The sequence below is a fragment of the Paenibacillus sp. S150 genome, from assembly GCF_019352175.1.
Classification (GTDB): domain Bacteria; phylum Bacillota; class Bacilli; order Paenibacillales; family Paenibacillaceae; genus Paenibacillus_AQ.
Genome location: NZ_JACBYI010000046.1, coordinates 1 through 57,671, shown reverse-complemented (window position 1 = coordinate 57,671; position 57,671 = coordinate 1). Strand labels below are relative to the sequence as shown.

Annotated in this window: 53 protein-coding genes, 1 tRNA gene and 1 pseudogene (1 of these 55 running past the window's edge); 21 read left to right on the top strand and 34 right to left on the bottom strand. The window is 53.2% G+C overall.

What is annotated here, in order from left to right:
- The 6 genes from HYD27_RS27300 to HYD27_RS27275 all read right to left on the bottom strand — a co-directional run.
- Positions 1 to 438, bottom strand: partial view of a hypothetical protein gene (locus HYD27_RS27300; protein WP_219220546.1) — the 5' portion only. Its footprint begins 138 nt before the window's first position; the window shows 438 of its 576 coding nt (coding positions 1–438); the start codon lies at positions 436 to 438; the stop codon falls past the left edge of the window.
- Positions 439 to 893: 455 nt separating this feature from the next.
- Entirely contained in the window at positions 894 to 1,700 is an 807-nt protein-coding gene (racE, locus tag HYD27_RS27295; RefSeq protein WP_309242133.1) for a glutamate racemase, read from the bottom strand.
- Positions 1,701 to 1,907: 207 nt separating this feature from the next.
- Positions 1,908 to 2,363 carry a YtxH domain-containing protein gene (locus HYD27_RS27290; RefSeq protein WP_219220542.1) on the bottom strand — a complete coding sequence of 152 codons (456 nt, stop codon included), beginning with the start codon at positions 2,361 to 2,363 and terminating at the stop codon, positions 1,908 to 1,910.
- Positions 2,364 to 2,465: 102 nt separating this feature from the next.
- A complete protein-coding gene (locus HYD27_RS27285) occupies positions 2,466 to 3,131 on the bottom strand; it encodes a helix-turn-helix transcriptional regulator (RefSeq protein ID WP_219220540.1) in 666 nt (221 codons plus the stop codon).
- Positions 3,132 to 3,218: 87 nt separating this feature from the next.
- Positions 3,219 to 3,659, bottom strand: a complete 441-nt coding sequence (locus HYD27_RS27280) for a DUF86 domain-containing protein (RefSeq protein WP_219220538.1) — start codon at positions 3,657 to 3,659, stop codon at positions 3,219 to 3,221.
- 218 nt (positions 3,660 to 3,877) lie between these two features.
- On the bottom strand, positions 3,878 to 4,165 hold the full coding sequence (locus HYD27_RS27275) for a Dabb family protein (protein WP_219220535.1): 288 nt from the start codon (positions 4,163 to 4,165) through the stop codon (positions 3,878 to 3,880).
- A gap of 199 nt (positions 4,166 to 4,364) precedes the next feature.
- Here HYD27_RS27275 and HYD27_RS27270 point away from each other — a divergent pair, with 199 nt between their 5' ends.
- Entirely contained in the window at positions 4,365 to 4,949 is a 585-nt protein-coding gene (locus tag HYD27_RS27270; protein WP_219220533.1) for a helix-turn-helix domain-containing protein, read from the top strand.
- A 206-nt stretch (positions 4,950 to 5,155) separates the two neighbouring features.
- Positions 5,156 to 5,356, top strand: coding sequence for a hypothetical protein (locus HYD27_RS27265; RefSeq protein ID WP_219220531.1), 201 nt, complete (start codon positions 5,156 to 5,158; stop codon positions 5,354 to 5,356).
- Between the two features lie 48 nt (positions 5,357 to 5,404).
- Here the strand turns inward: HYD27_RS27265 and HYD27_RS27260 are convergent, their stop codons facing one another.
- From HYD27_RS27260 to HYD27_RS27250, 4 genes are read right to left on the bottom strand one after another with little or no spacing between them, the layout of a single operon-like run.
- A complete protein-coding gene (locus tag HYD27_RS27260) occupies positions 5,405 to 6,031 on the bottom strand; it encodes a class I SAM-dependent methyltransferase (RefSeq protein WP_219220529.1) in 627 nt (208 codons plus the stop codon).
- A gap of 7 nt (positions 6,032 to 6,038) precedes the next feature.
- The gene (locus HYD27_RS27255) at positions 6,039 to 6,806 is read right to left on the bottom strand and encodes a GNAT family N-acetyltransferase (protein WP_219220527.1); all 768 of its coding nucleotides are present in this window, start codon (positions 6,804 to 6,806) and stop codon (positions 6,039 to 6,041) included.
- 16 nt (positions 6,807 to 6,822) lie between these two features.
- On the bottom strand, positions 6,823 to 6,975 hold the full coding sequence (locus HYD27_RS32515; RefSeq protein ID WP_255596522.1) for a DUF6157 family protein: 153 nt from the start codon (positions 6,973 to 6,975) through the stop codon (positions 6,823 to 6,825).
- The gene (locus tag HYD27_RS27250) at positions 6,921 to 7,244 is read right to left on the bottom strand and encodes a DUF6157 family protein (protein WP_255596521.1); all 324 of its coding nucleotides are present in this window, start codon (positions 7,242 to 7,244) and stop codon (positions 6,921 to 6,923) included. Before HYD27_RS27250 ends, HYD27_RS32515 begins: the two co-directional genes overlap by 55 nt.
- A 248-nt stretch (positions 7,245 to 7,492) precedes the next feature.
- On the opposite strand from HYD27_RS27250, the gene HYD27_RS27245 reads away from it, so the two are divergent.
- A complete protein-coding gene (locus HYD27_RS27245) occupies positions 7,493 to 8,530 on the top strand; it encodes a CobW family GTP-binding protein (protein ID WP_219220524.1) in 1,038 nt (345 codons plus the stop codon).
- A 23-nt stretch (positions 8,531 to 8,553) separates the two neighbouring features.
- Positions 8,554 to 8,892: a TIGR03943 family putative permease subunit gene (locus tag HYD27_RS27240; RefSeq protein ID WP_219220523.1), complete on the top strand. Its 339-nt coding sequence runs from the start codon at positions 8,554 to 8,556 to the stop codon at positions 8,890 to 8,892.
- Here HYD27_RS27240 and HYD27_RS27235 read toward each other — a convergent pair.
- The 9 genes from HYD27_RS27235 to HYD27_RS27195 form a co-directional block, all read right to left on the bottom strand.
- Positions 8,879 to 9,373, bottom strand: a complete 495-nt coding sequence (locus HYD27_RS27235) for a NusG domain II-containing protein (protein WP_309242132.1) — start codon at positions 9,371 to 9,373, stop codon at positions 8,879 to 8,881. The genes HYD27_RS27240 and HYD27_RS27235 overlap by 14 nt on opposite strands.
- Before the next feature lie 107 nt (positions 9,374 to 9,480).
- Complete coding sequence (locus tag HYD27_RS27230) at positions 9,481 to 12,954, bottom strand: PAS domain S-box protein (protein WP_228745374.1); 3,474 nt, start codon at positions 12,952 to 12,954, stop codon at positions 9,481 to 9,483.
- Between the two features lie 454 nt (positions 12,955 to 13,408).
- Complete coding sequence (locus tag HYD27_RS27225; protein ID WP_219220521.1) at positions 13,409 to 13,810, bottom strand: sugar-binding domain-containing protein; 402 nt, start codon at positions 13,808 to 13,810, stop codon at positions 13,409 to 13,411.
- Between the two features lie 31 nt (positions 13,811 to 13,841).
- The gene (locus HYD27_RS27220; RefSeq protein WP_219220519.1) at positions 13,842 to 15,860 is read right to left on the bottom strand and encodes an alpha-L-arabinofuranosidase C-terminal domain-containing protein; all 2,019 of its coding nucleotides are present in this window, start codon (positions 15,858 to 15,860) and stop codon (positions 13,842 to 13,844) included.
- Positions 15,861 to 15,879: 19 nt separating this feature from the next.
- A complete protein-coding gene (locus HYD27_RS27215; protein ID WP_309242131.1) occupies positions 15,880 to 16,785 on the bottom strand; it encodes a carbohydrate ABC transporter permease in 906 nt (301 codons plus the stop codon).
- 14 nt (positions 16,786 to 16,799) lie between these two features.
- A complete protein-coding gene (locus tag HYD27_RS27210) occupies positions 16,800 to 17,783 on the bottom strand; it encodes an ABC transporter permease (RefSeq protein WP_228745367.1) in 984 nt (327 codons plus the stop codon).
- Positions 17,784 to 17,815: 32 nt separating this feature from the next.
- Positions 17,816 to 19,405, bottom strand: coding sequence for an extracellular solute-binding protein (locus tag HYD27_RS27205; protein ID WP_219220514.1), 1,590 nt, complete (start codon positions 19,403 to 19,405; stop codon positions 17,816 to 17,818).
- Between the two features lie 108 nt (positions 19,406 to 19,513).
- A complete protein-coding gene (locus tag HYD27_RS27200) occupies positions 19,514 to 20,383 on the bottom strand; it encodes a helix-turn-helix domain-containing protein (RefSeq protein ID WP_219220512.1) in 870 nt (289 codons plus the stop codon).
- A gap of 253 nt (positions 20,384 to 20,636) precedes the next feature.
- Complete coding sequence (locus HYD27_RS27195; RefSeq protein WP_219220510.1) at positions 20,637 to 22,145, bottom strand: sulfatase family protein; 1,509 nt, start codon at positions 22,143 to 22,145, stop codon at positions 20,637 to 20,639.
- Between the two features lie 435 nt (positions 22,146 to 22,580).
- Here HYD27_RS27195 and HYD27_RS32240 point away from each other — a divergent pair.
- The 5 genes and pseudogenes from HYD27_RS32240 to HYD27_RS27170 form a co-directional block, all read left to right on the top strand.
- Positions 22,581 to 22,847: pseudogene (locus tag HYD27_RS32240) on the top strand (tyrosine-type recombinase/integrase); the annotation flags it as partial.
- A 962-nt stretch (positions 22,848 to 23,809) separates the two neighbouring features.
- The gene (locus tag HYD27_RS27185; RefSeq protein ID WP_255596523.1) at positions 23,810 to 24,502 is read left to right on the top strand and encodes a toprim domain-containing protein; all 693 of its coding nucleotides are present in this window, start codon (positions 23,810 to 23,812) and stop codon (positions 24,500 to 24,502) included.
- Between the two features lie 139 nt (positions 24,503 to 24,641).
- A complete protein-coding gene (locus HYD27_RS27180) occupies positions 24,642 to 24,950 on the top strand; it encodes a nucleotidyltransferase family protein (RefSeq protein WP_219220507.1) in 309 nt (102 codons plus the stop codon).
- Positions 24,940 to 25,329, top strand: coding sequence for a HepT-like ribonuclease domain-containing protein (locus tag HYD27_RS27175; RefSeq protein WP_219220505.1), 390 nt, complete (start codon positions 24,940 to 24,942; stop codon positions 25,327 to 25,329). Before HYD27_RS27180 ends, HYD27_RS27175 begins: the two co-directional genes overlap by 11 nt.
- Before the next feature lie 305 nt (positions 25,330 to 25,634).
- A complete protein-coding gene (locus HYD27_RS27170) occupies positions 25,635 to 26,261 on the top strand; it encodes a glycoside hydrolase domain-containing protein (RefSeq protein ID WP_219220503.1) in 627 nt (208 codons plus the stop codon).
- 60 nt (positions 26,262 to 26,321) lie between these two features.
- On the opposite strand, the gene HYD27_RS27165 is transcribed toward HYD27_RS27170, so the two are convergent.
- Complete coding sequence (locus HYD27_RS27165; RefSeq protein ID WP_219220501.1) at positions 26,322 to 28,160, bottom strand: M56 family metallopeptidase; 1,839 nt, start codon at positions 28,158 to 28,160, stop codon at positions 26,322 to 26,324.
- A complete protein-coding gene (locus tag HYD27_RS27160) occupies positions 28,160 to 28,546 on the bottom strand; it encodes a BlaI/MecI/CopY family transcriptional regulator (RefSeq protein WP_219220499.1) in 387 nt (128 codons plus the stop codon). Before HYD27_RS27160 ends, HYD27_RS27165 begins: the two co-directional genes overlap by 1 nt.
- 325 nt (positions 28,547 to 28,871) lie before the next feature.
- Between HYD27_RS27160 and HYD27_RS27155 the strand changes: the two genes are divergently transcribed.
- A complete protein-coding gene (locus tag HYD27_RS27155; protein WP_228745366.1) occupies positions 28,872 to 29,138 on the top strand; it encodes a helix-turn-helix domain-containing protein in 267 nt (88 codons plus the stop codon).
- Between the two features lie 78 nt (positions 29,139 to 29,216).
- Positions 29,217 to 30,431, top strand: a complete 1,215-nt coding sequence (locus tag HYD27_RS27150) for a tyrosine-type recombinase/integrase (RefSeq protein ID WP_309242130.1) — start codon at positions 29,217 to 29,219, stop codon at positions 30,429 to 30,431.
- A gap of 55 nt (positions 30,432 to 30,486) precedes the next feature.
- On the opposite strand, the gene HYD27_RS27145 is transcribed toward HYD27_RS27150, so the two are convergent.
- Positions 30,487 to 30,573 (bottom strand) — tRNA-Leu (locus HYD27_RS27145).
- A 227-nt stretch (positions 30,574 to 30,800) separates the two neighbouring features.
- On the opposite strand from HYD27_RS27145, the gene HYD27_RS27140 reads away from it, so the two are divergent.
- Positions 30,801 to 31,559, top strand: a complete 759-nt coding sequence (locus tag HYD27_RS27140; protein WP_219220497.1) for a class I SAM-dependent methyltransferase — start codon at positions 30,801 to 30,803, stop codon at positions 31,557 to 31,559.
- Between the two features lie 66 nt (positions 31,560 to 31,625).
- Here HYD27_RS27140 and HYD27_RS27135 read toward each other — a convergent pair whose 3' ends face one another.
- Both HYD27_RS27135 and HYD27_RS27130 read right to left on the bottom strand, forming a co-directional pair.
- A complete protein-coding gene (locus HYD27_RS27135; RefSeq protein ID WP_219220496.1) occupies positions 31,626 to 32,876 on the bottom strand; it encodes a CynX/NimT family MFS transporter in 1,251 nt (416 codons plus the stop codon).
- 202 nt (positions 32,877 to 33,078) lie between these two features.
- On the bottom strand, positions 33,079 to 33,180 hold the full coding sequence (locus HYD27_RS27130) for a YjcZ family sporulation protein (RefSeq protein ID WP_219220494.1): 102 nt from the start codon (positions 33,178 to 33,180) through the stop codon (positions 33,079 to 33,081).
- A 216-nt stretch (positions 33,181 to 33,396) separates the two neighbouring features.
- On the opposite strand from HYD27_RS27130, the gene HYD27_RS27125 reads away from it, so the two are divergent.
- Positions 33,397 to 35,112: an ABC transporter ATP-binding protein gene (locus HYD27_RS27125; protein WP_219220491.1), complete on the top strand. Its 1,716-nt coding sequence runs from the start codon at positions 33,397 to 33,399 to the stop codon at positions 35,110 to 35,112.
- 538 nt (positions 35,113 to 35,650) lie between these two features.
- On the opposite strand, the gene HYD27_RS27120 is transcribed toward HYD27_RS27125, so the two are convergent.
- The 4 genes from HYD27_RS27120 to HYD27_RS27105 form a co-directional block, all read right to left on the bottom strand.
- Positions 35,651 to 36,259, bottom strand: coding sequence for a hypothetical protein (locus tag HYD27_RS27120; protein WP_219220489.1), 609 nt, complete (start codon positions 36,257 to 36,259; stop codon positions 35,651 to 35,653).
- A 288-nt stretch (positions 36,260 to 36,547) separates the two neighbouring features.
- Positions 36,548 to 37,834: a M20 family metallopeptidase gene (locus tag HYD27_RS27115; protein ID WP_219220487.1), complete on the bottom strand. Its 1,287-nt coding sequence runs from the start codon at positions 37,832 to 37,834 to the stop codon at positions 36,548 to 36,550.
- A 123-nt stretch (positions 37,835 to 37,957) separates the two neighbouring features.
- Positions 37,958 to 38,743: a carbohydrate ABC transporter permease gene (locus HYD27_RS27110; RefSeq protein WP_375373949.1), complete on the bottom strand. Its 786-nt coding sequence runs from the start codon at positions 38,741 to 38,743 to the stop codon at positions 37,958 to 37,960.
- A 164-nt stretch (positions 38,744 to 38,907) separates the two neighbouring features.
- Positions 38,908 to 39,789, bottom strand: a complete 882-nt coding sequence (locus HYD27_RS27105; protein ID WP_219220483.1) for a carbohydrate ABC transporter permease — start codon at positions 39,787 to 39,789, stop codon at positions 38,908 to 38,910.
- 84 nt (positions 39,790 to 39,873) lie between these two features.
- Between HYD27_RS27105 and HYD27_RS32510 the strand changes: the two genes are divergently transcribed.
- Positions 39,874 to 40,008, top strand: a complete 135-nt coding sequence (locus HYD27_RS32510; RefSeq protein WP_255596520.1) for a hypothetical protein — start codon at positions 39,874 to 39,876, stop codon at positions 40,006 to 40,008.
- 1,299 nt (positions 40,009 to 41,307) lie between these two features.
- Here HYD27_RS32510 and HYD27_RS27100 read toward each other — a convergent pair.
- The 4 genes from HYD27_RS27100 to HYD27_RS27085 all read right to left on the bottom strand — a co-directional run bounded on the left by HYD27_RS27100 (position 41,308) and on the right by HYD27_RS27085 (position 47,043).
- Positions 41,308 to 42,627 (bottom strand): ABC transporter substrate-binding protein, encoded by a 1,320-nt coding sequence (locus tag HYD27_RS27100; RefSeq protein WP_220101783.1) that lies wholly within the window; start codon positions 42,625 to 42,627, stop codon positions 41,308 to 41,310.
- 655 nt (positions 42,628 to 43,282) lie between these two features.
- Complete coding sequence (locus HYD27_RS27095) at positions 43,283 to 44,155, bottom strand: response regulator transcription factor (protein WP_219220481.1); 873 nt, start codon at positions 44,153 to 44,155, stop codon at positions 43,283 to 43,285.
- Between the two features lie 150 nt (positions 44,156 to 44,305).
- Positions 44,306 to 46,147 carry a sensor histidine kinase gene (locus tag HYD27_RS27090; RefSeq protein ID WP_219220479.1) on the bottom strand — a complete coding sequence of 614 codons (1,842 nt, stop codon included), beginning with the start codon at positions 46,145 to 46,147 and terminating at the stop codon, positions 44,306 to 44,308.
- A 143-nt stretch (positions 46,148 to 46,290) separates the two neighbouring features.
- Positions 46,291 to 47,043 (bottom strand): AraC family transcriptional regulator, encoded by a 753-nt coding sequence (locus HYD27_RS27085; RefSeq protein ID WP_219220476.1) that lies wholly within the window; start codon positions 47,041 to 47,043, stop codon positions 46,291 to 46,293.
- Between the two features lie 129 nt (positions 47,044 to 47,172).
- On the opposite strand from HYD27_RS27085, the gene HYD27_RS27080 reads away from it, so the two are divergent.
- A complete protein-coding gene (locus HYD27_RS27080; protein ID WP_219220474.1) occupies positions 47,173 to 49,431 on the top strand; it encodes an FAD-dependent oxidoreductase in 2,259 nt (752 codons plus the stop codon).
- A 127-nt stretch (positions 49,432 to 49,558) separates the two neighbouring features.
- On the opposite strand, the gene HYD27_RS27075 is transcribed toward HYD27_RS27080, so the two are convergent.
- Positions 49,559 to 50,677, bottom strand: a complete 1,119-nt coding sequence (locus tag HYD27_RS27075) for a PucR family transcriptional regulator ligand-binding domain-containing protein (protein ID WP_219220473.1) — start codon at positions 50,675 to 50,677, stop codon at positions 49,559 to 49,561.
- Positions 50,678 to 50,847: 170 nt separating this feature from the next.
- Between HYD27_RS27075 and HYD27_RS27070 the strand changes: the two genes are divergently transcribed.
- The 6 genes from HYD27_RS27070 (at position 50,848) to HYD27_RS27045 (ending at position 56,682) form a co-directional block, all read left to right on the top strand.
- Complete coding sequence (locus tag HYD27_RS27070) at positions 50,848 to 52,221, top strand: aspartate aminotransferase family protein (RefSeq protein ID WP_219220470.1); 1,374 nt, start codon at positions 50,848 to 50,850, stop codon at positions 52,219 to 52,221.
- A gap of 145 nt (positions 52,222 to 52,366) precedes the next feature.
- Positions 52,367 to 52,969 (top strand): cytidylate kinase-like family protein, encoded by a 603-nt coding sequence (locus HYD27_RS27065; protein ID WP_219220468.1) that lies wholly within the window; start codon positions 52,367 to 52,369, stop codon positions 52,967 to 52,969.
- Between the two features lie 143 nt (positions 52,970 to 53,112).
- A complete protein-coding gene (locus tag HYD27_RS27060) occupies positions 53,113 to 53,835 on the top strand; it encodes an amino acid ABC transporter ATP-binding protein (protein WP_219220466.1) in 723 nt (240 codons plus the stop codon).
- 18 nt (positions 53,836 to 53,853) lie between these two features.
- Entirely contained in the window at positions 53,854 to 54,549 is a 696-nt protein-coding gene (locus HYD27_RS27055) for an amino acid ABC transporter permease (RefSeq protein WP_219220465.1), read from the top strand.
- Positions 54,550 to 54,615: 66 nt separating this feature from the next.
- Positions 54,616 to 55,527, top strand: coding sequence for a substrate-binding periplasmic protein (locus HYD27_RS27050; RefSeq protein WP_219220463.1), 912 nt, complete (start codon positions 54,616 to 54,618; stop codon positions 55,525 to 55,527).
- Between the two features lie 24 nt (positions 55,528 to 55,551).
- Positions 55,552 to 56,682, top strand: a complete 1,131-nt coding sequence (locus HYD27_RS27045; protein ID WP_219220460.1) for an iron-containing alcohol dehydrogenase — start codon at positions 55,552 to 55,554, stop codon at positions 56,680 to 56,682.
- 157 nt (positions 56,683 to 56,839) lie between these two features.
- On the opposite strand, the gene HYD27_RS27040 is transcribed toward HYD27_RS27045, so the two are convergent.
- Positions 56,840 to 57,403, bottom strand: coding sequence for a hypothetical protein (locus HYD27_RS27040; protein WP_219220458.1), 564 nt, complete (start codon positions 57,401 to 57,403; stop codon positions 56,840 to 56,842).
- Between the last annotated feature and the right edge of the window lie 268 nt (positions 57,404 to 57,671).

Below are 57,671 nucleotides of genomic sequence, written 5' to 3'. Positions count from 1 at the left end.
AACGGCATTTCTGCCGTTATTTCGGGGCATACGGGCCAGCCCCGCCTCAACAACGGCATTTCTGCCGTTATTTCGGGGCATACAGGCCAGCTTCGCCTCAACAACGGCATTTCTGCCGTTATTTCGGGGCATACAGGCCAGCTTCGCCTCAACAACGGCATTTCTGCCGTTATTTCGGGGCATACGGGCCAGCCCCGCTCCAACAACGGCATTTCTGCCGTTATTTCGGGGCATACAGGCCAGCCCCGCTCCAACAACAGCATTTCTGCCGTTATTTCGGGGCATACAGGCCAGCTTCGCCTCAACAACGGCATTTCTGCCGTTATTTCGGGGCATACGGGCCAGCCCCTCCTCAACAACGGCATTTCTGCCGTTATTTCGGGGCATACAGGCCAGCCCCGCCCCAACAACGGCATTTCTGCCGTTATTTCGGGGCATACAGGCCAGCCCCGCCCCAACAACGGCATTTCTGCCGTTATTTCGGGGGCGCGTTGCAGTAATCTTGCGAATAATCTCACACAACGAGAAAGAGTAAGCGAAGTGTGGAAGTAAGCGTTGGGAAGGGAGCTGCCGGACGCCAGCTTGCCCACTCCGCACCTACACAAGGGGATAAGCCCAAAAAGCCCACTACACGCGTACCTATGGACTGGACACTTAAGAAAATGGGATGCGGGCTGTTGTTCGCTTGAGGGAAGGCACGGAACTATGAAGCCTTGCTTCATTTCGCCTGCGCTCAGACCGTTTGGAGAAGCGTACGATCCGTTCATTCCCGGTAACTTATTTGGGGATAGGTTCTTAGTGTGTACAGCTTGAACCGGCATTCCTTTCGGATAACGGAGAATCCGACCCCGAATCAGGAGGGTTGTCCCTATTCAACCCGCTGCTGTCAAAGCTTATAACGAAGAGACCTGCCACACCACGGGTGTGCGCTTAATCTGCTCCCCCAGCCAGTCCCGGGCGATCCGCTGGAAAATCTCCGCATCACCGCTGCAGAAAAATTGGTGGATCGGGCTTTCGTCCCCGCTGGCCAGCTTGCCTTTGTCGTACAGGATCGTGCTGATTTCTCTTGCGGTCTCATCCGCCGAGCTGATGAGCTTCACTCCCGGTCCCATCACCCTGCCGATCGGCTCCACCAGAAACGGATAATGGGTGCAGCCAAGGATCAGCGTGTCAATCGGCTCGTATTTAATGCCGTTGAGCGAATCCGCTACAGCAATATGGCTTTCCTCAGAGCGGAACATTCCCTGCTCCACAAAGGGGACAAGCGCCGGGCAGGCCTGGCTGACGACCTGAACAAACGGTGAGAGCTGCTTCAGCGCAGCGGTGTAGGCACCGCTCTTGATCGTGCCGATGGTGCCGATGACGCCCACCTGGCCGGTTTTGCTTGCGCTGATGGCTGCACGCGCGCCGGGATGAATCACGCCGATAACGGGAATGGATACTTTGGCAGAGATATAGTCAAGTGCGGCTGCCGTTGCCGTATTGCAGGCGATAACGATCATTTTCGGATTAAATTGAATTAAATAGTCCACAATCTGTTCGGTGAACACTTTCACTTCTTCTGTCGAACGGGGTCCGTACGGGGCCCTTGCGGTGTCTCCGAAATAAATGATCTTCTCCCGCGGGAGCTGCCTCATCACTTCCCTGACAACCGTTAGTCCCCCCACACCTGAGTCTAATATTGCGATAGCTTGCTGCACGAACACACCGCTTCCTTTTACTTGTTTAGTGTAGCTTATGTAAGGCCAAAACAAAATGTACCGGGTTTCAGCCCCAATTGCAGATAATACTCCAAAACCCCGGACAGTTCAAGAGCCGCCTTCCGCCGGAATGCGAAAAGCGGCTCTTGGCCGGGAAGAACATGCCTTCATATCTCCGCTCTCAACAAAAAGTCATAGCCGCCCGGCCTAAGCGATGCCGCTGCCCTTTGTTCCGCTCTCTGTCCCCTCTTCCAAAACAGCTTCCGCACCGGATTCGGCATCCGTCTGAGCCACCGCTTCATCCGGCTCTTCAGCAGCTTCTTCAACAGCAGGTTCAGCTTCTTCAGCGATCTCGGCAGCAGCTGCAATTCCGCTCACCGCAGCCGTTTGCTCTTCATCGGCCACGATATACTGCCTGCTCCATTCCTTGACCTCGCTGACGACGGCCTCTACCGCATCTTTCGCTTTGCTGTACAGCTCCGTGCTCTTCTCGTTTGCCGCTCCGGCGATTTCCGTCACTTTATCAATGGCCTCTGTCGTTCCGTCCGCGATGTCCTTGCGCAGCTCTTTGCCGGGCTTGGGTGCAAACAGCAAAGCTGTTACCGAACCCACAACACTGCCAGCCAGAATACCCCACAGCAAGCTTTTGGTGTCTTTTTTCATGTCTCATCTCTCCCTTGATTCTAATTGAGCCTCTGCCCGGCCATCCGGGCCATCGCCTAGTTCTGCTATATCATAAGCAAAGAGAGTTTGTCCTGTGACTGATTATACGCTAAGTTCCGAAGTTTTGTCTTTCTTGCGGGGCGTGATGGCATACCGGCAGCTCTGTCCGCCCTCCGCCATGCATTCCGTGCGCGTAACCTTCGCGCCCAGCAGTTCCTCGAACAGCCCTTGTTCGCACTGGCAGGCCTTGCGGTACTGGGTCGCCACCTGGCGGATCGGACAGTTGTACTCCTGCATCACATAAGAGCCGTCCTCTTCCCGGTTCCACTCGGCCATATAGCCCCCGGCATTCTGGATGGCAGACAGCTCGGCTACCCGTTCTTCCAGGTTGCGGTTCTCCATCATAGGCGCATACTGGGCCTGCATACGCCTCCTGCGCCCTTCAAACAGCACATTGACCGCCTCCAGCCCGCTGCCGTGATCCAGCTCGCGCAGCAGCTCCAGCGCCAGATTGTGATAGCTTTTGGGAAAATGGTCCTCCGCCCGTTCCGTCAGCGAATACACGTGCAGCGGACGGCCCATGGCCTGGCGGACAACCTTGGTCTTGACCAGCGATTCCTGCTCCAGCTGAAGCACATGACGCCGGACGCCCATTTCAGTGATGCTAAGCTCCTCTGCGAGCGCGCCGATTGTCAGCGGCCCTTTCATCTTCAGGAGCGTCATAATCATGCGCCTTGTCGATCCGCTTTCCTGACCCTTCTTCATCATAAAGGACCTCCTTCCTTTCCCGGCTGTCGCCTATTGGTATTCACCTCTATATTCCTATATTCGTATATCCGGAATGCCATTGCAATGTTACACTGGAGCCTGTGCGCCTAATTCCTGATCCAGATAGCCGTGCACCGCAGCGCCGAATTGCTCCAGTGCTTCCGGGAGAGAAGCCGCAAGCGGGTGCAGCGCCGTCCGCTGCCACACATAATAGTCCTGCACCAGCGGCTTGCGCAAGGCCACAAGCCGGATCAGCAGATCATACAGGCCGCTGTCCGTGAAGACCTTTTCCTCGTGGATAATGGATATAATATCCTCATAGCTTCCGGCATCGCGCATAATGAACCCGTCAATCAGGGAGCTGCCCACATCAGTAACGACCTCGATCGCCAAATGCAGGCAGCGCTCCTGCACGAGACCCATGCACGTACCGCCGTCCCAGGAGGCTGCCGCTGCCCGGAGCCCGGTATTGATATCGGGAATCTGGCCCAGTATAATTTCGATCTGTTTCCGGTTGACATAATACACAGCAGACCCTCCAAGTCAGATGATTATTCAATGAGCAGCAGGCAGAAGCACAGCTATTTCCCCCGCTTGCCGCGGCGTTTCAGCCAGAACAGCATAATGACGCAAGCTGCCAGAAACACGACTAAATAGGTTAATGCTTCCATCGGATACTCAAGCTCTCTCACAGACGTCACACCCTCCGCTATTTGATGGCTGCTGCCAGCTTGCCCTTCTTATTCTCAGATTTCGTAATCCACGGCAAATGAAACCTCTTTGACCTCATTAATGTGGGCAATGACTTCCTTATGGGCCGGATGCACCTGGTAGGCCTGCAGATCATCGAGAGAAGCGACCACCGTCACCAGCGCAATATCAAAGGAACGCTCCGAGTGAATGATGTCGGCACCTACCTCTATGGAAAGCAACTGTGGAATTCTGCCTTCCATGTTCCGCAGCACCGCTACGGTCTCCTGTACTTTTTCCGGAGCACGGTCCTTTAATTTGAAGAATACAATGTGCTTGATCATCTATATCGCTCCCTGCAGCCTTAATATTGTAAATGGAATACTAAAAATATATCATACCGGCAACACTTCTGAAAGAAACTTAAACACAAGAGGGGCCCTCAAGCATTTCATCTGGACGAAAGCCCAACCGAAATGTTAAAGTCATATAAAGCCAAACCAGAAGATTAACACATTATTAAATCAGTATATCGGAGGAATTATGCCTAAGAATCAGCAAGAATTACACAAAATTCAGGCCTGGTCTCTGATCAACCGCAAATATCTTGGACAAGGCGTACGGGTCAAAAGATTCCGCCGGCCGAAGCGCAGCCAAATCCGCAACCGCGTGCTGCTTGCCATCCTGATGGCCAAAGACATAAAGCTGTCAGGGCTTGCCGAAGAGCTCTCCGTATCTTCACGCAGCGTTAGCGCCTGGGTGTATGAAGGACGAATTCCCTCCAGAACCAATCTGGATAAGGTCTGCCGTGTTCTAGGCTATCCGTCCCATATCTTGTTCAATGAGGCTCTCCTGCGGCAAAGTCCGATTGTGTGCCAGCCGACGCCCTCACGCTTCATGAAAAGAGCGAGTGCCCATTCCCCGCAGAGCAATGTGATCCTTACGGGACTGTGCATGGTTTACGATTTCTCCGTCACGGATGTCAGCATCTGGATCGGTGTCCATCCCGGCACCTTCCGCAAATGGCTTCATCAACGCCATCTGCCTTCGCCGGCGCTGCAGGAGAAAGCCGAGAATTTCTTCCGTATTCCTCGCCATATCCTGTTCGCCGATTGCGAGCTGCATTAGCCGGGGGAAACAGCCGAAAGCTGCATACAGCAACCGCCTATAGCTTCCAGTCATACAATCGCAAAGCCCTTCTTCCTGCTGGAGAGGGCCTTTTGGCGTTTTATCCGGCTTCCGTCTGCCCATAGCTTGGAGCTTATAAATTATATTTTTTAAAAAAGGCCCTACTACAAGTTGATTTCATACCGAGCTTAAAATCAGCAAAGGATGTGCACGGTCCTCCGGCCTATTTCACGACGGACTGGGTGGAGGCGGAGAAGTCCGTCCGCAAGCTCGCTCTTCTTGATCCCCGGCTTCTGCTGGCCGGACACGGCCTGCCCATGGCGGCTCCGGAGCTGTCCCGGCAATTCGCCCGTCTCTGCAAGACCTTCAAGGAGCTATCCGTCCCCTCTCAAGGGAAATTCGTATAAATCAGCACCGTGCGGCCGGGAAGAAAACATTGGGCCGCACGGTTTTGGTTACAGCGCCTTGCGCGCGAGAATATACCGCAATATGTAATTATGGCTGTCCCCCCGGGGACTGTGCAGCGACTCCGTAAACGTTCCGGTCTCCATAATCTCCGCCATGGCAAAATGCCCACGCAAATCTGCATCGCTGAAAAAGTGCGCATATTTCCCTGCCTTGTACTCAAATGTCCCCGGCTCCAGCAGGCTTCCCCGGCCATTGTTCGGGTCCTCATCCGAGAAGCCGGTGAAATAGAGCAGGCCGCCGGGCCGGAGCTGCGCAAGACTTGCAGCAATGAGCCGGCGGCGCTCTTCGGCAAGAAATAAATGCAGCACATCATAGCAGTAGACGGCATCTGCCGCAATGTCCGATTGGGGCTCCAATGCCGACCCTTCAATAAATCGTGTCCGGACATCCCATTCTGCGGCAAGCTCCAGCGCGGCACGGCTCAGTTCTACGCCATAGGTGTCCAGCTCGGAGGAGAATGCCTTGGTATTGCGTCCGTAGCCCGCACCGGGAACCAGAACGGATTTCACTCCATGCTCCAGGAACCGCACCTTTGCCCGCAACGCCGAGGGGCTGGGCTGATCCCCCCAAATCATGCCTTCGCGGGCAAATCTAGTACTCCAATACTGTGACATATAATTATCAGCCTTTCCAGTTCCGGTTCTTCACTCTGTACCAATATTGATAAATCTCCTTATATGCCAGCTTGTCATACAGTGCAGAAGCCCCGGCATTGGCCTGGACTACCTGCAGAAAGGAATAAACCGCTCCTTGGCTTTTGGCCCAGTGCAGAAGTCCCAGCAGCAGCTCCTGCGCCATCCCCTGCCGCCGGAAAGCCGGAGCTGTATATATGTCATATAGACCAATATACTCATGTTGAATAACCCCAAGTCCGCACGCGGCAGGAAGGCCATCCTTCAGCAAGAGGGCAAACCCCTGCTTCAGACTGGAAGAGGACAGCATCCGGCGCAGTGTATCCCGATGCCCGCCCGGCAGCTCCGACATCCCCGCGAAGGCCGCCAGCCAGTCTTCGGTCAGCTCCTCCAGAATCTGAACGCTGTACCTCCCAGATAATTCGGGCAGCCCTTGCATATCCCTGATTCTTACCGATGAAGGCTCGACTATGACGTAGCCCTGCCCGGCCAATCGTCCGTCCAGGTCCGGAGGCTGGGTAAACGGGGTGATTTTGAACACCGGGTTCTGCCCGGCAGCCGTATAATACTGTTCGGCGAGGCGGATTTTGTCCTGGATCTCCAGAACGCCCTGCTCCGCTCCCGGCCCATACAGCGGGCTGGCCGAGTTGGCCCGTTTGGTGTAGCCTGCCGCAGAGCGGAGAATCCAGCCCTCCAGCAGCACGCTCTGCTCCGCAGGCCAGGTATTCAGTGCAATTTCTTCAATTAACTTGTACAAGGCGCCTTGCACCTCCCTACTCTTTTTTATTGCGCATGGCATTCAGCTGCTTCACGCCGCTGTCGCCTCCGGATGTAAAGTGAGCATACCCCGGGGAATCCTTGCCATACAGGGCTATCTTACCTTCGCCGTTATAATGAACGCCCCAGCCATACTTTTTGGGCAGCATGGAGGCACGCAGACAGGGGTGATTTCTGGAGAACAGCTCGGTCCGGATTTCCTCCCTGCGTGCCGCTCTTTCCCCTGTTCAGGAATCTCCTTGTGGCACACATGCACCTCATACAGCAGCTCTTCATGATTATAGGTGTAAGGCGCACCCGAGAGCAGTTCATACTGTATAACATGTGCAGGGCGGCGGGGGCGGCTGGATACGGGAACAATACCCGTCCCGGCTGGACAATCCGCAGCGACGCGGATAAAGGTATCGGTATAGCCCATTATCTGGCCTCCTTGGGAATCGGATGCATTTGTCTACTATCATAATTCACTCCGCTTCAACAGGCAAAGCATTTGGGCACGCAAAACGGCCGTTCCCCCGGCAAAAGCATCCTTCCATTGTCAACAGCGGACTTATAAAATTTCAGCTCTCTTAAATTTGTGGTCTTTCCGGAAGAGCAATTACGTATAGATGGAATTATGAAAATATGATTCTTGCAAATGCAGGAATGAAAGCGGGAGTGAGAAGCATGAAGATACCGGTAATTATCCTGGGCGGATTTCTGGGGAGCGGCAAGACAACCCTGCTGCTGGCCCTGCTTAAGGAGAGTAAGGCAAGGGGACTGAACCCCGGTGTAGTAATGAATGAACTGGGCAAAAAGGATGTGGACGGCTACATTCTGCAGGAGCAGGGCAGTGCAAATGTGGAAAAGCTGCTGGACGGCTGCGTCTGCTGCAGCCGCAAGGAAGAGCTGCCAAGAAGTCTCCACCTGCTGCTCGCACGGCGGCCCGATGTAATCTATATCGAGCTTACCGGCGTTGCCGATCCCGAGGAAATCGCCAAATCCCTGCTGGAGCCTCCGCTCAGCGGGCTGCTGGCGCTGCATTACTCGATTACGGTGCTGGATGCGGAGAATGTGCTGGAATACGGCAGCCGCTTCTCCGCCGACAAGCAGCTCGTGCGCACAATGCGCCGCCAGTTGTCCAGCGCCGATCTGATCATCGTCAACAAAAGCGATCTCGTGGAGCCCGAAACCTTATGGCGGATTGAAAAAATGGTGAGCCGGCATAATACGGAAGCCGAGATTGTCTTCACGCACTACAGTGAAATCAATCCGGCTCCGCTGCTGGCAGGCCTTTCGCCCCGCGGGCAGCGCTCCTCAGCCCCGCAGCGCGGAAATCCGGGCATGAGCGGCACAGCGCTTAAGCGGATGAGCAGCGCACACGGACAAGGCGCCATTGCTGTACAGGAACCGGAATCCGCGCAGCAGGCTTCCTATTCTCAGGTCGCGGCGGTAACGCTGACCTTCCCGCCAGGTGCGGCAGGCGGAATCCGGCAGGAGCAGCTGGAGGTTTTTTTCCAGGAGTGGGGAGACAGCCTGGTGAGGGCCAAGGGGCATGTCCGGCTTGCCGGGCAGAGCGGGGTGCAGCTGGTGCAATACGCCGGAAACCGCTGCAGCTGGGAATTCTCGCGCTATCCCGGCCAGCCGTACGTGGTGTTCATCGGACTGAATCTGGATGAGAAGCAGCTGTCGGACCGCTGGTCCGCCTTGTTCCGCCAGCCTTGACCTCCTTCTCACCAATCAAAATTGTGCCGTTGCTGATTCCCGCCGCTTTTGTGATCACGATTGTTGCCCTCTGGCTTCCCGGTCATCCGCAGCTGCTGGACAATGCTTACACGGAAGCCTTCAAAACCGGCTTTATCGGCATTCTGCTGGCTCCGCTAACGCAAATAAGCCTGCCCGCCGACACCTGGATTGAGGTTCGGGGCAAGCTTCATGCGGCTTCCTATAAAGGCAAAGAAATCATGCAAATTACACCAGAGACAATTATTCCGGTCCCCCAGCCATCCACTCCATACGTATATACCAGCCCCGATTCCGTAGCCGCCTGGCAAGAAATCCAGCAGAACGGGATCAAGTCTGAATAACGGCATCCAGCTCATTGTCATCATCAATCGACCGGTGCGGATTGAAGACTTCAACCATCAGCCGCGCCGGAATACAGATGATCTGCTGCTTAGGCCTGGAGATAAACCCCATATTCAGGGCAATCGGGAGCGGGGCGTCAGAGTATGTCATGCGAATGCCGTAGTCATACACTTTCAGCGTATTGTGGCCAAACTTTGTCTTGATGTCGATAACCTGCTCTTCTTTGGTCAGGCTGACGGTCTTGTATTCTTTACCGTCCACTGTAATCACTGCTTGCAAATCCCCCTGTGCATAATGCTCGTTATGATTCTTGTAAGCCTTGATTCCGTATATGGAACCCGCCACAAGCAGCACCAGAAGAACCAGAATAAAATCACCGCGTTTCATCTTCTGCAATTCCGCTGCCTTCCCATTGTCCAGAGTGATATTCGTAATAATTACGATTAGTATAAATATAGCCGGACGGGATGGTTTTGTCAACGCCTGCGCGGCTTCCGGAGGGTGACCCGCAGCCACACTGATCGCCGGATAGACCAGCAGAACAGTCCTCCCATTCCCGCGGCTTCCTTCAAATTAATTATGTCTGTTTATCTGCGGATATGGGCCGACCATTCCCTGAGCACCCGGTCCACCTCAGCCGGGGAGATTGGCTTGGAGATGAAGTCCTGCATGCCCGCTCTAAGGCACAGCTCCTTATCCTCGGCGCGGGCGAACGCCGTTGCGGCCACAATAACCGGAGACAGGCCCAGCTCCTCACGGATGATGCCGGTGGCTTCAATACCATCCATCAGCGGCATTTGAATATCCATGAACACCAGGTCATAAGGACGGGAGCGTACAGCCTCAACCGCCATTTCTCCGTTCAATGCCACATCGGCGGTGTAGCCGCGCTTTTTCAGATATGCCTGAAGCAATTGCAGATTCACCGGATGATCCTCGGCAATCAAGATCGACAGCGGTCCATATTCACCTTCCGCGGAGCTTCCGCCGCCGGCCTCCTTCCCCTTCCCGTTATCAGCGTTATCCAAAGGTATTTGAATATTAGCCGGCTCCGCCAGAGGCAGAAAGACATGGATGGTGAAAAAGAATTCCGACCCCTCGCCTTCACGGCTGTCCACACCAATCATGCCTCCCAGAAGCTCAGCCAGCTTTTTGCTGATTGCCAGTCCAAGCCCCGTACCGCCGTATTTGCGGTTGATCGAAGGATGCAGCTGGGAAAAGGACTGGAACAGCAGGCCCTGGCTGGCCAGAGGGATGCCGATCCCGGTATCCTTCACCGTAAATTTAATCACAAGATCTCCGGTATCGGCAATGGATTGCAGCTTCACGGAGAGGGCAATCTCTCCTTCATCGGTAAATTTCACTGCGTTGCCGAGCAGATTCACCAGAATCTGGCGCAATCTGGCCTCATCGGTCACCACAAGCGCCGGCAGATCAGGGTCTGCTTCGCTGTGCAGATGCAGCCCCTTCTCCTTGGCTTTGGGATAGAACAGCTCCGTCACATTCAGCATCACCTCACGGAGATCGACCGTTTGCAGCTCCAGCGTCATCATGCCGGCTTCAATTTTGCTGAAATCCAGCACCTCATTCAGAATATGCAGCAGCGATTCACTGCTTTTATTGATAATTTGCGTGTAGTACTGCTGTTCTTCATCAAGCTCTGTCCCTGCCAGGAGATCCGCCATGCCAATGATCCCGTTCATCGGCGTACGCAGCTCGTGGCTCATAATGGCCAGGAACTCCGACTTTGCCCGGTCCGCCTGCTCTGCGGACTCCTTGGCCCGGACAATGGCTTTTTCCTCGGTGATATCCCGGAAGACAACCACCGCTCCCTTCCGTTCTCCATTGTCAAATAAAGGCGTCATCCGGTATTTAACCAGAAAGCTGGAGCCGTCCTGTCTCCAGAACACCCCTTCCTTCTCCTCATAGCAAAGATGATTTGACAGCGAATCCGACAGCGACCTCCGCCCACTGGCATAAGGCTCGGCATCCAGCCAGGTCTGCTCCACGGTATGCAGCTTGATGCTCTCCGCCAGTTGACCGGGCTCATACCCCAGCATCGTGGAGGCCGCCGGATTGATAAACACCGTTTCACCCTCGAGATTCATGCCGAAGATTCCTTCGGAGACGGAATTCAGAATAAGCGCATGCTCGTAGCTCAGCTTCTCAATCTGCTGCAGATGGCGTTTGCGTTCGGTAATATTGCTGGTAATGCCGAATACACCCGCTACCTGGCTGTTCACCATAATCGGCACATAAATCACGCTGACCTCAACCGGATAGCCTTCCCGGTGGATCAGCCTGCTCTCAAAGGTCTGGGCCATTCCCTTCGCAGCCTGTCCGAACCGCTCTCCGGCAAATTCCAGCTCCTCCGGATCAATAATCTCGCTATGGCTGGAATGCAGAAGACTGTCGTGCGAGTAGCCGCTTAACTGCTGCAGGCTGAGATTCAGCGATTGGATATGCCCGTCCAGATCCATCGCGCTGATCGCCGAAGGATTATACTCGAACAGGGATTTATAGCGGTTCTCGCTCTCCAGCAGCTTCAATTCATATTGCTTGCGCTCGGAAATATCGCGGGTAACGCCGATAATTTCTGCAATGCCTCCCTGGCCTGCACTGACATGGCGAAGCGTCGTCTCGGTCCAGAGATAAGAGCCGTCTTTGCAAAGAAAGCGGAAGCTGATCGGCTCCAGCTTGATCCCCGCCTTGCCGCTCTGAAGATACGCATGGACTCTCCCGGCATCGTCCGGATGAACATAGCTCATGCCGTGGGAACCCACCATTTCTTCCGGTGCATACCCGAACAGCTGCCGGCAGATCGGAGAAGCATACAAATAGGCAGCCCGTTCATCCGTTGCATTGCGGGAGATAAAGTCCAGCGAGTTCTCCGAAATCAGCCGGTAGTTCCGCTCACTCTCCCGCAGCTGCTCCTCCATCCGGTAGCGCTCAGTAATATCCTGCACAATGCCGTTTATCTGCAAGGTTTTGCCGGCTTCATCCAGCACTACTTCCCAATGGGTGTGGATGAACTTCCGCTCACCCGCTTCGTTCTCTATTCTAAAGACCGCCTGGCCGTTGACTCCTGATTTCAGAGTCTTATACAGTTCCACCCGCAGCGCCGCCATATCTTCAGGAACCACGCGGGCTATAAGCTGTGAATAGTCAATCTGGCTGTGTGTGCCGCTGCCGCCGTCCCCGCACAGATCAAAAATAGACCGCAGCTGCTTCGAGACGGTCATCTGCGCATTCAGCGAGTTCCATTCCCATGAACCCATTTGCCCCAGCTCCTGGGCGGTCGCCAGCATGTTCTCATATTTCTTGCGCTCCGTAATGTCACGGGCGATAGTCAGCACCTGGGTCACATTCCCCCCGCTGTCACGCATAACCTGAAACGAATTCTCAAGCCAAAGGTAATGGCCGTCCTTATGACGGGCCCTGCGGGTGAAGACGTCATTGTCGGAGTACAGCTTTCCCTCCTGGGTCATTTCAATCGCATCAGCTTCATGGTAGAACTCCGGCCTTTTTTTGCCAAGCACATCCGAAGGGGGGTAACCAAGCAGCTTCTCAACGGATGGCGACACATACCGCAGCGTACCGTCGGCATCGGCAAAGGAAACCATGTCCGGTGTATTCTGCGTAATCAGGTTATAGATCAGCCGGTCCTCTTCAATCTTTTGTTCCGCCAGCTTGCGGGCGGTAATGTCCGTCATTTCCGCAATCATATGAAGAGGAGCTCCCGTAGATTCGTCAAAGGTTAAAAAGATATGCAGCGCTACCCACAGAATCCTGCCATCCTTATGTACAAACCGCTTCTCTTTATCAACCGCCGCTCCCGGACTCCCCAGCAAATGCTTCATGATATGCTGATGATCCACAGTGTGCCCATCCTCCGGGTGAGCGATATCCAGATAGCTGAAGGCCAGCAGCTCCGCTTCCGAATAGCCTAACATCGTGCAGAGCGCAGGATTGGCCATAATCATGGTGCCATCTTTCGTGGAGACAACTGCGAACCCTATAGAGGACCGCAAATACAGATGCTTAAAAAGTGTGTCGGTCAATGATAGAGCCTCCTCTGTGAAAGTGGGGACTTAAACTAATCATAGTATACCTTTTTTTCGGAAAAGATGCCTCCGGTGTGAAGGTTGCAGCAGAAGCTTTAAGGAGGAGTAAGAGAATTTGTGTAAAAACATGGAAGGATCAGATTACGAGTAGAACTGCTAATACCTAGAGCAACCAGAAAACCGGATTTAATTATTTTGGTTTTCTATTGGCCCCGAAGCCCGGGCGTAAAACTGCGCTGCTCGCGGGGGGAGTATTGAAATAAACTCATAAACGGAATTCTAATAGACCAGTGACTGCTTAATCATAAAAATACACCCACGCACCTTATGTTTGCGAGAGTGTATTTGAAAATGGCCTGCGCCGCAGCGAATTTGCGGGTTTGAAGATGGCAGGCAAGCAGCTTTCAGAAATTGCAGAAATGAAGTTTGGCCCTAACCGGCAGAAACCGATTCAGGCCCCGAACACCAAATATGGGGTAATATCAAAGAAAAAAGCCGCATAACCCCCTTGATGGCTCCCTGCCATGACACCGTTTATCCATACCCTAGCGCTATAATCGACCGCCTGAAAATGCAAAATCACCTGCTTGCCTTCGGCGTCTTCCGGAATCGACACCGATGTGCTATACCAGACCCGCGGATGGAACATTTCCTCTCCGGTCCCGCTACGTGAAGTCTCGTAAGTAAAAGGAACCGTGATCTTGCGGGTTTCCTTAGACTGTTCCGGCCGTTTCTGCAGCTCTCCCACATTTTCGTCATCGAAGCAAAAGTCCCATTCGCCATTTAAATTCAGCCAGTGCTCCCGGACAAGTTGGGGTCTGGGATAATCCTTCCTATACACTCTGGTTGTCATTCCTCTTCCCCTTCTACTGGTCCTTCCGCCTTCACTTCAGTTTAGCCTGGATCTCAAGCGCATAGACCGAAGCCGGGCGCAGAGGGTAACCGCTCAGCCATGCCCTGGCCGGAACCGCGCTCGCCTTGCAGCTGATGCGGTCCGGTGCAAAGACGCTATTGATCTCGTCGATGGAATCTCCTGTAATTTCGTACAACAGCGTCTCATCAGACGGCTCAAACCCCCGCAGCTCCAGCCCGGTCTTTACTTCCCGGAGGCTGCGGTTCACGATGAACACGGTGATAAGACTTCCTTCCTCATTCATGCAGGCCGCCACGTCCAAATCCGGCAGCGCGTCCATCTTAAATGGGACCGGCTTGTTCGAATGGACAGAGAAAGTACCGCAAATAGCCTCGGCGGGAAGCATCCGCCCGATGTTCCGGCCCGAGTACAGCTTCATCACTTCATAGCTCGGCGTTCCGTATACCGTGAGGGAATGACCGCTCCAGCCAGGCGTTCTTCCGCAATATTGGTCGGCATAATAATCGCCCACACGGATGCAGCCCCCGAGCCAGCCGTTCACCAGATCAGAGAAGCTGCCGATATGCACCATGTCGCTTAGGCGCAGCATTTCATTCAGATGGGCGGCATTGGCGACCGCAGCCCCCAGCGTGTGCTCATCCGGCAGCCCCTTGCGCACAGTGTTCGGATAGTACATCGTGTTGTATTCGGTAATGGCCAGCTTGATGTGGCGATGCTTCGCATTAGCACGGATCTGCTCCACCGTCTGCAGGATGCTGTCGCGGGTCCACTCCGGGAAGGTGGCCATCGCCTTGTAACGCTCCTCCGCCGGCGCATCCCGTTCCAACCCGAACCGTCCGTAGCCGTGATACAAATGCAGGGTCAAATAATCGATATGCTCGCCCGCAATATCAAGCACTGCCCGGTTCCATGCCTGATCGGTGTGCCCACAGGCAAGAATCACGAGGGACGGATCCGCCGCCTTCATGGCTTCCGCAAAGGAAACGCACCGTTCCGCGAACCGGTCTGCGGAGCAAGCGCCTACCTGCCACGCTCCCCATACTTCGTTGCCGATCTCCCAGTACTTTACGTTGTACGGCTCCGGGAAACCATTCGCCGCTCGTTTCGCACCCATCGGGGTATCGGCGTTCCCGTTGCAGTATTCCACCCAGCGCGCGGCTTCCTCGGGCGTTCCCGACCCGTCGTTCACGCAGATAAGCGGCTCCACCTGCAGCTCCCGGCAGAAAAAGATGAACTCATCCGTACCGAAATATTTACTAGTCCAGCCGCCCCACGCTTCGTTGTACATGACAGGCCGCTCCAGAACTGGACCGACGCCATGCTCAAAGTGGTAAGCACTGATGTAATTGCCGGCAAGCCTCATCATGCCTGCGTTCAGCGCCTGTGTCATCTCCAGCACTTCGCGCTTCACCAGGCCAATGTTGTCCGCAGGCATCAGAGATACGTGATCGAGCCAGAGCATGCCAGTAGATACATGATCGGCCCACCTCGGGTGGCCGGCTGGCACATACACCCGGATTTCAGCGTCGGCACAAGCGCGGGAGACGAACAGCTCCGCCCTGTACTCCTGCCAGTTGTGGCCGGCAAGTTCGATGACCGCATGGCCAAGCCGCTCCTCCGTGCGCCGGTCCACCGCTTCGATGACCATGTGCCGAAGCTCGACCGATGCCCGTACCACCAGTTGAACCTTATATTCCATTGGCCCCTTCAGTGCAGCCCGCTGCGCAATCCCGGCATAAGCTTCGTCATCGCTCAGGATGTGGATGCGCACTGCGCGGCCCGAATGCTTCGGAGCCGGTGCCTCCAGCGCATACCTCGTATTCCGTCCATTCGTATAGGCGCTCCAGCACCCGGATACGGCACTCCTCCCATCATTCTCACTTTCAAAATCCATGTCCTTCAGCGGATAGGCGAGCATCGCTTCCATATGGTCGCGGATGTCCTCCACGAAATGCCCGAACAGGTAAGGATTCACCTTGTGCCCACTGGCCCGGCTGCCTTCAACGGTAATTGTTGCGTTTACTTTCAACCTAAAACCTCCTGACCATTTATCCTTTGATCGAGCCGATCATGACGCCTTTCACGAAATGCCGCTGCACGAAAGGATACATAATGAGTACCGGCAGACTGGATATGATAATGACCGCGTACTTGACGCTCTCAGCCAGCAGAATCTTGTCCTCCAGCCCAACGCCGCTGTCCACAGCGTCCGATTGGCTGATCAGCAAAATTTCGCGCAGCACCAGTTGAAGCGGATACAGCTCTTCACTCCGGATATAGATAAGCGCATTAAAAAACAAATTCCAGTGGCCGGCCGCATAGAAAAGAACCATCACCGCCAGGATCGGCTTCGATAACGGTAAAACAATGCTGAACAGCAGACGCCAGTTGGAGCATCCGTCCACATGGGCGGCTTCCTGCAGCTCCCAGGGAATGCTGGACTGGAAGTATGTTCTCATGACAATCAGATTGTATGTCGAGATCGCGCCCGGGATAATCAAGGCCCACATCGTGTCGACCATGCCCAGGTCTTTGACAAGCAGGTAAGTCGGAATCAGCCCTCCGCTGAAAAACATCGTGAGCGTTACGATCAGCATCAGACCTTTGCGCAAGGGCAGATCCGGCCGCGACAGCGGATACGCCGCCAATAGCGTCATGGCGATGTTAATGATTGTGCCGACTGTTGTGTATACAATCGAATTGGCAAATCCGGTCCAGATTTTATCGTTGTGCAAAATATTCGCGTAGGCTTCGACGGTGAAGCCTTTCGGCAGCAACCACACTTCCCCGCCCAGCACCTTCGCCGGATCGCTGAACGAGGCGCTTACCACAAAAAGCAGCGGATAAAGCACGAGGATCATGATCACCGCGGCGATCAGGTACACAATCGTATCAAAATACCGGTCGGCCGGCGGGCCGTTTGACCCCCTTTTTAACGCAACTCGCTTGGACACGGGGCTCTCCTCCTTTACCATAGACTCGTTTCCGATGTTTTGCGCGCAAGCCGGTTCACCAGCAGCAGCAGCGTCAGATTGATCACTGAGTTGAACAGCCCGATCGCCGCAGTGTAGCTGTACTCTCCCTTTAGTATCCCGGTCGTGTAGACGAATGTGGAGATCACGTCGCTGGCTTCGAGATTCAAGTTGTTTTGCAGCAGCAAAATTTTCTCGAACCCTATGTTCATAAATTGCCCGACGTCCAGAATCAACAATATAACGATGACGGGAACGATCCCCGGCAGGGAGACGTGCCAAATACGCCGCAGCCGGGAAGCCCCGTCTATTTTGGCTGCCTCATACAACTGGGGATTGATCCCGCTGAGCGCTGCAATGTAGATGATCGACTGCCACCCCATGTTTTGCCAAATATTCGAGCCGATAAAGATCGTCTTAAACCAGCCGGCTGACTCCAGAAAGCGGATGGGACTGCCGCCGAAAGCCTGGATCAGCATGTTAGGCGGTCCGGTGGGCGAGAGAAGCACCGTCAGGATGCCCACGATGACGACAACCGAAATGAAGTGCGGGATATAGGTTATATTTTGAAGCCATTTGCTGAAGGCCTTGCTGCGGATTTCATTGATGAGCAGTGCCAGTAAGATAGGAACCGGAAAGGCGATCAGCAAGGAATACAGATTGATGGACAGCGTATTCCACAGAAGCCTCCAGAAATAATATGAATCAAAAAATCGTGCGAAATGATCGAAGCCCACCCAGCCGCTGCCAACAATCCCCCTCGCCGGATTGAAATTCTTGAAGGCGATTTGGAGTCCGTACAGCGGGCCATAGTGAAAGATCAGATACCACGCCATCGGCAGCAGCAGCATGAGATATAGGTCATAACGATTAATCATTTGTTTAAACAGCCGGATACTGCGCCTTGAATTGCTCCGGACAGAAACGGAGGGCAGATCAGCTTGTTCCGTCTTCGTAAGCTCTATTTGCGTCGTCTTCATGAGTTCCCTTCCTCCCTTGTCCGGAACCGCAATTATTTCTCCATCTTGTCATAAGCTTCCTGATACAGCTGTTCCAGCTCATCAATCTTCAGCTTCTTCAGGGTCGCCTGGAATTCGTCCCATTTGTCAAAGCTAAGCGCTCCGGCAATGAATTTCGTGCTCTGCTCCTCATAGTATTTGTCGATATCGTTCCGCAGGATATTGACCTGCTGCGCGGTTTGCTCATCAAACATTGGAGCCGCATACCGCACCTCCGGCATGAACGGGTCCAGCTTCCGTTGCGCCTCCTGCACCTGTAGCGGATTAATGTACGAAGCAACCTTCTCGCTGATCAGGTGAGGCGCTCCGCCTCCGGCGTACGGGGTGATTTTGGCCTGATTGCCCGACTTCAAGAAATCTTCATTATAATAAGGAATGCCGTCCTTCAGTTCGTAATGCTCGCCTTCTCTTCCGAATCTGAGCAGGGTCGAGCCCTCCTCGCTATAGAAATAATCGATCCAACGGAGCGAGGCTTCCGGGTACTTGTTGACTGAAGTAATGGCAAAGGCTCCAAAATCCCGTGCAATAGGCGCGCCCTGGCTTTGCAGCCGATCCCCGTGGGGACCTTCAAGAGGAGCGATTCCCGTATATTGATCCGCGATCTCCAGGAACGGATTGTTCGTCTGATCAAAGAAGAACCCGGTGTTTCCCGATGCCTGTTTGGCGAGATATTCCGCTTCTTTATGCGAGAACACTGCGGGATCAAGCAGTTCTTCGGAATATAGCTTGTTCAAGTACAACAGCAGCTCTTTGTTCTGTTCGCTGCCCATCCAAATCTCCACTTTGTCATCAGTCAGGTTAATATTGTAGCCAAGCTGCTGGTCCAAACCAAACGATCCGCTCATCATAGTAACAACCGGTATGCCTTGGCCTGAGCCGCTGCTTGCGCGGGCGGTCATTGGAATTTCATCCGCTTTTCCGTTGCCGTTCGGATCCTTATCCCGGAAAGCAACCAGCACGTTATACAGATCATCCGTAGTCACCGGTTCTTCCAGATTCAACTTCTTCAGCCACGCCTGATTGATCCATTTTTTATCCGTGCGTGCAGAGCCCAAGGTAACAACAGCGGGAAGAGCGTAAATATGGCCTTCCGGAGTTGTGATCGCCGAGCGGATTTCAGGGTACTGATCCATCAATTTTTTAAAGTTCGGCGCATAATCGTCAATCAGCTGCTCCAGCGGAATCAGTTGACCGGCCGTTCCGTAACGAATCGTTTCCAGCGGGGTAAGACCGGAGCGATACAATGCATCAGGCAGCTCATTTGAGGCGAACAGTAAATTCTTCTTCTCCTGAAAGCCATCCGTTGGAGCTTCGGTAAATTCGACCTGCACATTGCTCAATTTCCCGTAATCCTGAAACACCGGCATGTCCTTAAATGGGCCGTTGACGGGGGCGATCCGGGTAAACATCTTGAGCGTGACCGGCTCCTGCACAATCGGATATCCGTTTTTGCTCACGGCTGTCCCGGACCCGCCTTCAGGTTTAGCCTCGTTTGCCGTGCCGGCACCTGAATTGCACCCTGCAAGCCCCAGACCCAAAATGATCATCGCTGATATTGCGTTTCTTCTCCAATGTTTATCCATAATTTTCTGCAGCCCCTTCTAAATAATAGTATTCCAAGCCATATAGTAGGTTTAAAAGTTGTATTTAGCATAAAGTAAGCCACAGAAAATAGGAATAACATTTCGTTGTTATACATTTATCATTTCGTTGGGAGAAAGCAATCTGCGACGGTAACTTGAAGGCGATATTCCGTAATAAGTACAAAAAGCCCTCGAGAACGTATACAGGTCCGTATATCCGAGAGAAAGCGCAATTTCCGTAATCGATAATGTCCGGCTCTGCAGCATTTCCCCCGCACGCTCCATCCGCAGCTTAATTAAAAGCTCACGGGGACTCATACCGGTACAACGCTTAAATCTGCTGGAAAGATGTGAACGGTGCATGCCGATAAATTGAGCGATATCAGAGACCGTAATGCCTTCGGCATAATGCGTTTCCATGTACCGCAGACAGGTGCTTAACCAGTCATTGCCGTCTGAAACATCGGGAAGCGGACGCGATAATAATTCAAATATCCGGTACAGCATGATCTGCAGCTGCAGATCCCCGTCTTTCTCCCGGTTTTCAATTGGTTTCATGCAAGCCTTCAGCAATTCAGCCAGCTCGGCCGTAAGCTTGTTGTGCAAATACGGTTTTCGTTCCGTAATTCCGGTTCTTTTCACCAGCAGCTCCGCTTGCGGTCCATTAAACGCCAGCCAATGCATTTGAAGCGGGGATTCGGAATCATATTGAGATACCCAGTAGCTGTGTTTCACATTCGGGAAAAGGCAGAACATGCTTCCTTTCTTAAGAACGGTTTCCCCCCCCAGGCCGGACAAAGTGACCTCGCCGCTGAGCACAAAGTGAAAGGAAAAACATTCAATAACTCTCGGCCCCACGCTATAATTCGCTTTCGCTACATTATGTCCGGTCCGCAGCGGCCAGAGTCCGCCAAGCTTCTCAAACTCATTCGGCGTGTAATAAAAGATGTCCGCATATTCATGACCGTAATCCTTCATATCTTTTACCCCCGAAAAAAAGACATAGCAAAATAATCACTGCCATGTCTTTAGATTTCTTAAGCGACATACAGAAGACTTGTTAGTCAGCCCGTCTGATTTTAAACACTATTATACTATTGCTCCCGCTCCCAGCGTCAAGAGATACAACCTTCTCATTTCCGCAACATTATCGAAATTCTCTCATCGTATCCCTTTTATCAACTCATTGGGATAGTCCTGCCTCATGTACAACGTTTGAAATCCTACAGAGTTACGCATGCCAAATGCGGGGCATCGGCATGGCCTCCTTGCCAAGCTCCGCCCAAGCGTATTTAAGCAGAAGATCCGTTTTTAAAGCGGCGTAATCCGGATCGTTCCACAGATTGCGAAGCTCGCCGGGATCGTCCTGCAGATCGAACAATTCGCCGTACGTCTGGCGGTAGTATACTGTCAGCTTATAGCGGCAGTCAATGTAGGTTTTCTGATGAATCGTTGTCGGTTCATGCCGGAATTCGCACAGCGCGTGATCGCGCACCTGTGGAACCAGTCCCTGCCAAACCATGCTCTGATCCATGCCGGTCATTCCGCTTGGGGGCCGGATGCCGCATAAAGACAAGAACGTAGGCGCAAGATCAACCAGCGATTGAATGGCCGGATTGCGCACGCCGGCAGGCACTTTCCCTGGGTAACGAACCAGAAACGGCAGCCTGAGCAAATCTTCATAATGAAAGCCGCCCTTATGCTGCAGCCCGTGCTGACCGAAAAAATGTCCATGGTCGGTCGTAAACACAACGATGGTGTTGTCGTAAAGTCCCAGCTCATCCAGCTTGTCGAGAATCCTTCCGATATATTTGTCCATCAGACTGATCATACCATAATAGGTCGCTACCAGCTTCTTGCGCTCGCCTTCGGGAAGCAGATGGGAATGATAGCCGTGAATTTCGTGGCCGGATTCCCATAAATGCGCAAAGTCCGGGTTCTGTTCCTGCGTCATCCGAAAATGCGGCGGGTTCTGATCATGCTCTCCGTCCACAAGGGCGGGGATTGTCAATGACTCCGGATCATACATCGTATCCCACGGCTCGGGAACCAAATAATCGGGGTGCGGATCGAAGAAGCTGGACCAAAGGAAAAAGGGCTGCTCCCGTTCCCGGAATTGCTCAAGCAGTGTGTTTGTGCGCTCGGCGATCCAATTGTCGTAATGGTAGGCTTCTGGTATCGCCCATTTGTGTTTCTGGGAAGGGTCCATCGTTCCGGTAGGAGGCAGAAAATAATCCCGCCAATTTCCGCATCCCTTCTCCTCCATCCAGTTGGCATAATGTTGTCCGACATGCGCTTCGTTCGTATGATTTCGTGCCAGTTCCACGTGATCGAAGCCATAAAAAGGCCCGTGAAAAGAACGCCAGAAGTTCATATCCTGCAGGACCGGGTAGGACTCAAGCGAAGGATATTCCTCCGTTCCCCGCAGCGGCTGAAAATGCGCTTTTCCAACCAGAGCTGTCCGGTAACCGTTTGCCTGAAAATCCTCACCGACAGTATGGCGGTCCTCCAGCAGTTTGGTTCCCAGCGTCCAGGCACCGTGTTGGCTCGGGTACATTCCCGTAATGATCGAAGATCTGCTGGGCGTACAGACCGGGCTTGGACAATAAGCCCGCCCAAACGTTGTTCCTTCACGGGCCAGGCGGTCAAGATTAGGCGTTTGGATTTCGGAATTGTACGCTCCGATCGTGTTCCAGTGCTGCTGGTCGCTCGTAATTAATAAAACATTCGGTTTCTTCATGAAGCGCCTCCCTCGGCACCAACGCATGATTGATTATTCCACTGCGTTCAGTACTTTATAGCATATTATTCCAAGCGTTATAGTTTGAATACGGACATGTAATTAGCATAAAGTAACTAGGCGGAAAGAGAAATAACATTTCGTTGTCAATAATTCAGCATTTTGTTGGGTGTGACAACCTCCTGATGCTACAAATAAGGCTCCGAAAAAGGCTGTAAGAGGCCTATTTTCAGAACCTGATGTACCAGGGAGAGTATCAAATGAGAAGGAACGAAAGCTGATTATCCGGGCTGTGTAAAGGCAAGAACCATGTCATCACTATCCCGCTTATCTTTATCGGGCTGCCATCGTAGGCAAGCATGCCTCGCATCTATGAATACTCCTGCAAACCCTCCGCCGATCCAGATGCCAAAGTAGGCCACAAAAGAGGGCGAGGGACTTCGAAAACGAACCATTCAAGAAAACATTCAGGAATACGGAAGGACCGCTGGAATAGCAGGGGCCAGAGTTTCTCCCCATACCTTCCGGCATACAATGGCCAAGTTCTGCATCATTAACGGAGGCGACATCTTCACCCTGCAAAAGATACTGGGGCATTCCACCTTGGATATGGTTAATTACTATGTCGAATTGTTTAGTACGGATATTCAGGACCGTTACCTCCGTATACTCTCCCCAGGGAATTTCCCGCTTTTCCAATAAAGCGATGAAATCAACCAGGGGCAATCCGGATAGCTCCGCCGCGCGCTCCATGGTGATGGCCCGTTCCACAAAAAGCGGGATGGAGAGTGATTGACGAACCACAGCGTCGCGGACTTGCCTTTACTTAAATGCTGCAGGACAGGTAAAAATTCACCCGGCACTGCTGCAAGCCGCGAAGCAGTATCAGGAGGAAACGCAGGAGCAGCTTGCCGCAGCGAAAAAAGAATGGGGAAAGCCATTTGAAGAGGAGCAGAAGCTGCAACAACTGGTCACGCGGCAATCCGAGATCAATTCGGCATTGGAGTTTAAGGAATTGCAAGGACAGGAGATCGTCATGGAGGAACAAGCTGAGGAATCAGAGCGGGAACCGGAGAAAGAATTGGAACCTGAAATATAGTTCATCTTAATTGAGAAGAATCATCATGCCAGCACTGGCCATAGAATTCGTACCTGCATCATTAATTTTGCGATCTTCATCCCATAACCTGATATTGAAAGTACTGCAAATAATCAGGAAAAGGAGGTTGAGCCCTGAGGGCGAAATACCACATGACGGTGGAACAAAATCGGTTTGTAGTCCGGCGGAACCTGATCGACAACATTTGGAAAAGCGCAGCATTGGAAGGCTTGCACGCAAAGCTATGCGGATACAGAGGCTATCTGCAAGGGAATCCGTGTACCTGATCTGCCGGTGCCTACAGTTATCGCCATCCATAATCTCAACCAAGCCTGGCTGTTCGTACTGGAAACCTCGCAACAGCCGTTGGAACTTTTCTACCTTTGCAAAACCAATCAGCAGGTAGGCGGCAATAACCTGATTCCCCGGGCAGGATTATTGCGAGATATACCTGTATGCATGGTGGCACTCTCTGGCATCCTGATCTGCCTGATGAATCACAATCCGCGCAGAACTAACGGCGATACTGAGCATCCCAAATCCAACCAAGCAGGCGATTGCCTTGATGCTTGTTCTCATGCGAAAGCAGCTATTTCCAGATGGCAATAAGCGAACAGCGATGCTTGCAGCCAATCGGGTCATGATTTCAGCCGGTTGTGGCGTCCTATCCGTCCCCATAGAGCAACAGAGCAGCTTTACAACGAAGTTGCTGGATTTCTATGAGTCCGGCGAACTTGAACCCATGAAAGCTTTTGTGTATGACCATTGTATAGATGGCCTTATGTTTGAGCCTGTCATCGGTACCGAGCATACTCGTGAAAGCAAGGATAAAAGCTACCCGTTTCACATCGCCGGAAGCAGCAAGAAGGTATATGTATGTGAATCCCCGATTGACGCCATGAGCCAAGTCAGTCTCGCCAAGCTGAATGGGCAGGACTGGACCGCCAACCATTACATCTCCCTGGGCTGCTTGTCCGATCAGGCGCTGGAGCGATTCCTGGGAATGAACGAGACAACGGAAATTGTCTTCTGTCTGGATAATGACGAATATGCTACCTACCATGACGGCAGTCCTGCCCCCAACTGGGGTCAAGCGGCTGCTTTTTCATTTGCCCAAAAGTATACGTCGCTAGGTTATGAAACCTCTGTTGAAACGCCGCAAAGCAAGGACATCAACGAGGATTTGCAAGTGTTGCGCCGGATGACAGAAGAAGCTCGTCCATTCGCAGAAAAAGCGGAATACGGCTACGAAAGATGATGGAGGAGTTAGATGTTCTTGATAGAGAGCGCCGTTTCCTTTATGCTTGATCCAAGGAACTTCCTATTCCCCGCCGCTGCCTTCCAGCGGAGGAATCCCTTCCCCTATTGCTTGTATCCTTTAAATAGCAGGTGAGAACATGGAACAGACGATTTACCCGATTGATGAAATCAAATCAAAGCTGCATCCCATTTTTGCAGCAGCCCCGATTTATCGTGCGATCTTATTTGGCTCTTATGCTAGAGGTGAGGCTACCAACCAGAGTGATATTGATATTGTCATTGACAGCCGGGGGAAACTTTTAAATCTGGCTTTTTACGGCTTGCTGGAAGACCTGACAGCGCAATTGAACAAACGTATTGACTTGTTTGAACAATCTGAGTTGAAGCGAAATTCCACCATCTGTTCCGCTGTAGAACGCGAGGGGATCATTTTATATGAAAAGTAAAGACCGGATCATCCTGCAAAAAATCAGCGGGTACATTTGTGATGTGATGAAATATGTGGATGGCTATACGTTTGAGCAGTTTATGGCAGATAAGAAAACCATCTCGGCTTGTGCCTTTACCGTTTCTCAGATGGGAGAGTTGGCCAAAAACGTGAGTTTGGATACGCAAGAAGCCCATCCCCATATCCCCTGGAAAAGCATACGTGGCATGCGGAATCGCATCGTCCATGACTATGAGAACGTGGATTTAGCGGTGCTTTGGGGAACTCTTGCGGCCAGCTTGCCGGAACTGCTGAAACAAATCGAAAACCTATTGTACCGCGAAATTCAGGAATCACATATTTTATCCGATGAAGAGGAAGAGGATTTCGAGCGATAAGTAGATAAGCCAACAAAACAAACTGTCTTTAGAAAGTCACAATCCATTTTTAAGGATGTGGCTTTTTTTATTTCCTCGACCATTTACAATGCAATCTCAAAATTCACCCTCTTTTCTCATTTATAACTATTAAACCATTTGCCCTTTTTTCATTTTTACGTTATTCCCCCAAGAAACTATGATTTGTTTTTCATATATTGTTTATGAGATTGGCGCCAATCTTACATTTTAGTTTCAAAGAGATTTTATGACTATCTTTTTTGAAGAAATAGAAAACACAAATTGATGAAAAGAAGGAAAACACAATGGCACTTGGTTGTGATACTGCAACGAATGTTACCGCGGCAAGATTAACTACTCTTACGAATAATAACTTCACGTTTGTCGGTAGATACTTAAATCGCGTAGAAGGGTATCAAGACGGTCTTACATCTGCAGAAGTTACCCGAATTTCTAATGGAGGATTGTTCATCGTATCTCTTTTTCAAATCAGCAAATCATTGGATCACTTCACCAATTCCAATGGTGTCAATGATGCGGAAACTGCCGTCGGACTGGCAAAAGATTTAGGGCAGACAAGCAGTACCCCCATTTATTTCGCTGTGGATCGCGACATGACCTCATCCGAAATTACAAGCTATGTAGTGCCCTATTTTCAAGGAATCTTATCGGTTCTAAACAATGGCACCAAGAATCCCAACTCCTATAAGTTGGGCGTGTATGGTTCAAGAGCCGTCTGTGGTTATATTCGTGGCACTTATTCGGCTACGACACGTTATACCTTCATTGTTGATAATAGCTGGCAAGGAACCTTTAATGATTGGAATCTGCGGCAATACAATTTTAATACGGTAGTTGGATCGGGTACTGGCAGCATTAACGTAGACTACGTGGAATCCTCTTCACATGGTGGCGGAGGTTGGAAGAAATAAGTCCACGTCGATAAAAGGCGATATAAAGGAGCGGCCATTGCATAACGGCCGCTCTTCTCTTTATTTTGTATTGCCCAACTTATCGTATGATGCATCATACGTCCATGTCAGACCACTGTCTTTACTGGACAGATAAATGGTGCCTGTTAAATTCTCATTATCCCTATGCCGGAGCAGAATCGGAAACAATCCTTCTTTTCCATTGAAAATCGGGGAAAGCGGCGTCTTTTGATATTCATCGAATGTTTCCGGTAAAGATACAACAAGCTTTTCCCAAGTCTCCCCCTTGTCTTTGGTCCAATAAATGACCGGTCCACTATCTTCATAATACCGGAATCCCAAAAAACCGATTTCCTTGTTGGCAAAACCAGCACCGGTCATATGCTCCGCATACAGATCATTGGGATTTCCAAGCTCCTGCCATGTCTTTCCTCCATCTGAGGTCTGATAAACATAATTCAGAGAATGTCCAACTCCGGCAGATCCACCTGCCACAATCCAGCCGTCCTGTTTATTTGTAAAGCCAATGAACTTGGCATCATATCCCTTTGCTCCTTCAATTGTGTAATCATTCCACGTTTCCCCTCTATCATCACTGACTAATACATGAAGCGGTGATTCGTTTCCATCTGCGAAACCATACACGATAGCGGTTTTATCCCCGGAAATAAAGAATCCGGTGTCCGTTCGTCCCATTCCCAAAACCGTTCCTGTTGTATCCAGCTTTAAGGGAGTTTTAGCTATAATCGCCCCATTCTGATAGGAGATCGAAACGTTGCCTTCTTGATTAATGGAATAGGAGTTGCCCGTATCATTTACTGCGACTTGTTCGCCGCTGGAATCGTAAGAATAAATGGATCCCGGTTTAAGCGCCGCGTTATTAGTTCGACCGCCTATATTCGTACAGGCAACTAATATGGCAAGTGATCCAATCAGGATTAAGACTGTTATAAACGCCATGACTCCATTTCGCTTCTCGTTCATATTCAATATACTTCTGAATCTCTGTTTCATCGTATGCTTCCCTCCTGAAAAATTCGTTATTAACGCAACATGAGGTGCAGCATTATGCTGCATTTCCGACAAAATGGCTTCACAGTATCTCTTGCGGTAGGCTAGGTCTTGCTTACGGACTACCGCATCATCACAGCTAATTTCAATCTCGCGAACAACTTCGCGCACCATAAACCACACGAACGGATTAAACCAGTGGATGGCTTGCACAATCAGCAGCATCAGCTTATATACGCTGTCATGTCTCTTATAGTGAACCAACTCATGCTTCATAATAAATTCCAAATCTTCATCACGATATTGGTCATGCGGTAAGAACAGAATTGGCTTATAAAAACCGACTAACATCGGATTTGGAACCGTACGGCTGGTTAGAACGATGACGGAACATTTTACGTTCATTTCATTAGAGACTTGATTTATTTTCGACACCATGCGGTCACTAAGAAGAGGATTGCTCCAGCGAAGAGCTTGCTTTCTAAACAAGCAGTAACTCATCACATGATAAAGCAAAAAAAGGGAAACCCCGGATAGCCAAAGCAGGGCCATAATAATCATAAGCGAAGGCGTATGATTAGACGCCCCGGCGTCCTGTTGGACCGGCTGCGAAATAACAGATATATCAGCCTGTGTGCCAAGGGATAAATTTTCTTGGAACGCCGTTACAATCCTTGAGCTTTCAGGAAGCGGGATCGATACAAAGCTATCACCAAATGAAAAAGGAAAGGGAAGCAGTAAACGTATCGTGACGATCAGCCAAACTCCATATTTCCATTTTGCCGAATAATGTTTGCTTAACATAGGAGACAAGAGAAGCAATCCGATTATCATCAGACTTGTCGATACAGAAATCAGCAAAATATCAGAGAAAAGACTTGTCCGCATCAGGGTTCCTCCTCTACCCGATCCAGCATTTCACGCAACTGGGCAAGATCGCGTTTATCAATAGCCTTTCCGTTGTACAGTGACATCACCATGTCTTGAACAGAATTGCCGAATAGCTTTTCAAGCGTGGACTTCCCTTCACTTTCCTTGTACTTCATCTCCGAGATCGCAGCATGGTAACTATTGCTGCGCCCTTGTTTCTGGCAATGCAGAAATCCCTTTTCAACCAGCCGCGACAACACAGTCATCAAAGTAGCCAAAGCCCATTTTCGTTTACCTCGTAATTGCTCCGAAATGTAAGAAGAACTAACCGGAGCTCCGGCTCTCCATATGACAAGCATAATTTCCAACTCTGCATCGGGTAGCCGTTTGATTTCATTGTCCATAAATCATTCTCCTCATTATACATTTGTATAACAGCTTTAATTATACACTTGTATAATGAGAGTGCAAGTAAATTTTTGCACTTTGGGTTCTATATTACAAACGTTTTTTTACAGGAAAAGGTTGCTTCTAATGACTTTATTCCAGACATCCTTTCTTCCCTGGCTTTTTTTATCCTTCGAACTCAAGGAGTGATTGTGTCATGTTCCTCCCCTTTCTTTCTCATTGGATTAGGTATGACCTGCCGTCCTCCACCCCAAGAGGCCCGCCTCTGTCTCTTTACGCTTCTACGTAACCAGACGGATATGGAAAGGATACTGTAAAATATTGGACATTTTCCCTGAATCATCCGATTCCTCAGCTATTTATATCTTGATATTCCAAAGCTACCCGGATGTCGTCACGGTCCCGCAGATGTGCGACATGCCGGGTGGCATCAGCACCAAAACCGCCTACAAGCTATTGCAAAACAACTCCATCGACCATTTTAAAATCGGCAGAGCCTATAAAATTCCCAAGATGAGTGTCATCTCCTATCTCCACCGCATCATGATTTCACATCCGCTTTCTAACACTGACGCTTTATTGCACTGAATCGTCTATTGAGCAGTGTTATAATAGAAGTGTCAATGGTAGGAGAATAGGGCTGCTAAACCAAGGAGGGAATAGATCGTGATAGCAGGCCACCTACAAGAAAAGAAAGGTCTTTTTTATATTGTTTTGAATTGCAAAGATGAATGTGGTAAGCGCAAACCCAAATGGATTCCAACGGGGCTTCCGTTAAAGGGCAATAAGAAGAAAGCAGAAGGGATGTTGCTGGAGGCGCGGCAAAACTTTGAAGCAACGCTTCAGGCAGAAGAACTGGCGAAAGAGCAAGTCGCGGCAGCTAGTGCGGATGATCCAACGGATGAAGAGCAAGTCCTGTTTGCCGATTTTATGGAGCAATGGCTGGAAATGATGAAATACCGGGTAGAGATCACCACTCATGCCAGTTATACGTTTGGTGTAAATGGCCGAATTGTTCCCTACTTTCGGGAGAAAGGCATCTTTCTTCAGGATGTGCAACCCAAGCATCTTCACGATTTTTACCATAAGATGCTAAAGGAATATCACTTATCCTCCGGAACCCTCCAACACTTTCATGCTTATATCCGCCAAGCCTTGCAATATGCCTTCAAGATGGACATGATCCCCTCCAATCCCGCGGATAAAGCGGAGCGGCCCAAGCGGGGGCAATTCATCGGCAGCTTCTATGACAGCCGGGAATTAAACCAGCTTTTTGAAGCGGTAAAGGGCGACTCAATCGAGCTTGCCGTGTTGCTCACCTCCTTCTACGGCTTGCGCCGCAGCGAAATTGCAGGCTTGAAATGGAAGGCCATCAACTTTCAGAATCAAACCCTAACCATTCAACATACGGTCATTCCCGTGTCCTATGGCGGCAAGCAGATTACACTGGAAAAGGATCGCGCCAAAAACAAAGCCAGTCATCGCACCTTGCCCTTGGTTCCTGCTTTTCAGGAGCTGCTGCAACGGATTCTGGAGGAGCAGCAAAAGAATCAGGCCTTGTATAAGGACTCCTACTCCAAGGCATATAAAGAGTACATCTACGTGGACAAATTGGGGGAACGAATCAAACCAGGCTACATCACGCAGCACTTTCCAATAATTTTGGGAAAGAACGAGATGCGGCGGATTCGCTTCCATGACCTTCGTCACAGCTGCGCCAGTCTGCTCCTGGCTAACGGCGTGAGCATGAAAGAGATTCAGGAATGGCTGGGCCACAGTCACTTTTCCACCACGGCCAACATCTACGCGCACCTGGATTATAGCTCCAAGATCTCATCGGCCCAAGTGATGAGCAATGTCCTCAGCTTTCTGCCTATATAAAACAGGCTCTAAACCGGCTATAAAAAGCCCATTCAGAACCTGTAATTGTTAGGTATGGTGCGGTCAAGAGGACTCGAACCTCCACAATGTTGCCATTACTGGCACCTGAAGCCAGCGCGTCTGCCAATTCCGCCATGACCGCATATTATGTATTACAGCGTTTTAATCGCCAACAACAAGATAATACTCTGTTTCCCAGAGAAAAGCAAGTGATTTTTATTGCATCCCAGCGGGCCAGCGAAGAACTGCCTTACAACCAAAAATGATAGGCTGTACCAATTAATCCTATTCATTATATATATTTCACTTATAAGCGTTCCTTATGGTACAACAGAGATAATTCCTGTTTCCCCTGAAAGGAGTCTTCTGATGAACCAGCAATGGAATACCGGAGTATATGATAAGGATATGGCTTTTGTCTCCCGGTTCGGAGAATCGCTGATCGGTCTGCTGCAGCCGCAGCCGGGGGAGTCTGTCATTGACTGGGGCTGCGGAACCGGAGATCTCGCTGCGGCCATCGCCGGACATGGAGCCGCCGTCACCGGAATCGACGCTTCCGCAGAAATGATTGCGGCGGCCCGCAGCAAGCATCCGCAGCTCAATTTCGTGCTCGCGGATGGTCAGGTCTACCGCCCGGAATTCCCCGCCGATGCCGTCTTCAGCAATGCGGCTCTGCATTGGCTGCAGGATGCGCAAGGAGCGGCGGCAAGCATTGCCGCCATCCTGCGCCCCGGCGGGCGCTTCGTGGCCGAATTCGGCGGACAGGGCAACATCGCCTCTGTTGTAGCCGGACTCCCGGATGCCTTCGGGGCTGCGGGGTGCAGCGGCAGGCTGAAGCTTCCCTGGTACTTCCCCAGCATCGGACAATACGCGGCTCTGCTGGAGCACAACGGTTTTACCGTCGAGCTGGCCCTTTGCTTCAGCCGTCCCACTCCGCTGGAGGGCGGAGAGCCAGGCTTCAGCCGCTGGCTGAATACCTTCGCGGGTGGAATATTGAGCGTGCTTACGCCTGATCAGCGCGATGCCGTGACGGCTTATATGGAGCGGAAACTGAAACCGCAATTATTTCGCGAAGGACGCTGGGTGATGGATTACCGCAGAATCCGGGTGGCTGCCAGGAAGCAGTGAGAAGTAAGTCCTCCACCCCGCCTGCGCTTCTTACGGGCCATACGTATGTTGCGCCGGAATCGCAGATTAACCGAAATTAGCCGGTTGCTCTTTCCGGTCCCCCACAAAGCGGCTGCTTCCCGCACCCATTCCCGCCACGAGCAGCAGAACGCTTGCAGCGGCCAATAACGCCAGAGGCAGGCTCCAGCTGCGGGTCATGTCATGAAGAAGCCCGAACAGGGCGGGACCCATGGCTGCCAGCAGATATCCGATAGATTGAGCCATTCCGGACAGCTCGCCGGCGTCCTGCACAGTACGGGTACGCAGGCTGAAGAACATCATGGCGAGGCCGAAGGCGAAGCCCCCGGCAATTCCGATGCAAATTGCCCATAGGACCATCCATGAGCTGCTTCCCAGCCAAACCCCGAGAATGCCGGCCATAAAAAGAACGGATGTGACCAGCACCAGGCTCCGCTGGTTTTTCATTCGCCCTGCCCAGAGCGGCACAAAAAAGGTAAACGGCAGCTGGGCCAGCTGCATAAGGGAAAGAATCCAGCCTGCATGGCTGGAGGACATCCCCCGTTCACCCAAAATGACCGAAAACCAGGCGATCAGCACATAGTAAAGCAGCGATTGCAGACCCATGAACAGGGTGACCTGCCACGCCAGCAGAGAGCGCCATATCTGTGCCGATGATTTCCCTGTGCCCGCAGTGCTGCCCTGCGCCAGGTTGCGCATCTGCGGAATCCAGAACAGAGCTGCCAGCGCGGCCACAATAAACCACATAGCCAATGTGCCCCGCCAGCCGAATCCGGCATGCTGCGCCAGCGGAACACTGACGCCCGAGGCGGCAGCGGCACAAATATTCATAGCTACGGTATACACCCCGGTCATAAGTCCAATCCGTTCAGGGAACCTGCCTTTGATCAGTCCCGGCAGCAGCACGTTGCAGACCGCGATGGACAATCCGATCAGGGCGGTGCCTGAGAACAGCATCGCCGTCCCCGCACCCGAACGGATCAAAATGCCCATCGACAAGGCAAGCATAGCCAACATAAGAACGTTCACGGTGCCAAAACGGCGGGCCAGCCGCGGAGCGAACGGAGACAGCAGGGCAAATGCCAGCAGTGGCAATGTGGTTATCGCTCCAGCAAGTGTATTGGATAATTCCAGATCATCGCGGATCATGCCCAGCAGAGGTCCGACAGAGGTGAAGGGAGCCCGGAGGGCGGCTGCGACGAAGATAATCCCCATGACGGGCAGAATGCCGCCGGCCCCATTGTCCGGCGCGGTCTTGTCCAGCTTTTGAAGAGTAAGGGCTTGTTGCTTTGCTTTCATGATGTTCCTCCCGGTTGCAGCGGATAACCAAGGCAAGCCCCGGGCCTGCCGGGCGGTATACGCTGCTCTATGTAATAATCACATTGTTACATTATATCTTCTTATTGCCGGCGCTGCACAAATTTCCGGCTGATTGGGGCTTCCGTGCAGGCATAAAACCGCCAGTCCCAAGGACCGGCGGTGCTCTTTGTCATAAAGACGGTTATACCCAGAGAGATTTAGAAATGATTACGAGCAGGATGAACAGAACCAGAATGGCACCTGTAGACGTAAAAGCGCCGTACCCTCCAACATTTTCGCCCATGATTACTCCTCCTTCTTACTGGAATACAATTAATTTATGTAAACAGGGCGGATTCGGATTGGGTGAACAGGCAAAAAAAGCAGGCATCATTCCCAATTTTAAATATCTTTCCGTTGACAAATGACTTAACCCTCTTTAGTATCCTAAACATGAGATCCTTATTGAGAACGACTCTCAACAGAGATATATAAATCCACAGAAATGAGTGAACCGGAGATGCTGCGTCGTTTTTTTTCCTATTACCGTCCTTATAAAAAATTATTTTTTCTCGACTTCACCTGTGCGGTGGGCGCCGGCCTTCTGGAGCTGGCTTTTCCGGTGGCCGTCAACAAGTTCATCGATGATCTGCTGCCGGGCCAGGACTGGCCGCTGATTCTGGTCGCCTGTATCGCGCTGATGGCTATTTACGCCCTGAATACCGCGATGCAATATATCGTCACGTACTGGGGGCATATGCTGGGAATCAACATCGAAACCGATATGCGCAAAAAGATGTTCAATCATATCCAGAAGCTGTCCTTCCGCTTTTTTGACAACAATAAAACCGGGCATCTGATCGGCCGCATCACGAATGACCTGAACGATATCGGCGAGGTTGCGCATCATGGGCCGGAGGATGTGTTCATTGCGGTGATGACCCTTGTGGGTGCCTTTATCCTGATGGCCGACATCAATCTCAAGCTGGCGGTTATCACCTTCATCATTGTGCCGCTCATGGCCTGGGTTATTATCTATTTCGGCCGCAATATGACCTCCACCTATCACCAGCTCTTCGGCAATGTGGGCAACTTCAATGCCCGGATCGAGGATAATGTCGGGGGAATCCGGGTGGTTCAGTCCTTTGCCAATGAGGAATATGAGAAAAAGCTCTTCGCCGTCGACAATCAAATGTTCCGCAAGACCAAGCTGATGGCGTACAAGCTGATGGCCAAAAGCATGTCGGTCAGCTATATGATGACCCGCCTGATTACGATCGTCGTGATGGTCTGCGGCGCCTGGTTCTTCATTCAGGGAGAGCTTGCGATTGGAGAATTCGTTGCCTTTATTTTGCTGTCCAATATCTTTTTCCGGCCCATTGACAAGATCAACGCCGTCATCGAGAGCTATCCAAAGGGGATTGCCGGATTCAAACGCTACCTTGAGATCATGGATACGGAGCCTGATATCGCCGATAAGCCCGGCGCGGTGGATGTCCGCTCCCTTCACGGAGATATAGTCTTTGACAGGGTCAGCTTCGGCTATGAAACGGACCGTCCGGTGCTGGATGGCATCAACCTGAAGGTGAACGCCGGTGAAACCGTCGCTTTCGTGGGTCCATCCGGCGCCGGAAAAACTACGATATGCAGCCTGCTGCCCCGCTTCTATGATGTTACAGACGGTGCCATCTCCATCGATGGAACGGACATCCGCGACATGAAGCTGAGCGCGCTGCGGAAGCAGATCGGGATTGTCCAGCAGGATGTCTTCCTCTTCTCCGGCACGATCCGCGAGAATATCGCCTACGGCAAGCTGGACGCGGAGCTGCCGGAAATCTGGGAGGCCGCCAGACGCGCGCATCTGGAGGAGCTGATTAACGGGCTTCCGGCCGGAATGGATACCGTCATTGGAGAACGCGGCGTGAAGCTGTCCGGCGGACAGAAGCAGCGGCTCGCCATTGCCCGGATGTTCCTGAAGAATCCGCCGATCCTGATTCTCGATGAAGCGACCTCGGCGCTGGACACCGAGACGGAGGCTGCGATCCAGCAGTCGCTGGCCGACCTGTCCGTCGGCCGGACCACCCTGGTGATCGCCCACCGCCTCACCACGATCAAAAATGCCGACCGGATCATCGTCGTCAGCGAGGATGGCATCTCCGAAGAAGGCCGCCACGAAGAGCTGCTGAACGCCGGAGGCACATACAGCCGCCTGTATCAGGCGCAGTATAACGCGTAGGCGGTTAAAACAGCCCTCCAGCAGAGGAAAAGTGACCTAGCCGCACTCTGTACAGATAGAAGCGTGGTGAAAAAGTGACCGGAGAGCCGAGAGGGAGTAGGAACAGCGATAGCGGTCGACTTTGTAGCCGGATTTCCCCCTATAGGGGTTACAAAATCTAAAAAATCTGGCTACAACAGCGAGTGGAAACCCCTATCGGCCGTAAAAAACGACAAAATCACCACACTTTTAGATCAACGTGAAATTGCCGATTGGCGCCACAACACTGTTTTCAACTGTACAAAATACAATGATTCCGCAAAAAAAGAGGTTTCACGCTCCCGGTTGTCCAGATGCGGCGTGACTTTCCCGAAATATACTTTACCAGACAAAACCATCCTCCAGACGCCCTCATGAACTTGGGCTCTAATGCGGATGGTTTTGTTGCTTATAAGGGCATATGCTCTTTGAGCTGAATACCGGAGAGCTGCGGCCCGCAGGGAAATGCAAGGGTTGTTCCATGAAGCGTTGCTGGCCGGGCTTGGACTTATTCTACGACTTAGTGCCTATCCCAGAATAAATAAGTAAGAAATATGGGTAAGAAAAAAAGTAAGAGGTGATGAGAGTTGGCCAGCCCTGCCCCAACAACGGCATTTCTGCCGTTATTCCGGGGCGCGCGGGCCAGCTCCACCCCAACTACGGCATTTCTGCCGTTATTCCGGGGCGCGCGGGCCAGCCCCGCCTCAACAACGGCATTTCTGCCGTTATTCCGGGGCGTGCGGGCCAGCTTCGCCCCAACAACGGCATTTCTGCCGTTATTCCGGGGCGCGCGGGCCAGCTTCGCCCCAACTACGGCATTTCTGCCGTTATTCCGGGGCGCGCGGGCCAGCTCCGCCCCAACTACGGCATTTCTGCCGTTATTCCGGGGCGCGCGGGCCAGCTTCGCCTCAACTACGGCATTTCTGCCGTTATTCCGGGGCGTGCGGGCCAGCTTCGCCTCAACAACGGCATTTCTGCCGTTATTTCGGGGCGCACGGGCCAACCCTGCCCCAACAACGGCATTTCTGCCGTTATTCCGGGGCGTGCGGGCCAGCTCCGCCCCAACAACGGCATTTCTGCCGTTATTTCGGGGGCGCGTTGCAGTAATCTTGCGAATAATCTCACACAACGAGAAAGAGTAAGCGAATAAGTGTGGAAGCAAGCGCCGGGAAGGGAGCTGCCGGACGTTCAGCTTGCCCGCTCCGCACCTGCACAAGGGGATAAGCCCAAAAAGCCCGCTACACGCGTACCTATTATGGACTGGACACTCAGAAAAAAGGCATGCGGGCTGTTGTCCGCTTGAAAGAAGGCATGGAACTATGAAGCCCTGCTTCTTTTCGCCTGCGCACAGACCGTTTGGAGAAGCGTACAATCCGTTCATTCCCGGTAACTTATTTGGGGATAGGTTCTTAATCCGTTAATCCGCCACTATGCCCAGGAAGCGCACCGCCAGTTCCCGGTAAAAGCCGATGGACTCCAGGTAGGCTTCAATGTCTACCCACTCGTCCGGCTGATGGGCCATGGCGGGATCGCCGGGGCCGTAGATCAGGACGGGCAGCCTGCCGTTGTCGTGCAGCACGGAGCCGTCCGTGTAGTAGGGGACGCCCTGCACCGCAGGTTCTGCTTCTCCTGCTCCGCCAGCCCCCCTCTCTGTTTCGCTGTCCGCTGCTTCAGCAGATACTTCAGCCCCCCCAGCTCCCCTCGCGGCTTCTCTGCTCACTGCGCCTGCGGTTCCGGCCGCTCCTCCCGAAGCTGCGATCTCCATAGCTGCAGCGATCAGCTCCCTGCCGGGGTCCGTGCAGACCACACTGCGGTCCAGCAACTGCTCCACCTCATACCGGTAATCGGGATGAAGCTGCTTGATCTCTTGCAGCCGGGCTTCGATCTCCCGGAGCAGCGAAGCGTGCTCCAGCGGCGGAACGGTGCGGATATCGACATCGACCGTGCAGCGGTCGGCAATGACATTCGTCTGCACGCCGCCTTCAATCCGGTTCACCGACAGGCTGCTTGAGCCAAGCACAGCATCATGCGCCTGCCATTCCAGCGCATGACGGCGCAGCAGGGCGACGACCTCCGTCATGCCCTCGACGGCATTTACGCCAAGCTGCGGCATGGAGCCATGGGCGCTGCGCCCGAACAAGGAAATGCGCAGCCACAAAGCGCCTTTGTGGCCGACCGCCACCCGGCTGCTGGTCGGCTCACCGATGACAATGCCGTCCAGCTCACGCAGGCTGTTCTGCCCGGCATACATCCGTGCGCCGCAGCTGTCGACCTCTTCCCCGGCGGTCGCCAGGAAGACCAGATCACCGGCCAGCCGGATTCCCTCCCGGTGCAGCGAGGCGGCGGCGAGCAGCATGGCGGCGAGGCCGCTTTTCATATCCGAGGCGCCCCGTCCGTACATCCGCCCGCCTTCGATCACCGCGCCATGCGGCGGGTAGCTGCCGGCGGCGGCGGTCCAGGGGCTGACGGTATCCAGATGGCCGCAGAACATCAGCTTCTTGCCGCCGCTTCCCTTGATCACGGCCTCCAGATTGCTGCGCCCCTGTTCCACACCCTTGATGCGGCTCTCAATGCCAAGCCCACGCAAAGCCTCCTGCAGCAGCACGGACAGGCGGTGCTCGTTGCCCGGGGGATTGCAGGTGTCCACCTCAATCAAACGCTGCAAAAAGGGAACGGCAAATTCCCGGCTTCTCACATTAATCATGCTCCACGATCCTCCGGATTCTGTAATTTTCAATAATGGTTATGTTGAAATGTACGGCATACGGGAACAATTTGCAGCCGAAAAAGTCACGTTCGCTACAGAATGAGGATCGCCGACCTGTACCTACCCCTTCACCGCGCTTCCCGCCACACCCTGAATAATGTATCTTTGGCCGAGCAGAAAGACGATAATCATCGGGACGATTCCCGCCGTTGCCGCCGCCATCATGCCGTTGTAATCCACGTTGTTCTCCAGGATGAAGTTCTGCAGCCCCAGCGGAACGGTGTACAGGTCTTTATCCAGCAGGAACACCAGCGCGTTCTCATAATCGTTCCAATGCCAGGAGAAGTCGATGACCGCCAGAGTCGCCAGCGCGGGCTTGGCCAGCGGCAGCACCAGCCGGAAGAAAATGCGGAAGTGCCCCGCCCCGTCGATAAAAGCGGCCTCGGAAATTTCCGCGGGCACGGACAGGTAAAATTGGCGCAGCATGAACACGCCGAAGATCGTGAACATGCCCGGCAGAATCAGCGCCCAGTGTGTATTGTAGATGCCGGCCCAGTCAAACATAAGGAACTTCGGCACGAACAGCACCTGCGGCGGAACCATCATCATCGACAGGTAGACCAGGAACAGCGGCTCCCGTCCCTTGAACTGAATCCGCGCGAAGCCGTAAGCGGCAAAGGAGGAGAGGAATACCGCGCCGGCTGTGCTGATCAGCGATATTTTCAGAGAGTTGAGATAATAAGTGGCGAAGCTGTCGCTGCCGGTCCACACCTTGATATGATGCTCCCAGTTCAGGGTGGACGGAATCCACCGGATCGGATATTTGAACACATCGGCAGGCGATTTGAACGAGGTGCTGATCATCCAGATAAATGGCACAATCATTAAAAGGGCGAAGCCGGCCATGATAAGGGTGACGATGATTTTGCGGATATCGATGACGGAATCGCCTTTGATCTCGCGCAGGCCCGGAGCAGCCGGATTAACAGTGGCTTTTTGCATTGGAACCTCCTAAAAGTTTTGTGAGCATCCGCTCCTTGATTTGCTTCATGCAAAACTCGCTCCGGATGCTAGTAATGAACCCAGCGTTTCTGCCCCACCCACTGTAGCACGGTGAAGATCAGAATAATGGCGAACAACGCCCAGCTGACAGCGGCGGCATAGCCCATGTCGTAATAGCGGAAGGCATTCTGGTAAATGTACAGGGAGAGCACGGTCGTGCTGTTCCCGGGTCCGCCCTGGGTAATCGCCTGAATGATGCCGAAGTTCTTGATTGTCATAATCAGCCCGGTAATCAGCAGCAGGAAGGTGGTCGGACTCACCAGCGGCCAGACGATGCGGCGGATGATTTGCCAGCGGCGCGCACCGTCGATGGTGGCGGCCTCCATCAGCTCCTCGGGGATCTCCTGCAGGGCGGCCAGAAATATAATCATGTTGTAGCCGAGCATAAACCAGATCCAGATGATGTCTATCGCATACATCGAGGTCTCCGTGGTGGACAGCCAGCCCGGAGGATGGGCAATTCCGATGCCCCGCAAAAAGCCGTTAATCGGCCCCGAGGTCGGCTGGAACAGCAGCATCCATACGAAGGCGATGGCCACTCCGCTCGTAATATAGGGCATGAAATAAAGCGCCCGCAGCGTTTTTAGCATATAGACCGATTTGTTCAGAATCACCGCCACGGCAAAGGACAGCAGAATCGATACCGGAACCGCCAGCAGAAAAATAAACGTATTCTTCAGCGCCACGTAAAAGTTCCCGTCCCCGAGCATCCGCACCACATTGTCAAGCCCGATAAAATGAATCTCCGGGTTCATAAACCTGTAATCGGTGAACATCAGATAAAACGAATAGGCGGCCGGAATAACAAAAAAAAGCAATACCCCGAGCATGTTCGGCCCGATGAAGATATAGCCCAGCCTGCTCTGCTTCTGCATCCATGATTTGTTCATTGTGTCCTCTCACTCCTTCAGTCTGTGATCTCGCACTAAGCATAACAAGCGGAGCGGGGGGTCTGTAAGGAACATAACCATTGAATGAATATCACAGAAATACTCATTTTTGCGGCCTTGCGCATGTTGGCGGAGAGGGAAAATGTTCTATCCTGGACCCGCGATCTCCGAGCGGTGCGTCTTGCTGCCGAAGCGGCGAATTTCGCAGCAAAAACTTAAAGCTCTTCTGTAAATTTGCTTCGTCTGCTGGCGGCGGAGCCAAGCTTAAGGCTCTTCTGCAAAAATATCATCGTCTGCGGTGCCGCGAATTAGCGCCATGGAGGTCCAATGGGAGATTCAGCTGTCGGGGTATGGAGGGGACGCGCGGTGATAGTGGGAGGCACGGGGTCTGGAGCAGTTGCGGACGTTCGGTACCACATTATGTTTTTAGCGGGAAAACAAGTGGAAACGGCTTCGCCGTTCTTATAAGGACGGTATCCGTTTCGCCCCCTTGCAGAGGAATACGCCTACATTATGATGAACTTGAAACATTCATAAAATGGGCAGCCAGCCTTAGTGGGAAAAAGTAACACTAAGGTAGCGCATTCGGATCCTGGATCATCCCTAGTGGGAAAAAGTACAACTAATTCGGCTGAAATCAGCCATTTGGAGGGAGTGGGCATCCATTAAGTGTACAAAATCCCACTAAAGCCCGTTAAATCCAGAATTCCAGCCCATTAGTGTTACTTTTTCCACTTGTCTTCCGTTCCCTATGAATCTCCTTGCGTTCCATCAGCTTGTTCAGGTTCTCCGGTTCAATTCATCCTGAATTTCGAAAGTGAATTGAACAAATCCAGATAGGACAAGAGATAGCCCCTCTTTTTCCGTCACCCATTGGGTGCAAGTTGTTTTTCACAAAAAATCCCTTCGTGTAGAGCCTTTTAGATGATTTGTAGATGCTTACTTTCGAAATTCGGGTTCATATACATTAAATTGCCTTTTTGGCTCAAAATCAAAATCAGCGGTTGGCGATGTGAATGAAGTCCGCTGCGGGTTCAGAGGGTTCTTCCGGCCGCTGTTAAAGCCCGGTTTCCTGATTGGTATACGATTACTGGTTGAATTTAGATGGAGCCAGCTTTTTTCCACGATTCCTTTAAGGCTTTTCCGTCCGTGTAAGTGTACTAATTCTTACGAATTCCACTTCATTCCACTTCACGTCCCTGCCCCGGTAGCGGCCTCGGTTGGACCCGCTCTGTTCCGCGCTTCCTCCTGCAAAACATAGAACCCATAGACTCCGCACGGCCCAGCAAACTCAGCACGGCTCAGCAGACTCCGCACCGTTCAGCACGGCTCAGCAGACTCCGCACCGTTCAGCACAGCTTAGCAGACTCTGCACCATTCAGCACGGCTCAGACGCATTATAATGTTGCCCTAACTTCACACCTGCCTTATCCACAATTGGCGAAAAGCATAATTTCCTAAACGATGAAACAGCCGCCCCATTCCAGGGACGGCTTGGAAGGGCTGCCTGTACGCAGCTTACTGATTTTGCTTCAGCCAGTCATTATGGCGCTTGACCATATTCCGGACGGTTTGCTCGGCGGTCTGGCTGCCAAGGAAATATTTCTCGTATTCCTGGGCGCGCATATCGACGATTTCCTGGGCGATGCTGCGCACAAAGGTCGGTGTCTTGTCGCCGTAGAGCACGAACTCCAGCGACGCTTCATCATAGGTATCCGCATATTCGCCAAGCAGATGCCGGATGGCCGTGTCCTGGTCAACTGCATTCGAGGAAGGCAGGCGGCCCCCGGCCGCCATCGGAATCATCCCGCCGTCGGCATACCACTTCAGAAACTCCCAGGCGGCTTCCTTGTTTTTGGATTTGGCGTTAATGGAGATGAAATCGCCCAGCCCGCCGCTTTTGACGAAATCCGCTTCATTATCGGTTAAACGCGGTACGGGAGCAAAAGCAATCTTGAATTCGCGCGGAAATTCCGTCATATTGTTGGAGCTGCGGATCAGCCACTCTCCGATGTTGATCATTGCCGCTTCGCCGCCGAGGAACATGTTCTCCACCGGCATCTTGGAGGTCAGCTGCTCGCCGAGAGGCGGTGTCGTGGCATCATCCTTCATCATGCCGTTTAAGGTGTCCAGCCATTTGCCGACGAGCGGATCATCAAGGTTGGAGGTTCCGTCAGCCTTCACATAGCCGTCTTTGACGAGTACGGAATCCAGCGGATCAACAAATGTGGCGGTATGCTGCACCAGCCCGTATTTGAAGCCCTGCGCCTTCAGCTTAACGGCATATTCCCGCGCCTCATCCCAGGTCCATGCAGTCGGAACGGCAAGTCCCGCCTGATCCAGCGCATCCTTGTTCAGAGCGAAGAAGGCTGCATTCTTTTTGGTCGGCATGCCGTAGTATTTACCGTCTACCTTCCAGGAAGCGGCATCTGTGCCCATTTTCTCATCAATATTGTAGTCGCTGAATTCGCCAAGGTCGAGGGCCGTGCCGCCTTTGATGCGCTTATCCAGATTGGTCAGGGTGTAGTTGACGAACAAATCGACATTCTGCCCGGTGGACAGGGCGGTGTCCAGCTTCAGATTGCCGTCGTCGTCGTTGACGAAGCGCACATATTCCACCTGAATATCCGGATGCTCCGCATTCCAGGCGTCGGCAACCTCCTGCGGGCCATTCTCCGGCGGAACAGCCCCCCACATGGTAAGCTTGACCGCGGCGCTGCCCGGGCCTTCCCGACCCTCTGATCCGGCATTGTTCCTGCTCCCTCCGCAGCCGCCCAGCACACCGATTATCAGCACACATGCCGCCAGCACGGCCAACCCTCTTTTATTTCTTATCATTTCTGCTTGCCTCCCCGATTTGAAGTGGATTGCCTTTTCCTTATCCATCGTAGCAGGGACGCGGCGGGCATTTTAAGATACAAATCCATCTTCCTGCCGGAACAAATATATGGAATTGGATGGCGGAGCACCGTTCAGCGGACACACATTTTTCTTCTATATTGAGTGAACTTAACAATCCGGCTTGATGTCTTGGTGAACCCATGGCGCGCAAGGAATTGCGGCTATCCTGAACTAAGAACCGGGTGCACCGGTATGGAAGCCCCGGATTCAGCGAAGCAAACCCACGGCCCTTCTCCGGAATTCCATCATCTCAAAAGCGTGGTGATTTTGTCGTGGCCTACGGCCGGGTAGGGGCTTCCACCCGCTGTTGCAGCCGGATTTTTTGATTTTGTATCCCCCTAAGAATTTCGTGGGACAGGTGTTTTGAACCACATTCCCCTAATCTATCCTGCAAATTCATTTCACTGCTTATATTTGCATCCTCTAGGGTGCCGCGCAGCGGCATGGATGTCTATTGCACGAAATATAGCAGAATGCGCCTCGTCACCGAATGCAGAGCTTCCTATTGCACAAAGTACACCTATGCAGCAATTCCTCTATTGCCGCCAGCAGAAACACTGCCGATTTCAACTTTAATCCATATGTTCCCCGGCTACACAATCTCCGGCTCGGTTGCGGTATTGGCCCGGTGGCGGTATTGGCTTGGCGTGCAGCCGGTCCAGCGCCTGAAGATTTTGATGAAATAATTATCGCTCACAAACCCGACCCGATGCCCCACCTCGTGCACCGCCAGATCCGTCTCCCGCAAGAAAGCTGCCGCCTTCTCCATCCGCACGCCGTGCAGATAATGGATCAGCGTATAGCCGGTTTTCTTTTTGAACAGGGCGCTGACGTAGTTCTCCCCCATCATCACGTAGCGGGACATCGACTTGACGGTAATATCCTGATCGTAGTTATGGCCGATGTATTCAATAATCTTGCTGATCTCCGGATGTGCAACCACAGGCTGGACCAATCCGGAGAAGCCGCGGGGCCGGGGATGGGCCGGAGCTGTTCCCTCCTTATAGGCGGCATCCGTCACAAGCGGATCAGCTTCCCCGTCCATTTCCGTTTCCGGAGAGTCCGGCCGCCGCGCGCCCGCACTCAGGGCCGACAGCTCCATACTCACCTTGCGCAGTGTGTCCCGCAGCGAATTCACACTCATGGACAGCTTGAGAATATAGTTGGAGGCCCCGTATTCCATCGCCTGGCGGACATATTCGAACTCGCTCATGCAGGTCAGCATAATGAACTTTGTGTTCAGGCCGGCCTGACGGGTCTGCTTCAGCAGCTCAATGCCGTTCATGCCGGGCATCACGATATCGGCCAGCACCAGATCGGGCCGTTCACGGGTAATCAGCTCCAGGGCTTCCGTTCCGTTGCCCGACTCCCCGATGACGGTGAAGCCAAGCTCCTCCCAGGATATAATTTCGCGCACCGACTCTCTGACGAACACTTCATCCTCCACCAGCAGCACAGTCCACATGGCTGATCCCCCCCGTAAAGTTTTGTAAGATATACTTCCCGGCCCCGGCTTCGTACAAAACGGTCAGCGGAAGCACGGGCTCGGTTTTGTGAGCTGTGCTTCCTGAGACCTCTTCGTTCAAAACCCGCTTCAACAGCGTGCATGCACCGTTCATTGCTCCTGCCCCCGCGCATAAGGCGTCGACAGCAGGAAAGGAATACTGAAGCGGATCAGCGTTCCAGGGGACAAATGGATAATCTCCAGCTCGCTTTGCCCTTTGAACAGCAGCCGCAGCCGCTCCTTCAGGTTGGACAGCCCAATGCCCCGCCGGGTCCGCGAGACCTGCAGCAGCCGCGATTCCTCCATGCCGATTCCGTTATCCTCGACCTCCAGCGTCAGCTGTGCCTGTTCATTCCTGTAGATGCGGATGCCGATCAGCCCGCGCCCGGTCAGAGGCGCCACTCCATGGCGGATGGCATTCTCCACCAGCGGCTGCAGGCTCAGCTTGGGAACCAGCGCATATTCCAGCTCATCCTCAAAGCTGCAGGTCACCTCAAAGCTGCCCTGGTAGCGGATGCGCTGGATATGCAAATAAGCCTGCACCAGTTCAATTTCATCCTTCAGATAGACCATTTCGACCTCGGAATTCAGGCTGACCTCCAGCAGCTTGCCCAGCGATACGCACATCTCGGAGATTTCCTCGTTTCCGCTGCGGATGGCGCTCCATTTCATCGTGTTCAGGGTGTTGAGCAGAAAATGCGGATTCATCTGGGCCAGCAGCATATGGAAATGCACCGCCTCCTTCTGGCGTTCCTCCGCCTTCAGCCGGGCAATCAGCTTATTGGCGTCATCAAGCATTGTATTGAAGGTCCGGGTCAGCTCCAGCACCTCACCCCGGCTCCGGCCTTCGGGAATGCGGATTTTCAGGTTTTTGCGGACAACATCCTTCATCTTGTTCTGCAGATGCGACAAGGGGCGGGTAAATGTGGCGGAAATCATGAAGGCCATCAGCACAAAGGCTCCGGTGAAGGCAAAAAAAGTGAGAAAGTAGCGCTGCTTCAGCCCGGAAATCTCATTGAACAGCACCGCCAGCGGAATGCGGTTGACCATGTACCAGTCCAGCGACTCGATATACACATAATTGACCAGCGTGCCGGAACTGGCGTCGGTAATGTAAGCCTGCGCGGGATGCCGGGCAATTTCCCGGGTAATGTCCGCAGACAGCACAGCGTTTTTGGAGGAACGGGCCACGGTCTCCCCGCTGCCGGTAATCAGAAAATATTCCTGGTTGCTCAGCGACTCCTTCAGCACCGACTGGAACCAGAAGGAGTAATCGATGCTGATCCGGGCCAGCCCGTAGCGGCTCCCTCCGCTGTCCTTCATATAGGCGTAGAGCGAGAGCAGGTACGGGCTGGAGGACACCTCGCGCAGCACATTATTATCGTCCCGGGAATCCCATTGGTAGAACAGGCCTTCCGGTTCAGGACCGCTTTGGCCGGCCGGGCCTCCGCGGCTCCCGGCCTCCGCATAACCGGGTCCGCCGCCCCCCAAATGCTGCTGGAACAGCTCTCGGTATGGGGTGTATTCCAGCGCCGTTTTTGGCAGATAGGAGGTGTATACGCTCTCATAAAAGTCCAGCAGTGTAAAATAGACCGACGGATTGTACAGAAAAAAGCTGTTGTTGATCATCTTGAACTTTTCTTCGACCAATGCTTTGTTCTCCAGGGGGGAACGGCTGCCCGGTGAAGTCAGCACATTCCGCACCACAGAATCCTGCTCCAGAAAGATCAGGGTTTTGAAGGCGATACTCATCTGGTCCTCCAGTGTCCCGTACATCTGCACAAGCTGTTCATGGCTCTGCTGGCTGATTTTCTCTTCGACAAGTGATTCAATCTGCCGGTAGTTGTACACATTGAGCACACTGAACGGAAGCAGAATCAGAATCAGAAAAGCACCGAACAGCCTGTACCTCAGCTTTTGCGGCAAAAAGGTCTTCCAATCCGGTATTTTCATATCCCCCTGCCCCCTGACCGTTAGTGAATTTCATTATAACATCCGTGATGCGCACCCGGTCCGGGCTTACAGAAATTACATTGTTTTGTTGCATCGCCGGGGGGAGGTCCCGGCTTCCGGATACACAGATTTGTTCTATCCGGCTATACCCTGTGCCGCTTGCGGTACTCGGCCGGGCTTATGCCGGAGGCGTCCGTAAACACTCTGCTCAAATAAAATCCGTTCTCATAGCCGCAGCGTTCGGCAATCTGTGCCAGCGTCAGCCCGCTGTCCTTCAGCAGCGTGCGCGCTTTGGCCAGGCGCAGGGACTTCAGATAGGCTGAGGGCGTCTCCCCAAACGCCTCCCGGAACCGCCGCGTCAGCTGAACGGGACTGAGCCCCAGGCTGCGGGCGGTGTCCAGCAGGCTCAGCGGCGTCCAGGCCTGTGCCGCAATGGCAGCCGCAGCCTCCGCCATCAGCGCATCTTCGGTAAATTTGCCCGGTCCTGCAGCCTCTCTGTTCTCCATATGATAGAGCTGCCAGAGATCGGCAACGAGATGGTTCTTCCATGCCCGGGCGGAGGGACTGCTGTCCTCGGCAAGCTGGCGCAGATAGGCATAATTGGAGCTCAGCCGCTTCGTATCATTCAAATGCAGCAGGCCCGGCGGAAGCGGGCTCCCGCCGTCAGCGGCGAACCGGATATAATGAAAGGTCAGCGGGGTGACCGTTTCCCGGACGAAGAGGACTTCCGGCGGACAAACCACGAGATCGGCGAATCCCGCTTCACCCGCATGCTCTCCAATCTCATAGCGGAACACCCCCTCTTCAACGGCAAACACCACCCATGCTTCATAGCGGTCGCTCGGCAGGGCGAACTCCCTCTTTTGCTTCCAGTAGATATGGTCCAGCAGCTCCATGCTCCGCCTCCTCATTCTGAAATAAAGTATATGTTAAATGATAAATACATGTATTTAAAAAGTAAAGCGGCAGATTCATTATGAAACTGTAGATATGTTCAAAAATCAATAAACAAGAGGTGCTCACTTATGAAGCAGGAGCTAGTAAACAATGACATTACGGTGATCGGCGGCGGGCTGGCCGGGGTGTGTGCGGCGATTGCGGCGGCCAGACTGGGGCAACAGGTGGCTCTGGTGCAGAACCGGCCCGTGCTTGGCGGCAATTCCAGCAGCGAGGTCCGCGTCTGGGTCTGCGGGGCAACCGCGCACGGCACGAACCGCTATGCCCGGGAAACAGGCATTATGGGCGAGCTGTTCGTGGAGAACCAGTACCGCAACCCTGAAGGCAATCCTTATCTGTGGGATCTGGCGGTGCTGGAGGCGGTAAAGGCCGAGGCGAACATTACCCTGTATTTAAATACGGATGTCCATGAGGTGCAGGCCGAAGGCCCGGAGCAGGAGCGGAATATTACGGCGGTGATCGGCTGGATGATGGGTTCGGAGCGGCGGATCACCTTTAAGAGCAGTATGTATCTGGACTGCACGGGCGATGGTCTGGTCGGCTTCCTGGCCGGGGCCAAATTTGCTCTCGGGCGTGAAGCCCGCAGTGAATACGGCGAGGAGTGGGCCCCCGAGGCGGCCGACGGCATTACGCTCGGCAGCACCATTCTCTTTTACACCAAGGATGCGGGAGTGCCGGTCAGCTTTGTTCCGCCTTCCTGGGCCAAAAACATTGCGGAAACCACGATTCCGCTCCGCCGGGTGATCAAAAGCGGCGACTCCGGCTGCCACTATTGGTGGATTGAGTGGGGCGGCGAGCATGATGCGGTGCATGACAATGAAATGATCCGCGACGAGCTGTGGTCGGTCATCTACGGCATCTGGGACTATATCAAAAACTCCGGCAAGTTCGGCGCGGAGAACATGACGCTGGAATGGGTCGGCTCGCTGCCCGGCAAGCGCGAGTACCGGCGGTTCACCGGCGACTACGTGCTGAACCAGAACGATATTATCGCCCAGCGCGGGTTCGCGGACGGCGTGGCTTTTGGCGGCTGGTCGATCGACCTCCATCCCCCGCAGGGGATGTACGCCGAAGCCAGCGGCTCCAGGCACATGCATGCGGACGGGGTGTATCACATCCCCTTCCGCTCCCTGTATTCCGCAAATGTGCGGAATATGCTGATGGCCGGGCGCGATATCAGCGCCTCGCATGTCGCCTTCGGCACGACGCGGGTGATGGCGACCTGCGCCGTCATCGGCGAAGCCGCCGGAACCGGGGCGGCGCTGAGCAGCCGCCTCGGGATTACGCCGCGCGAGCTGCACGCGCGGCACCTGGCGGAGCTGCGGCAGACGCTGCTGCGGCAGGACGCTTCGATCATCGGCCTGCGCAGCAGCGATGAAGCGGACCTGGCCCGCAAGGCGCGGGTGAGCGCCTCGAGCGTGCAGCGCGAGCTCGGGCTGGCGCAGCCGGGCGAAGCCTGGCCGCTGCGCTGCGATGCTGCCGTGCTATTCCCGGCGGACCCGGGAATCAGCGGCTTTGAGCTGCTGCTGGACGCGGAGCAGGCAGCGGAAGTGACGGCCGAGCTGTGGGACACCGGCCGCGGGGAGAATTACGTGCCGCATACCTTGCGGGCGCGGGCAACGGCACACGCCGCGGCCGGTCGGCGGCAGTGGGTTGCCTTTGATCTGCAGTGGCAGCCGGAGGAGCCGCAGAACGCTTTTGTGATTATCAAGGCGAATCCTGCGGTCAGCCTTCATCATTCGCTGGAGCCGCACAGCGGGGTGCTGGTCTTCTTCAAGGATGAGCAGCCGCAGGTCTCCAAGGACCTGGAGGACCATTCTGCCGTCCAGCCGGTTATTCTCTGGAAGATGAAGGGCCTGGCCCGGCAGCCCTTCTGCTTCCGCCTTGGCTCGCCGACTGCGGCGTTCGCGGCGGACAAAGCCGTGAACGGCTACCACCGCCCGTTCGGCGGCCCGCAGCAGTGGATGTCAGAGCCCATGAAGGCCGGCACGCCGGAATGGCTGCAGCTGGAGTGGGATGCGGAGCAGACTATTGCGGAGCTTCATTTGACCTTCAACGATGATGTGAACGAGGATCTGGTGAATCTGCATCATCACCGCACCCCTTTTGCCGTCATCCCCGAGCTGGTCCGCGATTACCGGGTGGAAGCCCGTTCGGGCACTGGTGCGTGGAAGGAAATTGCGGCGGCAAGCGGCAACCGCAGACGCAAGGTTATCCACCGGCTGCAAGAGCCGGTGCAGGCCGGCAGTCTTCGGGTGCTGGTCGATTCAACCAATGGAAGCCGTTATGCGGAGATCATCGAGATCAGGGCATACGGGGCGAAATAGAAGGATAAAGCCCGGCCGTACCGTTTATACTTGTCCGTTCAATGAAACGGCACTGCAAAAAACCTCCGTTGCCAGCCCGGCTGGGCAGCGAAGGTTTTTTTGCTGCCGGGGGATGCCGGCAATTCACCTACATAGAGAGATATTCTTTAATATAGAAGGCCATCATAAGGTTGAATTTTATCAGGGAGTCGTTCAGCTCGGTGTCCAGCAGGTCCTTTATTTTGCGGATGCGGTAGACAATGGTATTGCGGTGCGCATGCATGCGGGAGGCGGTTTCCAGCAAATTGCAGTCGGACAGCATATAGATCCGCAAGGTGTTCAGATAGTCGGTATCATGCTCCAGATCGTATTTTTCCAGCTTGCCCAGATACCTGTGGTAAATGGATTCCAGCAAGGCAGGCTCTGTGGTGCAGAACAGCAGCTGGAACAGACCAAGCTCGTCAAACTGCACCTGCGGCCGCTCCCAGAATTCGGCTGCGGCTAGGGAAAAGCGGGCGTGCCTGTAGCACAGGCCGATTTCGGCAAGCGAATGCACCACATCGCTGATGCCCAGCGTAATGTTGTCGTAATAACAGAGCAGCTTAATAATCTCTTCGAGAGAAAGCGACTTCTGCATCATATCGATGATCAAAATTTGCAGATTATCGTGATCAAACACATGGTATTTCAGCCCGTAGCTGTTGAGCGGCGAGGTGATCCTGGTTGTTTCATGCAAATGGCGGATTAAAATAACCCGGTATTCCCCCAGAGTGGCGAAGCCGAACTGGTTGATCGTGCGCAGTATATTTTCCGGCACAGGAATTTGGTAAATCGCATTCTGAAACGCCGCGCTGAGCGAATCAAACCGCTGGTTGGCCTGTAAAAACATGCCGCAGTAATCCTGCATAATTTCCACCAAATAAATCTCCCATGGCATTGTGAAGATTGGAAACCGGTTGATCTCGCAGAACTCGATAATTTCCGCAGTGATATCCTCCGGATGAATATATTTGCCGGTGTTCAGCAAGATACCGCTGCAATTGCACGCTGCCAGGGTACGGATGAACTGAGGCAACGTAACGCCGCTCTGGATGAACAGCCCTGTCGTTATTATCAGCTCGCCGCCCTTCAGGAACGAAATGTTCTGAATATCCTCGGCCAGGTACACCCAGGAAGCGGAATTGCTCAAGCCGCTTTGTCCGCCGCAGAGGGCCAGCTTGTATTTCGTTTTGGAAGCCTCAAACAGGGTGCGGATTTGAATATGCATTTCGCCGTCGCCTCCTTTTCTGTTTTTTCACAGTATAGGATAGTTTGATTTGTATTCAAAGTACAATTATCACGCTGCTTTCATGTGTGGACATACCGTTGATAAGGATGGGCTTTGAACTATACTAAACAGTAAGAGTTGCCGTTTTTTTTATACGAGGAGTGATGATCATGTTAAAAGACGCATTGCCTGAAATAGTTACCGGACAGCTGCCCGGACCGAAGGCGGCCGCCCTTCTGGCCAGAAGGGCGAAAACGATACCGTCCGCCATTAAATGCGCCTATCCCGTCGTGATCGAACGCGGACAGGGGGCCATGCTTGAGGACGTGGACGGAAACCGTTTTGTCGACTGGATCGGCGGCGTCGGGGTGCTCAACATCGGCTATTCCCACCCGGAGGTTGTCGAAGCGGTCAAAGCGCAGGCCGATGACTACTTCCATGGAATGTTCAACATCGTAACCCACAGGGGCTATGTGGAGCTGTCGGAGAAGCTGAGCGCCTGCACGCCTGTCATAGGCGACAGCAAGAAGGCTTTTTTTGCCAACAGCGGCGCCGAAGCGGTTGAAAACGCGGTAAAGCTGGCCAAGGCCTTCACCGGGCGCCCCAACATTATCGTCTTCTCCGGCGCTTTCCATGGCCGGACAATGCTGACGATGGCCATGACCGCCAAAAAAATGTACGCATCTGGCATGGGGCCGTTCCCCGATGGCGTGTACCGCGCCGAGTTCCCTTACCTGTACCGGAAGCCGGCCGGCATGTCCGAGCAGGCGGCCATCCCCTACTATATCTCCAAGCTCGAGGAGGTATTCGAGCAATGCTCGCCCGCGCAGCATGTCGCAGCGATGGTGATCGAGCCTGTACAAGGCGAGGGCGGCTTCATACCGGCTCCTCTCGAATGGATCAAGGCGGTGCGCAGCATCTGCGACAGGCACGGCATCCTGCTGATCGCGGATGAGATCCAGACCGGATTCGGCAGAACCGGCCGGCTGTTCGCCAGTGAATACTGGAAAGAAGCCGGGGCCATGCCCGATATTGTGACCGCCGCCAAGTCCATTGCCGCAGGCGTGCCGCTCAGCGCAATTATAGCAAGGGAGGAAATTATGGAAGCCGCGCCCGCCAGTACGATCGGCGGAACCTTTTGCGGCAACCCGCTGGCCTGCGCCGCCGGTCTTAAGGTGCTGGAAATTATGCAGCGCGACCGCCTGGCCGACCGCGCGCTGGAAATCGGCAAAACCGTTGCCGACAGATATCTGGTCTGGAAAGAACGCTATGAGGCGGTCGGGGATGTGCGGGGTCTTGGCGCAATGCTGGGCATCGAATTTGTGAAGGACAAAGCAAGCAGGGAGCCCAACCCCGGCCTGGTATCCCGGCTTGTAGCCGAAGCCGCTACCCGCGGCTTGATGATCGAGAGTGCAGGCACGCACAACAATGTGATCCGTTTCCTGGCCCCTCTGGTCATCAGCGATGGGCAGCTGAAGGCCGGCCTGGACATTTTTGAAGCTGCGCTTGACGCCCTCACGCCCGCCCTTGAAAAGGTAGATTAAAGGCCTTCACTCACCCCATTGTATGCAGGATATAAAGTGAAGCGGAATCCTTGGTACGGATGCACATTGGCAAGCCTGTTATTTATTCTATAATATGAATAAGCCATTCAATGAAACTCCTGATCAGAGAGAAGAGGTTCGTATTATGGAAGAAAAATATGTGGTTACCGTTGCGCGGCAGTTCGGCAGTCTGGGCCGCCCGATCGCGCGGAAAGTCAGTGAAAGGCTGGGCATTGAATATTACGACAGAGACATTGTGGACTGGACGGCGAAAAGCCTGAATCTGCCCGTATCCACCGTCAGCGATGTCGAGGAAAGCGCGAAGTCCGTCTTTTTCAATATGAGCTATCCCCTGGGCATGGGAACCACCGCCGTTCAGGACACCATATTCGCCTCCCAGCAGAAGATCATAACCGACCTGGCGGATAAAGGCTCCTGCATTATCGTAGGAAGATGCTCGGACCACATCCTCAAGGACAGAAAAAACATCATCAACGTGTTCATTTACGCGCCTTATGACGCCAGGCACCGCAACTGTGTGGAAAGGCTGAACATGCAGCCCGCCGAGGCGAAAAAAATGATTATGGATGTAGATAAAGCCAGGGAGTCGTATCACAGGCATTATTGCGGCTATTCCATGTCAGACAAGGATTATAAGCATGTGATGATTGATTCCAGCCTGCTGGGCGTCGACGGGACCTGCGAGGTGCTCGTGGATATCATCAAGAAAAGGTTCAACCTCAAATAACGGCAACACTTGGATACTTAATTTCATCTGCGCGGAGTCTTTCTTGACGGAAAGCACTCCGCCTTGTTTAATTTTTGGGGGTAAAGCTTCCACAAAAGGTAATATTCATAGACAGATAAGCAGGAAGGAGCGTGAGTAGGTGCATGCTGGAGATTAAAAACCTTTCAAAATCCTTTGGCGACCTGGAGGTGCTGAGGGATATCAATCTCTCTGTACAAAAAGGAGAGGTTGTCGTCGTCATCGGTCCTTCCGGATCGGGAAAAAGCACGATGCTCCGCTGCATTAATCTGCTGGAGCATCCGGGCGGCGGCGAGATACTCTACCAGGAGCAGGACATCACGAAGCTGGGGAAGCAGGTCACCGAATACAGAAAGCGGGCAGGAATGGTTTTTCAGAAATTCAACCTTTTTCCGCTGAAAACGGTATTGGAAAATATCATGTACGCGCCAATGCAGCTGAACAAGCTGCCGCATAAAGAGGCGATAACGCAAGCCAGGGAGCTGCTGCGCAAGGTCGGACTTGAGAGCAAGGAAGACAGCTATCCCTCCTCGCTGTCCGGCGGCCAGCAGCAGCGCGTTGCCATCGCCCGGGCTTTGGCCATGCAGCCGGACATGCTGTTGTTTGATGAGCCCACCTCGGCGCTCGACCCCGAGCTGGTGGGGGATGTGCTGGAGGTCATGAAGCAGCTGGCCGTCGAGGGCATGACCATGGTCGTGGTCACACATGAGATGGGCTTCGCAAAGGAGGTGGCTGACCGGATCGTTTTTATGGACGGAGGCTATATCGTAGAAGTCGGTTCTCCTGTCGAAATCTTCTCAAACCCAAAAAACGACAGAACCCGGGCGTTTCTGGCGCGTGTTCTGTAACAGGAGGCAACCTGCGATATGGAATTGAATTTTAAGCGTGCTTTTGAAATTCTGGGACCGAGCCTTCTCAGCGGTATCGGCATCGTGGTCTTTATCACGCTGACGGGCTTTGCCTGTGCGCTGCTCGTGGCCATGCCGCTGGCCATCGGCAACCTTTCCAAGAACAAGGCGCTTCCGCGTATAATCGGCGTATTTATTGAGCTGGTTCGCGGCACACCGCTGCTGGTGCAGTTTTTCTACATTTATTATGTCGTCCCGATGCTGATCAACGGTATTGCAGGATTGCTCGGCTTTGATGTCAACGTTCAGTTTGAAGCCGCAACCTGCGGAATTATCGGCTTTGCGATCAATTACGGCTGCTATATGTCCGAAGTGATACGCAGCGCTATTGTGTCCATTGATCCCGGGCAGCGCGAAGCCGGTCTGGCGCTGGGCTTCAGCGAGAAGCAGGTACTGATGCGCTTCGTTATCCCGCCGGCTCTGCGCAACTCCATTCCGATATTCGGCAATTATCTCGTAATGATGATTAAAGACACCTCCCTTCTGGCCATGATTTCCGTGCAGGAGCTGCTGCTGCGCACGAAAACCTTTGCATCCCAGGCCTTCCTGACCGTAGAGGCCTATACGATTTTGGCGCTTGTTTATCTGCTGATCAGCCTTCCCCTTTCGCAGCTGTGCAAATTATTGGAGAGAAAGCTGAAACAGGTCCGCTAGTTTGAGATTATACATGCGTCTTCGCATAGTATGTGGGATTTTTAACTAAAAAGGGAGGTTTCACCCATGAAAAAAAGTTCAGTCCAAAGAAAGTTATCCTGTTTCCCGTTATGCCTTCTGCTGCTTTTTCTCGTAACCGCATGCGCCTCAACGCAAAATTCCCCAGCCGCCACGGATTCCGCAGCCTCGCCGCAATCTTCCGCCTCCGCCGGCGAATCCGAACTGCTGCAGCAAATCAAGCAGAAAGGATATATTCTGATCGGCTCCTCCAACGATGCCCCCTTTTCTTATACCAACATTGAAACCGGGGAGCTGGAAGGAATTGATATCCAAATTCTCCGTGAAATCTGCAAGCGTCTGGATATTCCCGACATTCAGCTGAAGGTGATTGACTTCGCCAATCTGCTGGTTGAGCTGAACAACGGCAGCATTGATATTGTTGCCGATGCGATGTATGTAAAGGATGAGCGCCTGCAGATTACCGCCTTCACCGATAAATGGTATCAAGAGGGTGAAGCCGTCGTCATTCCCGCTGATTCGGATATTGCCGCTAAAGAGGATCTGCAAGACAAAAACGTCGGCGCGCAGCCCGGCACAACGTTCTACGAATTGGCCCAGCAATGGCTTGATGAAGGTAAAATAGGCAAGCTGACAGCATATGACAACCAGGCAACGCTAATGACCGCCGTCAATATGCAGAAGATTGATGCCGTAATCACCGACGGTATTGTTGCGGGGTACACGCTGTCGCAGGACAGCTCATTGAAGCTCAAGCTGCTCAGCCCTTACGAGGCCGAGGCCAGCGGCCAGATTGGCGCAGCCGTACGCTTTGCCGATAAAGCCTTCCTGGACGAGCTTAACGGTGCGTTGAACGGGATGAAGGAAGACGGCACGCTGAAAACCATTTTGACAGACTACGGATTGACCGATGATTATTATGTAGGGCTTGAAGAAGGTAAAACGGTGAATGTGAAATAAAAGCAAAATGTGAGGAGGCTTATTGTGAAATTTGAATATCATTTACCGGTCAATGTAGTGCTTGGCCGCGGAACATCCGACAGCATCGGCGACAAAATCAACGGGCTTGGCAAACGCGCCTTGATCGTTACCGGCGGCAGCAGCACCAAACGTTCCGGCTTGCTGGACAAAGCGGAGGCATTATTGCACGAGAAGGGAATCAGCAGCGTGCTCTTTGACAAGATTACGCCCAATCCGCTGACAACGACCGTCTACGAGGGCGCAGCGCTGGCAAATGCGGAGGGCTGCGATGTCGTGCTTGCGCTCGGCGGAGGCAGCAGTATCGATGCTGCCAAGGGCATCGCGTTTCAGGCCGTCAACGGCGGCGATATCAATGAATATATCTTCGGCCGGGCTTACAGTGAACGGGCGCTCCCGCTCGTTGCCGTGCCTACCACCTGCGGCACCGGGAGTGAAGGCAATGGCTTCGCCGTAATGACCAACCCGGAAACGCTGGACAAAAAGTCCCTCCGCTGCAAAGCGATCATACCGGCTTGCTCGATTATCGACCCGCTGCTGATGACCTCGATGCCCAAGAGTACGCTTGCTTCCGTTGGCTTCGACGCGCTGTGCCACAACATCGAGGCCTATCTATCCTCCTTGTCCCAGCCGATAACGGACAGAATGGCGCTGGACGGAGTCCGTCTCGCCGCGCAAAGCCTTCGCCGGGTGTATTCGGATGCGGACGATCTCGACGGCTGGGATAATCTGTGCCTTGCCAGCCTCTTGGGCGGCATGACGATTGGCGTATGCGGTGTCACTGCCCCCCATGGACTGGAGCACCCGGTCAGCGGCCTGAGCAATGTTACGCACGGACAGGGCCTTGCCGCCCTGGTTCCGACGGTCACACGTCACACACTTCCCGCCGGCCGAGAGAAATATGACCTTCTGGCCAAGGAGATCGGCGGTGCCGGGGCCAAGGGGTTTATTGAAGAAATCGATAAGCTGCTGGCCGAGGTCGGCTTGCGCTTCCGGCTGAAGGATTTCGGCGTCACCCATAACGATGTGCCCTGGCTGGCGGAAAACTGCCTCAAAATCTCGCTGAACGGCCTGAAGGCCCATCCGAAATTCTTTGACAGAAATGAGCTGGAAGCAATATACTACGAGGCGCTGTAAAGTGCAGCATCTGTTCATAAAGCAGGCAGCCCGGCGGGGGCGGCTGCCGTTAACGGCGGATTCCGCTGATCCCGCGCTGTCCGCATACAGTATAAACGTATAAGAAAAACCTGAAGCTCTGCTTCAGGTCCTTTTTACATGTCGGTAACCCGCCATTTCAGTGGGGAGGAGAAGAATCATTTCGCGCTGATTTCACCGTCCAGCCGGCTTCGGGCGAATTCAAAGGTACTTCTGCCTTTGATTCCCTCGTCCAGCCGGCTTCGGGCGAATTCAAAGGTACTTCTGCCTTTGATTCCCTCGTCCAGCCGGCTTCGGGCGAATTCAAAGGTACTTCTACCTTTGATTCCCTCGTCCAGCCGGCTTCGGGCGAAATCAAAGGCACTTCTGCCTCTGATTCCCTCGTCCAGCCGGCTTCGGGCGAAATCAAAGGCACTTCTGCCTCTGATTTCACCGTCCAGCCGGCTTCGGGCGAAATCAAAGGCACTTCTGCCTCTGATTCCCTCGTCCAGCCGGCTTCGGGCGAATTCAAAGGCACTTCTGCCTCTGATTCCCTCGTCCAGCTGACTTCGGGCGAATTCAAAGGCACTTCTGCCTCTGATTTCACCGTCTGCCGGCTCCGGGCGAAATTAAAGGTACTTCTGCCTTTGATTCCTCTACCTCCCCGCTGCGGCCAACGCATTCGCGCAGTTTGCTTGGCCGAAGTCCCGATCCATTCGTTCATTTACAGCGCAACCGTGAAGTAACGGATAAGCTACGCTTCCCCCAAAACATATAAATTCTTATCTTTCAAGCAGAAACGGCTTCGCCGTCCTTAACCGGGCAGCGCAGCTGTTTGCATTTCAGGTGTAAGGCTGGCTGCTGAAGCCAGGCGGGAAGCCAAGTTATGATGAACGAAAGGCAGCCCCTGTTCGCACACCGTAGGTTAAAATGGAAGTGGAAACCATTTCAGAGCTACATGCGAAAGGAGCTGTTACTATGAAGAATACCAT

What these genes read in the sequence shown, in the direction of transcription:
- HYD27_RS27180 (WP_219220507.1), top strand. Translation starts at nt 24,642, where the DNA reads ATGGAACAGACGATTTACCCGATTGATGAAATCAAATCAAAGCTGCAT.
- HYD27_RS27080 (WP_219220474.1), top strand. Translation starts at nt 47,173, where the DNA reads ATGAAGCAGGAGCTAGTAAACAATGACATTACGGTGATCGGCGGCGGG.
- HYD27_RS27290 (WP_219220542.1), bottom strand. Translation starts at nt 2,363, where the DNA reads ATGAAAAAAGACACCAAAAGCTTGCTGTGGGGTATTCTGGCTGGCAGT.
- HYD27_RS27270 (WP_219220533.1), top strand. Translation starts at nt 4,365, where the DNA reads ATGCCTAAGAATCAGCAAGAATTACACAAAATTCAGGCCTGGTCTCTG.
- HYD27_RS27050 (WP_219220463.1), top strand. Translation starts at nt 54,616, where the DNA reads ATGAAAAAAAGTTCAGTCCAAAGAAAGTTATCCTGTTTCCCGTTATGC.
- HYD27_RS27205 (WP_219220514.1), bottom strand. Translation starts at nt 19,405, where the DNA reads ATGGATAAACATTGGAGAAGAAACGCAATATCAGCGATGATCATTTTG.
- HYD27_RS27260 (WP_219220529.1), bottom strand. Translation starts at nt 6,031, where the DNA reads ATGTCACAGTATTGGAGTACTAGATTTGCCCGCGAAGGCATGATTTGG.
- HYD27_RS27070 (WP_219220470.1), top strand. Translation starts at nt 50,848, where the DNA reads ATGTTAAAAGACGCATTGCCTGAAATAGTTACCGGACAGCTGCCCGGA.
- HYD27_RS27200 (WP_219220512.1), bottom strand. Translation starts at nt 20,383, where the DNA reads ATGAAGGATTACGGTCATGAATATGCGGACATCTTTTATTACACGCCG.
- HYD27_RS32510 (WP_255596520.1), top strand. Translation starts at nt 39,874, where the DNA reads ATGAATATCACAGAAATACTCATTTTTGCGGCCTTGCGCATGTTGGCG.
- HYD27_RS27110 (WP_375373949.1), bottom strand. Translation starts at nt 38,743, where the DNA reads ATGGCCGGCTTCGCCCTTTTAATGATTGTGCCATTTATCTGGATGATC.
- HYD27_RS27105 (WP_219220483.1), bottom strand. Translation starts at nt 39,789, where the DNA reads ATGAACAAATCATGGATGCAGAAGCAGAGCAGGCTGGGCTATATCTTC.
- HYD27_RS27060 (WP_219220466.1), top strand. Translation starts at nt 53,113, where the DNA reads ATGCTGGAGATTAAAAACCTTTCAAAATCCTTTGGCGACCTGGAGGTG.
- HYD27_RS27140 (WP_219220497.1), top strand. Translation starts at nt 30,801, where the DNA reads ATGAACCAGCAATGGAATACCGGAGTATATGATAAGGATATGGCTTTT.
- HYD27_RS27175 (WP_219220505.1), top strand. Translation starts at nt 24,940, where the DNA reads ATGAAAAGTAAAGACCGGATCATCCTGCAAAAAATCAGCGGGTACATT.
- HYD27_RS27065 (WP_219220468.1), top strand. Translation starts at nt 52,367, where the DNA reads ATGGAAGAAAAATATGTGGTTACCGTTGCGCGGCAGTTCGGCAGTCTG.
- HYD27_RS27285 (WP_219220540.1), bottom strand. Translation starts at nt 3,131, where the DNA reads ATGATGAAGAAGGGTCAGGAAAGCGGATCGACAAGGCGCATGATTATG.
- HYD27_RS27225 (WP_219220521.1), bottom strand. Translation starts at nt 13,810, where the DNA reads ATGACAACCAGAGTGTATAGGAAGGATTATCCCAGACCCCAACTTGTC.
- HYD27_RS27055 (WP_219220465.1), top strand. Translation starts at nt 53,854, where the DNA reads ATGGAATTGAATTTTAAGCGTGCTTTTGAAATTCTGGGACCGAGCCTT.
- HYD27_RS27195 (WP_219220510.1), bottom strand. Translation starts at nt 22,145, where the DNA reads ATGAAGAAACCGAATGTTTTATTAATTACGAGCGACCAGCAGCACTGG.
- HYD27_RS32515 (WP_255596522.1), bottom strand. Translation starts at nt 6,975, where the DNA reads ATGCTGCCCAAAAAGTATGGCTGGGGCGTTCATTATAACGGCGAAGGT.
- HYD27_RS27125 (WP_219220491.1), top strand. Translation starts at nt 33,397, where the DNA reads ATGCTGCGTCGTTTTTTTTCCTATTACCGTCCTTATAAAAAATTATTT.
- HYD27_RS27210 (WP_228745367.1), bottom strand. Translation starts at nt 17,783, where the DNA reads ATGAAGACGACGCAAATAGAGCTTACGAAGACGGAACAAGCTGATCTG.
- HYD27_RS27130 (WP_219220494.1), bottom strand. Translation starts at nt 33,180, where the DNA reads ATGGGCGAAAATGTTGGAGGGTACGGCGCTTTTACGTCTACAGGTGCC.
- HYD27_RS27085 (WP_219220476.1), bottom strand. Translation starts at nt 47,043, where the DNA reads ATGGAGCTGCTGGACCATATCTACTGGAAGCAAAAGAGGGAGTTCGCC.
- HYD27_RS27165 (WP_219220501.1), bottom strand. Translation starts at nt 28,160, where the DNA reads ATGCGGACAAGTCTTTTCTCTGATATTTTGCTGATTTCTGTATCGACA.
- HYD27_RS27275 (WP_219220535.1), bottom strand. Translation starts at nt 4,165, where the DNA reads ATGATCAAGCACATTGTATTCTTCAAATTAAAGGACCGTGCTCCGGAA.
- HYD27_RS27185 (WP_255596523.1), top strand. Translation starts at nt 23,810, where the DNA reads ATGCTTGTTCTCATGCGAAAGCAGCTATTTCCAGATGGCAATAAGCGA.
- HYD27_RS27245 (WP_219220524.1), top strand. Translation starts at nt 7,493, where the DNA reads ATGAAGATACCGGTAATTATCCTGGGCGGATTTCTGGGGAGCGGCAAG.
- HYD27_RS27250 (WP_255596521.1), bottom strand. Translation starts at nt 7,244, where the DNA reads ATGGGCTATACCGATACCTTTATCCGCGTCGCTGCGGATTGTCCAGCC.
- HYD27_RS27040 (WP_219220458.1), bottom strand. Translation starts at nt 57,403, where the DNA reads ATGAACGAATGGATCGGGACTTCGGCCAAGCAAACTGCGCGAATGCGT.
- HYD27_RS27170 (WP_219220503.1), top strand. Translation starts at nt 25,635, where the DNA reads ATGGCACTTGGTTGTGATACTGCAACGAATGTTACCGCGGCAAGATTA.
- HYD27_RS27135 (WP_219220496.1), bottom strand. Translation starts at nt 32,876, where the DNA reads ATGAAAGCAAAGCAACAAGCCCTTACTCTTCAAAAGCTGGACAAGACC.
- HYD27_RS27100 (WP_220101783.1), bottom strand. Translation starts at nt 42,627, where the DNA reads ATGATAAGAAATAAAAGAGGGTTGGCCGTGCTGGCGGCATGTGTGCTG.
- HYD27_RS27160 (WP_219220499.1), bottom strand. Translation starts at nt 28,546, where the DNA reads ATGGACAATGAAATCAAACGGCTACCCGATGCAGAGTTGGAAATTATG.
- HYD27_RS27115 (WP_219220487.1), bottom strand. Translation starts at nt 37,834, where the DNA reads ATGATTAATGTGAGAAGCCGGGAATTTGCCGTTCCCTTTTTGCAGCGT.
- HYD27_RS27075 (WP_219220473.1), bottom strand. Translation starts at nt 50,677, where the DNA reads ATGCATATTCAAATCCGCACCCTGTTTGAGGCTTCCAAAACGAAATAC.
- HYD27_RS27095 (WP_219220481.1), bottom strand. Translation starts at nt 44,155, where the DNA reads ATGTGGACTGTGCTGCTGGTGGAGGATGAAGTGTTCGTCAGAGAGTCG.
- HYD27_RS27090 (WP_219220479.1), bottom strand. Translation starts at nt 46,147, where the DNA reads ATGAAAATACCGGATTGGAAGACCTTTTTGCCGCAAAAGCTGAGGTAC.